General features: G+C 42.2%; 44 protein-coding genes and 4 tRNA genes. 35 read left to right on the top strand and 13 right to left on the bottom strand.

Annotated elements, in window-relative coordinates:
• The first annotated feature begins 95 nt into the window (after nucleotides 1-95).
• Entirely contained in the window at nucleotides 96-4,643 is a 4,548-nt protein-coding gene (locus JW872_04105; GenBank protein ID MBN1549813.1) for a hypothetical protein, read from the top strand.
• A gap of 132 nt (nucleotides 4,644-4,775) precedes the next feature.
• Here JW872_04105 and JW872_04100 read toward each other — a convergent pair whose 3' ends face one another.
• Nucleotides 4,776-5,480, bottom strand: a complete 705-nt coding sequence (locus tag JW872_04100; protein ID MBN1549812.1) for a hypothetical protein — start codon at nucleotides 5,478-5,480, stop codon at nucleotides 4,776-4,778.
• Nucleotides 5,481-5,557: 77 nt separating this feature from the next.
• On the opposite strand from JW872_04100, the gene rsmG reads away from it, so the two are divergent.
• The 8 genes from rsmG to JW872_04060 all read left to right on the top strand — a co-directional run bounded on the left by rsmG (nucleotide 5,558) and on the right by JW872_04060 (nucleotide 12,865).
• Nucleotides 5,558-6,187 carry a 16S rRNA (guanine(527)-N(7))-methyltransferase RsmG gene (gene rsmG, locus JW872_04095; GenBank protein ID MBN1549811.1) on the top strand — a complete coding sequence of 210 codons (630 nt, stop codon included), beginning with the start codon at nucleotides 5,558-5,560 and terminating at the stop codon, nucleotides 6,185-6,187.
• Nucleotides 6,188-6,268: 81 nt separating this feature from the next.
• Nucleotides 6,269-7,777, top strand: coding sequence for an MATE family efflux transporter (locus tag JW872_04090; GenBank protein ID MBN1549810.1), 1,509 nt, complete (start codon nucleotides 6,269-6,271; stop codon nucleotides 7,775-7,777).
• The gene (locus JW872_04085; protein MBN1549809.1) at nucleotides 7,765-8,052 is read left to right on the top strand and encodes an aspartyl/glutamyl-tRNA amidotransferase subunit C; all 288 of its coding nucleotides are present in this window, start codon (nucleotides 7,765-7,767) and stop codon (nucleotides 8,050-8,052) included. Before JW872_04090 ends, JW872_04085 begins: the two co-directional genes overlap by 13 nt.
• 4 nt (nucleotides 8,053-8,056) lie before the next feature.
• Nucleotides 8,057-9,508, top strand: coding sequence for an Asp-tRNA(Asn)/Glu-tRNA(Gln) amidotransferase subunit GatA (gene gatA, locus JW872_04080; protein MBN1549808.1), 1,452 nt, complete (start codon nucleotides 8,057-8,059; stop codon nucleotides 9,506-9,508).
• 10 nt (nucleotides 9,509-9,518) lie between these two features.
• Nucleotides 9,519-10,502, top strand: a complete 984-nt coding sequence (locus JW872_04075; protein MBN1549807.1) for an FAD-dependent oxidoreductase — start codon at nucleotides 9,519-9,521, stop codon at nucleotides 10,500-10,502.
• Nucleotides 10,503-10,531: 29 nt separating this feature from the next.
• Nucleotides 10,532-11,071, top strand: coding sequence for a hypothetical protein (locus JW872_04070; protein ID MBN1549806.1), 540 nt, complete (start codon nucleotides 10,532-10,534; stop codon nucleotides 11,069-11,071).
• A 10-nt stretch (nucleotides 11,072-11,081) separates the two neighbouring features.
• Nucleotides 11,082-12,044 (top strand): tRNA-dihydrouridine synthase, encoded by a 963-nt coding sequence (locus JW872_04065; protein MBN1549805.1) that lies wholly within the window; start codon nucleotides 11,082-11,084, stop codon nucleotides 12,042-12,044.
• 11 nt (nucleotides 12,045-12,055) lie between these two features.
• Nucleotides 12,056-12,865: a rod shape-determining protein MreC gene (locus JW872_04060; GenBank protein ID MBN1549804.1), complete on the top strand. Its 810-nt coding sequence runs from the start codon at nucleotides 12,056-12,058 to the stop codon at nucleotides 12,863-12,865.
• A gap of 4 nt (nucleotides 12,866-12,869) precedes the next feature.
• Here the strand turns inward: JW872_04060 and sppA are convergent, their stop codons facing one another.
• The gene (sppA, locus tag JW872_04055; GenBank protein ID MBN1549803.1) at nucleotides 12,870-13,712 is read right to left on the bottom strand and encodes a signal peptide peptidase SppA; all 843 of its coding nucleotides are present in this window, start codon (nucleotides 13,710-13,712) and stop codon (nucleotides 12,870-12,872) included.
• Between the two features lie 154 nt (nucleotides 13,713-13,866).
• Between sppA and JW872_04050 the strand changes: the two genes are divergently transcribed.
• From JW872_04050 to JW872_03975, 16 genes are all read left to right on the top strand, one after another.
• Complete coding sequence (locus JW872_04050) at nucleotides 13,867-14,316, top strand: hypothetical protein (protein ID MBN1549802.1); 450 nt, start codon at nucleotides 13,867-13,869, stop codon at nucleotides 14,314-14,316.
• Nucleotides 14,298-14,690: a M48 family metalloprotease gene (locus tag JW872_04045; GenBank protein ID MBN1549801.1), complete on the top strand. Its 393-nt coding sequence runs from the start codon at nucleotides 14,298-14,300 to the stop codon at nucleotides 14,688-14,690. The genes JW872_04050 and JW872_04045 overlap by 19 nt, the downstream gene beginning before the upstream one ends.
• Nucleotides 14,687-15,400: a hypothetical protein gene (locus JW872_04040; GenBank protein ID MBN1549800.1), complete on the top strand. Its 714-nt coding sequence runs from the start codon at nucleotides 14,687-14,689 to the stop codon at nucleotides 15,398-15,400. The genes JW872_04045 and JW872_04040 overlap by 4 nt, the downstream gene beginning before the upstream one ends.
• A 185-nt stretch (nucleotides 15,401-15,585) precedes the next feature.
• Nucleotides 15,586-15,662 (top strand) — tRNA-Val (locus JW872_04035).
• A gap of 16 nt (nucleotides 15,663-15,678) precedes the next feature.
• Nucleotides 15,679-15,754 (top strand) — tRNA-Asn (locus JW872_04030).
• A gap of 9 nt (nucleotides 15,755-15,763) precedes the next feature.
• Nucleotides 15,764-15,841 (top strand) — tRNA-Asp (locus JW872_04025).
• Between the two features lie 232 nt (nucleotides 15,842-16,073).
• Nucleotides 16,074-16,691, top strand: coding sequence for a hypothetical protein (locus JW872_04020; GenBank protein ID MBN1549799.1), 618 nt, complete (start codon nucleotides 16,074-16,076; stop codon nucleotides 16,689-16,691).
• 322 nt (nucleotides 16,692-17,013) lie between these two features.
• Nucleotides 17,014-19,116 (top strand): hypothetical protein, encoded by a 2,103-nt coding sequence (locus JW872_04015; protein MBN1549798.1) that lies wholly within the window; start codon nucleotides 17,014-17,016, stop codon nucleotides 19,114-19,116.
• 72 nt (nucleotides 19,117-19,188) lie between these two features.
• A complete protein-coding gene (locus JW872_04010) occupies nucleotides 19,189-19,848 on the top strand; it encodes a Fic family protein (protein MBN1549797.1) in 660 nt (219 codons plus the stop codon).
• Between the two features lie 172 nt (nucleotides 19,849-20,020).
• Nucleotides 20,021-21,130 (top strand): lipase family protein, encoded by a 1,110-nt coding sequence (locus JW872_04005; protein ID MBN1549796.1) that lies wholly within the window; start codon nucleotides 20,021-20,023, stop codon nucleotides 21,128-21,130.
• A gap of 103 nt (nucleotides 21,131-21,233) precedes the next feature.
• A complete protein-coding gene (gene dps, locus JW872_04000) occupies nucleotides 21,234-21,716 on the top strand; it encodes a DNA starvation/stationary phase protection protein Dps (protein MBN1549795.1) in 483 nt (160 codons plus the stop codon).
• 212 nt (nucleotides 21,717-21,928) lie between these two features.
• The gene (locus JW872_03995; protein ID MBN1549794.1) at nucleotides 21,929-22,402 is read left to right on the top strand and encodes a hypothetical protein; all 474 of its coding nucleotides are present in this window, start codon (nucleotides 21,929-21,931) and stop codon (nucleotides 22,400-22,402) included.
• A 225-nt stretch (nucleotides 22,403-22,627) separates the two neighbouring features.
• Entirely contained in the window at nucleotides 22,628-22,891 is a 264-nt protein-coding gene (rpmE, locus tag JW872_03990; GenBank protein MBN1549793.1) for a 50S ribosomal protein L31, read from the top strand.
• 15 nt (nucleotides 22,892-22,906) lie between these two features.
• Nucleotides 22,907-23,980: a peptide chain release factor 1 gene (prfA, locus tag JW872_03985; protein ID MBN1549792.1), complete on the top strand. Its 1,074-nt coding sequence runs from the start codon at nucleotides 22,907-22,909 to the stop codon at nucleotides 23,978-23,980.
• A 285-nt stretch (nucleotides 23,981-24,265) separates the two neighbouring features.
• Nucleotides 24,266-25,492, top strand: a complete 1,227-nt coding sequence (locus JW872_03980) for a hypothetical protein (protein MBN1549791.1) — start codon at nucleotides 24,266-24,268, stop codon at nucleotides 25,490-25,492.
• Between the two features lie 56 nt (nucleotides 25,493-25,548).
• Nucleotides 25,549-26,043 carry a hypothetical protein gene (locus JW872_03975; GenBank protein MBN1549790.1) on the top strand — a complete coding sequence of 165 codons (495 nt, stop codon included), beginning with the start codon at nucleotides 25,549-25,551 and terminating at the stop codon, nucleotides 26,041-26,043.
• Here JW872_03975 and JW872_03970 read toward each other — a convergent pair.
• Nucleotides 26,018-27,070 (bottom strand): hypothetical protein, encoded by a 1,053-nt coding sequence (locus JW872_03970; protein ID MBN1549789.1) that lies wholly within the window; start codon nucleotides 27,068-27,070, stop codon nucleotides 26,018-26,020. The genes JW872_03975 and JW872_03970 overlap by 26 nt on opposite strands.
• 185 nt (nucleotides 27,071-27,255) lie before the next feature.
• On the opposite strand from JW872_03970, the gene JW872_03965 reads away from it, so the two are divergent.
• Both JW872_03965 and ppsA read left to right on the top strand, forming a co-directional pair.
• Nucleotides 27,256-27,828 carry a YbhB/YbcL family Raf kinase inhibitor-like protein gene (locus JW872_03965; protein ID MBN1549788.1) on the top strand — a complete coding sequence of 191 codons (573 nt, stop codon included), beginning with the start codon at nucleotides 27,256-27,258 and terminating at the stop codon, nucleotides 27,826-27,828.
• Between the two features lie 15 nt (nucleotides 27,829-27,843).
• Nucleotides 27,844-30,225 (top strand): phosphoenolpyruvate synthase, encoded by a 2,382-nt coding sequence (gene ppsA / locus JW872_03960; protein MBN1549787.1) that lies wholly within the window; start codon nucleotides 27,844-27,846, stop codon nucleotides 30,223-30,225.
• On the opposite strand, the gene JW872_03955 is transcribed toward ppsA, so the two are convergent.
• The 4 genes from JW872_03955 to pheS all read right to left on the bottom strand — a co-directional run bounded on the left by JW872_03955 (nucleotide 30,222) and on the right by pheS (nucleotide 32,977).
• Entirely contained in the window at nucleotides 30,222-30,623 is a 402-nt protein-coding gene (locus tag JW872_03955; GenBank protein ID MBN1549786.1) for a hypothetical protein, read from the bottom strand. The two genes, ppsA and JW872_03955, sit on opposite strands and share 4 nt — an antisense overlap.
• Complete coding sequence (locus JW872_03950; GenBank protein MBN1549785.1) at nucleotides 30,553-30,816, bottom strand: hypothetical protein; 264 nt, start codon at nucleotides 30,814-30,816, stop codon at nucleotides 30,553-30,555. The genes JW872_03955 and JW872_03950 overlap by 71 nt, the downstream gene beginning before the upstream one ends.
• 138 nt (nucleotides 30,817-30,954) lie before the next feature.
• Nucleotides 30,955-31,872, bottom strand: a complete 918-nt coding sequence (locus JW872_03945; GenBank protein MBN1549784.1) for a UTP--glucose-1-phosphate uridylyltransferase — start codon at nucleotides 31,870-31,872, stop codon at nucleotides 30,955-30,957.
• A gap of 70 nt (nucleotides 31,873-31,942) precedes the next feature.
• Nucleotides 31,943-32,977 carry a phenylalanine--tRNA ligase subunit alpha gene (pheS, locus tag JW872_03940; GenBank protein ID MBN1549783.1) on the bottom strand — a complete coding sequence of 345 codons (1,035 nt, stop codon included), beginning with the start codon at nucleotides 32,975-32,977 and terminating at the stop codon, nucleotides 31,943-31,945.
• 439 nt (nucleotides 32,978-33,416) lie between these two features.
• Here pheS and JW872_03935 point away from each other — a divergent pair, with 439 nt between their 5' ends.
• From JW872_03935 to JW872_03910, 6 genes are all read left to right on the top strand, one after another.
• Nucleotides 33,417-34,619: a hypothetical protein gene (locus JW872_03935; protein MBN1549782.1), complete on the top strand. Its 1,203-nt coding sequence runs from the start codon at nucleotides 33,417-33,419 to the stop codon at nucleotides 34,617-34,619.
• A 4-nt stretch (nucleotides 34,620-34,623) separates the two neighbouring features.
• Complete coding sequence (locus tag JW872_03930; GenBank protein MBN1549781.1) at nucleotides 34,624-35,325, top strand: hypothetical protein; 702 nt, start codon at nucleotides 34,624-34,626, stop codon at nucleotides 35,323-35,325.
• A 9-nt stretch (nucleotides 35,326-35,334) separates the two neighbouring features.
• Nucleotides 35,335-35,931, top strand: a complete 597-nt coding sequence (locus JW872_03925; protein MBN1549780.1) for a hypothetical protein — start codon at nucleotides 35,335-35,337, stop codon at nucleotides 35,929-35,931.
• 84 nt (nucleotides 35,932-36,015) lie between these two features.
• A complete protein-coding gene (locus JW872_03920; protein ID MBN1549779.1) occupies nucleotides 36,016-36,735 on the top strand; it encodes a hypothetical protein in 720 nt (239 codons plus the stop codon).
• Nucleotides 36,736-36,810: 75 nt separating this feature from the next.
• Nucleotides 36,811-36,885, top strand: a tRNA-Phe gene (locus JW872_03915).
• Between the two features lie 122 nt (nucleotides 36,886-37,007).
• Nucleotides 37,008-37,676, top strand: a complete 669-nt coding sequence (locus tag JW872_03910; GenBank protein ID MBN1549778.1) for a hypothetical protein — start codon at nucleotides 37,008-37,010, stop codon at nucleotides 37,674-37,676.
• A 2-nt stretch (nucleotides 37,677-37,678) separates the two neighbouring features.
• Here JW872_03910 and dnaE read toward each other — a convergent pair whose 3' ends face one another.
• From dnaE to ruvB, 4 genes are read right to left on the bottom strand one after another with little or no spacing between them, the layout of a single operon-like run.
• On the bottom strand, nucleotides 37,679-41,161 hold the full coding sequence (gene dnaE, locus JW872_03905) for a DNA polymerase III subunit alpha (protein MBN1549777.1): 3,483 nt from the start codon (nucleotides 41,159-41,161) through the stop codon (nucleotides 37,679-37,681).
• A 1-nt stretch (nucleotide 41,162) separates the two neighbouring features.
• A complete protein-coding gene (locus JW872_03900; protein MBN1549776.1) occupies nucleotides 41,163-42,056 on the bottom strand; it encodes a YicC family protein in 894 nt (297 codons plus the stop codon).
• Nucleotides 42,057-42,068: 12 nt separating this feature from the next.
• Nucleotides 42,069-42,785 carry a YebC/PmpR family DNA-binding transcriptional regulator gene (locus tag JW872_03895; GenBank protein MBN1549775.1) on the bottom strand — a complete coding sequence of 239 codons (717 nt, stop codon included), beginning with the start codon at nucleotides 42,783-42,785 and terminating at the stop codon, nucleotides 42,069-42,071.
• Nucleotides 42,786-42,794: 9 nt separating this feature from the next.
• On the bottom strand, nucleotides 42,795-43,832 hold the full coding sequence (gene ruvB / locus JW872_03890; GenBank protein ID MBN1549774.1) for a Holliday junction branch migration DNA helicase RuvB: 1,038 nt from the start codon (nucleotides 43,830-43,832) through the stop codon (nucleotides 42,795-42,797).
• An 82-nt stretch (nucleotides 43,833-43,914) separates the two neighbouring features.
• Between ruvB and JW872_03885 the strand changes: the two genes are divergently transcribed.
• Nucleotides 43,915-44,295, top strand: a complete 381-nt coding sequence (locus tag JW872_03885) for an E3 ubiquitin protein ligase (protein MBN1549773.1) — start codon at nucleotides 43,915-43,917, stop codon at nucleotides 44,293-44,295.
• Nucleotides 44,296-44,426: 131 nt separating this feature from the next.
• Here JW872_03885 and rodA read toward each other — a convergent pair whose 3' ends face one another.
• Entirely contained in the window at nucleotides 44,427-45,527 is a 1,101-nt protein-coding gene (rodA, locus tag JW872_03880; protein ID MBN1549772.1) for a rod shape-determining protein RodA, read from the bottom strand.
• A gap of 199 nt (nucleotides 45,528-45,726) precedes the next feature.
• On the opposite strand from rodA, the gene JW872_03875 reads away from it, so the two are divergent.
• Complete coding sequence (locus JW872_03875) at nucleotides 45,727-46,344, top strand: hypothetical protein (protein MBN1549771.1); 618 nt, start codon at nucleotides 45,727-45,729, stop codon at nucleotides 46,342-46,344.
• Between the two features lie 100 nt (nucleotides 46,345-46,444).
• Here JW872_03875 and JW872_03870 read toward each other — a convergent pair whose 3' ends face one another.
• Nucleotides 46,445-47,095 carry a hypothetical protein gene (locus JW872_03870; protein ID MBN1549770.1) on the bottom strand — a complete coding sequence of 217 codons (651 nt, stop codon included), beginning with the start codon at nucleotides 47,093-47,095 and terminating at the stop codon, nucleotides 46,445-46,447.
• Nucleotides 47,096-47,234: the final 139 nt, after the last annotated feature.

The raw sequence follows: 47,234 nt of genomic DNA, 5'->3' as shown, positions 1-47,234 counted from the left end.
TCATATATATGGACCCTGGATTTTTTATTGCCTTCTGGGGTCCTGCACTACTAGAGTAGTTCTCAGGCTATCTGTCGTGTTTGGAGAGTGAAGCTATGAAACAGAAATATTCAATATCATTAGTAATGTGCCTATTTGTTGGACTACTTTTTGGCGCTGGACCTTCTGGGCCTAGTAGTCATTCTGGTGGAAGTATTGGTGCGCCAGGAAGTAGTGGTGGAAGTATATCTGGACCAAGCCAGCAACAGGAAGGACCTTCTGGTCCAAGTCAGTCTGGAGGAAGTATTAGTGGCCCCTCTGAAAGTGGCGGGACTGTTTCTGGTCCATCCCAACCAGAAGGGGGCGAAGTTTCTGAACCATCACAAAGTGAAAATCAGGAGGTTGCTGGACCGACCCAACAAGAATCAGGAACAATATCTGGACCCTCATCAGAACAAGGAGAGATAACCGGTCCGCAGCAACATTGGGGAACAATTCTTCCGCCCAATACTGCTCGAAGAGAGCAATTGCTTCAACTCGTTTTAAGCGCGGAATTTGCTCGTGCTCGCCAACTTCTTCATGAAACACATTCGTTAGGTCTATCTGCTGATGAGATTGTTACAAAATATCAAGATGCTGTGCGTAACTTTTTTTCGGCGTACCAAAATGCAGGGGTTTCTATTGTTTGGAATAATGAAGGAAATTACACCGTTGGAACCTTTACGGATCTTGGAAAGTTATGTGCCAACCGATTCGAAAAACTAGGCAAAGATATTGCTGAGGCATTGCGAACTAATGCTGACTATACCGGAATTTTGCAAGAACTAATGGATGTGCTTGATCGGTATGATACTTCAATGAATGCGTTGGCCTCAGAGCTTGCGGGGGGTGATGCATCTGCACAGCAAACAATTTTGACACTGTATAAGAAGCCTCGGAACACGGTAATCTTTGCGATTTTTAATAATCTGCTCAATATGATTTCACAAGCTACGACAGGTTATACAGATGAGATTCTTGAGCGAGCAAAGTCATATGTCCAATATTGTGATGACTCATGGCAACCAGATTTAATTGTTACAGGATTCCAAACGGCAACTCAGGCAAAGTCATCATATAATTCTGTGATGGGACACATATATGGAACCCGAGGGCAACAGGTTTCGGACATGATTCCCGATCAGTTTCAGTCATCAACGAGAGGTGAGATGGATGAGCTATTCATTCGTTCACAAGAATTATTTACGAATGCTCAATCTCGTTATGAACAAGCAAACGACATGAGCATGAAATTCCAAATGCAAACCAGTGCAGAAAATGCTGGTATTCAAAAAAGTTCCTATGATATTGCGTGGGATAAAAAAAGCGAAGCAGAACAAAAAGGAGCATCTGAAGCATTAACTGAAAAACAACAGGCCGTGCTTTTATTTAACAATGCGTATGAAAAATTTCAAAAAGCAGGTGATAGTTTCGATGCAGAAATTGTTTCCGTGCAGCTCAATATGCTACAGGGTGATGTTGGTGTTGATACAGGGAGGGTTAAGCTTGCAGAATACAAACAGCAGTCAGAAGACGCTGCTCAAGGTGAAGAACAAAGCACAGCACTTGCAATGCAGTGTGGTATTGTCTTAGTAGATGACGGAATGCTTTTTTCAGAGGCAGCATTACAATTCCAAAATTCATTAGAGTTTTATGTAAAAGCAGGCTTATCGGTGACTCAAGATGTTGCAGCGATTCCTGCAGGACAAGTAAATCTAAAAGCCATATTTGATGCACACGAACTGATTACGACCATTACAAAAGTAAACGGTCTATTACAGCAAGCTGACACATTTGCAACGCAAGCGAGTGATGTCGGTTTGCAACAAGCAGAACGGTTGTATACGCAAGCACGACAGATCTGTGCTAATGCCGATCATTTAGTGCTGACCGATCCTGAATTGCTTCGTGATATGACATTATATCCTGGTTACCTCATGAACGATGTTGCCATCACATACCAATGGGCATTGAATGAGTACATAGCTGATGTCTATCGTAACACATGCCAGCCATTAATTGAGTCGGGAGAATCTGATAAAATCCTGGTTGCTCTTCATTATTACTCATCTATTGCTTCACACGGTGTTGATATGGATGCAGAGCTAGCAGTACTTCAATCTATGGTGGATACTATGAACGCTGCGCGCCAAGCAAAAGCAGCAGCGGTAGACCTTTCTGCAGTACAAACAAACTGGATGTCTCAATCATCAGATGCTACCTATGAGAGCATTGCTAATAGTGCATGGCAGAGAGCGCTGAACTTGTATCAAGTGGCGCTTGAATCTGGAAATGAAGATGCACAAACCGAAGTTCTTGATGTTTTGCACGAGTACGCTGATGCATATCAGCAACATGTACCGCAAGAATACTATCCTCTTCTTGGTGCAGTGCTTATGTATAGCCAATTAAAACAGGTATATCAGCGGCAAAACAATACAGCTATGGCCCAAGATCTTGAGACGGTCATTGCACAGCTAATCAATGAAATTAATACATACATTACGAGCAATCTCAGTACATCGATTATTGATCAACTTGTTGCACAGGAAAACTATGAAGAAGCTCTTGATCGGCAGAAGCACCTGATTGTGTACTATACGCAGCGGTATCCACAAACCAATGAACTTGTTTTAGGCAAAACAAATGAGGAAATTGCCGATGCACAACTGAAACAATACGATATTTATCAGGCATGGGGAATCTATAAGCTCGAACAAAAAGAGTATCAAGATGCGTTTACATATCTTGCTACGGCTCGCGTTGGCTACCATCAGTTAGGACGAGATGACAAAGCAAATGATACAACGTTGCGGCGCGCCTATTTTAAGGCTGAAACGTTAGCGACCGCGGCACAGATATATGGTCTGATCTACACTGAAGGCACCAAGAATGTTGCAAATAGATTTGATGTGCCGCGTACGTATTTTATTCGTGATCAAGTGCGATCTATTCCTTTAGGCGTTCCAACATATGGTGATCCAGCAACCTGTGCATTGTACACTGAAATAGCATATCGACTTGCTGATAAGGGTATTGAGTATGAAGATGCTTATACCCCAGATTCAACAACAAGAACCAATACTCTCGATACAGACAAAGAAACGATTGTTGATATGATCGAACAAGAGGCGCGGGCTTATTATGATGAGGTCCGAGGATTTGCTGAATATCAAGTGCGGTTTGATCAACAAGGTGCACAGCCAACCATCCGCGAGCAGAATAAAATGATTTCTGCTGCTAAGCCTGCGTACAACGGTGCCATATGTGCGGCAAGTTACTATGTCGCGGCGCTCCAATTGTTTAGAGTTGGCACACAATTAGTGTCATTTAATGGAAGAAATTATGTTCCTGGGCAAGATGATACTATGGCATGGAACGTTGGCAAAGATATTGCGTTTGCACTCATTTCAGAAGCAGGAAATGTACAGACGACTTTGCCCAACTTGCAACTTGCCAATGATAGAACATATGAACTTTTTGATATGATTCGATCAGCATACATTGATATGTATACGTTCTATGTTGGCGCGTATGAATTTCTCAATGGAAAAGATCATCAGCAGGGAGACTTTATTGGAACAAGTCTATTTGCGGCTGATGCGCTGTATATGAATATGATCATGGCGCAGATGTGGTCGGGTGCGGCAGAAACTATGAAATCATTTATTGTTGGAACTCCTGATACACAATTATTTTCTGCAGCTGTCGATGAAGTGTTCCAAGATTATATGAGTGCACGACAACACTACGTTGAATATTACAGCGGGCAAGGTATATCCAATGCATGGAGCATATCGGATTCTAATGCTGTACTTGATAGTATTGCACAGGTTTTCAAAACAAGTGGTGATACATGTATGGCGACTTCTGCGTTTTACGAATATGCAGGACAGTACTACGGTGGAGCTCAAAATATTTATCAAACATTCATTGATAATGGCATCAGAAGCCTTGCCGGTAGAGATTTGACTCTTGAAATGACAAGTGTGACGCAGTTATTGTACGGTTCATATTTCAAAGTTGCTTCACGTAATATGCTTGCGTTTATTGCCGCAAAACAAGCCTCAGATGTTATTGATGGTAAAACCTATGTTCAGTTAGTTGAGTTATACAACAACTATATGACAGGTACTGCTTCCATGTCGCAAGAACAGATGACTAAGTATAGTGAGATTGAAGTATCGCTTCTTGATGCGTTGATGTATTTCCTTTACACGAAGAGCATGTTCGAGGGTCTTGTTGGCGATTCCACACAATATTCCGCTTTGATTCAGCAAGGTGATGATCTCTTGGATCCGCCTACTGAAGATGGAGCCGCATTTGCCGCCTTTAGATCATATGTGACAGGAACCAATGGGATCGAATTGACGGAGCTTGATGATAATGAAGAATTTCAGTCGCTCGTTGATGCAGGATACGAAACGTTTGTAGGTAACAGTGACTCAGCAATTCGATATTCGTTATTGAGCTTATGGTCATGGAAGATGTACTTCTCATTAACACAGACCTATGCGAATGCATATCTTGCTGGCTTGTCGCTTGATCAACAATTAGTGGAAGTTAATAGTCGCATTAGTGCCCGCATGACTCAACTTTCTGGTGGGGCGGTCCTGATGACATAAATACAGAAAGCGCACCCGTAATGGACGCGCAATCTGTTGTTTTAGGAATGAGGAGCAGTGTTATGATGACAGCAAGTATGTCACTGCACTGAGTTTTGTAAAGATGAAAATAATGGGGTTATATGGTTAGGTTCAATCGCCTTGTTGAATCATCCAATAGGTGGAGTTTGCTTGTTTGAACTCAATTTTTGGTTGACGGAAAAAGTGTTTTGTTTTGAGTACATTTAATGAGTTGATGAGCGGACTGAACCCTTTGCGTATATAGATATCAGGCAAAAGCATATGAGACGATGATTCAGTTAGGGTTGCACCAAGTGGAACGTAAATGTTTTTTGGTTTTGCAATAATCACAATAGAATCTAACGGTACAATATCATCATTAGGAACTGTAGTACGTGCTGTTTCCCAATAATAAAGCTGTGTGTCAGGATCCTGTTTCAATTCAATGGTATAGACTTCCACGGGCAAATTCGGAATCAATTCCCAATGATGCACGGTTTTCCCAATCATGATAACTGGGTTAATATCCTGTGTAACATATACATAAATAAACGGGCGTTGATGCTTTCGCGGAAAACTTGTTTGCCCATTCGTGTTTGATATAGTGATATAGCCACCGTAGGTAGAAAAGACTCCTGGTTGTGCGTATGCTTTGATACTCTGCTTGAGTATTTTACGAGCAGCTTTTCCAGGATCTTGGATCTGTTGAAGAAATTTTTCGCTATCAATTGTATCCCTAAGAGCCGGATAGGCACGAGTAAAAAAGATGATACGTTGTTGAGCGTGTATGGTCATACCCAAGAGAATACAGATGTTACATGCTACACTACGGATCATGTTGTTCATGTATGCCTTGCCAGGTTAAAGGGGCATAATCTTTTTATTAGTATAGAAAAGCTGGAGAAGAAAAAGCTATGGTTTTAACGAAGGAAGAGCAACTGTGGCAGGATTTTATGACACAGGAGCAACTTACTCTTGAACAGACACAGCAATTCAGAATGTACTATGATCTTCTACAATCCTGGAATGAAATCCATAACCTTACGACTAGGACAACACTGAAACAGATCCTCAGAGACCATTTTCAAGATTCATTGGCACTTAAATATGTTTTTGATATTAGTTCCATCTCATCATTGGCTGACATTGGGAGTGGTGGTGGGTTTCCCGGCATTCCACTTAAGATTAAGTATCCCCACCTGTCCGTAGTGCTTGTTGAAGTCACTAAAAAAAAGATTACATTTCTCGAAGAAGTCATCGCGACCCTTGGGCTTCAGAATATTGAGATCTTCTCGCTTGATTGGCGAACATTCTTACGTACAAGTTCATATGATCTTGATCTTCTATGTGCACGGGCATCACTTGGGTTTGATGAATTAGTGAGAATGTTTAAGCCGGGATGTCGTTATAAGAATGCACAACTTGTGTATTGGGCATCACAAGCATGGGAACCGACAGAGATGGTTGCGCCGTGTATAACTGGCGATTATTTGTACACCTTAGAACACAAAAAACGACGTTTAATTGTGCTTCAGTGCCCGTAGAGCTCTAGTTGCTTTTTTCCCTCTTTTTTTCTACAACTAGTCGGTCCGTCATGATAACCTTGCCAAAAGGAAGGGCTGGCAGTGATCGAAAAAGTGAACCGAACGGCAAAGCAGCGGGTGGAAACTGGACAACCTATTCAAATGCCGCCTCAGCACCAGCCGCCATTTACACAGCGAGAACCCCAAAAAAAATTGATCCCTAGTTTTATTGCAGGGCTGCAGGATTTCGCTTATGGTGAAACCTATTGGACTATCTTCAAATACTGGGCTCCTGAGTTGATATCTGCCCTCATTTTTTATGCATTCGCAATTATCGATTCCTATTGGATTGCAGATTTGAAATCGACCTCGACCTATACCACGTTGAACGTTACTAATAACTTTTTCCATTTTATGTCTAAAGTTGCAGAAGGCTTATCGATTGGAACCGTGATTATTACAGGCCAGTACAATGGCCGGTCTTGTTTGACTGATGTTGGTCGAACTTTACGTGATTCATTTTGGACGACAATTCTTGTTGGCGGAATATTTGCTGCAGCATTATCATTTGGTGCCCATGCCATTTACACTGCATATGGTGTGCCACAGCGTATGATTGAGATTGGAACTCCATACCTGCGTTTACGTGCATGGGGGATCTTTTTTATGTTTGTTTCCTTGGCGTTCATCGGTTTCCTTAGAGGTATAAAAAATACTCGTGTTCCAATGTGGATCTTTACTGGTGGAGGAGCATTTTTTGTCTTGTTTGATTATGTATTAATTAAGGGAAAGTTTGGCTTTCCTGCGCTGGGTCTTAAGGGTTCCGCTATTGCATCTGTTGCTCAATACGTTGCAATGAGCATCATGGCATTGGGATATACCTTTTTGAATAAAGAGAACAAGAAATACGGGATCAGGTTGTTTGATTCATTTACACGGTGGGAAGATGTTAAACGGCTCTTCATGGTGAGTTGGCCAACTATCTTGGATAAAGCTACGGTTGCTGCTGCCTATATTTGGTTGGGTGCTATGGTTGCCAAAATGGGTACGCTTGCGCTTGCTAGTTTTAGTGTGATTAAAGACCTTGAGCGGTTTGCTTTTCTTCCTGCTATTGCCTTCGCTCAGGTGATTACCTTCTTAGTCAGCAACTCCTATGGTATGCAGGATTGGCGTGGTATCAAAAGTAGTATCAAAAAAATTCTCTTTCTATCATCTGGGATGACCTTTGCCATCTTGGCATTGTTTTCCATTTACACAGATAAGTTGGTGCCGCTTTTTGACAGAAAAGGTGAGTTTACTGCCTTTTCAGCTCGAGTCTTTCCTTATTTGAGTGTACTTGTCTTTTTTGACCTGTTACAATTAATTCTCTCAGGCGCATTGCGTGGGGCTGCCAATGTACGGGTGGTAATGTGGACACGATTATTTGTCTGTGTTTTATACTTTGCTCCGGTTTCATATCTCTTTACGCAATTGCCTCTTGATGATAGACCGGCTCTTAAGTTCTTCCTTGTATACGGGTCGTTTTATTTGGGTAATGCGCTGATGAGCATTGTATATATACGACGATTCCGTGGAGAAGCTTGGAAGAAAGAAGCTGTATGGCAAAAATAACGAAGCAAGAACTTATGCGGCTTGCACACATGTCACATATCAAAGTTCATGACGATGAGGTTGAAGACTTAATATCAAAAATCGAAGATGTAATAGCATATGCATCGCGCGTTTCTGAAATTGCAAAAGATGCGCATCTTCCTTCAAACCGACGTATCAATGTGACACGTGAGGATGTAGTCATCCGCACGGATGCGGAACCGATTTTAGAACAGGCTCCAGACCGTGAAGAAGATTACTTTGTAGTACCACGTATTATCGAAACGAATGACTAAAGCGATGTTGGCATTTTTATCTATTCAGGAACTGCGAAAAAAATTAGACACAAAACAGCTATCGGAGCAAGAATTGCTTGACTATACCCTCAAGCGATTTGCAAAACATGATTCAGAGCTTAAATCAGCCTTAGAACTGTTTGATCGTGACTCTATTTTGGCGGAAGCTTGCAGCGAGACTCTTGGTCAATTGAAAGGGATTCCTGGGCTGATTAAAGATAATATCTGTCAAAAAGGTCGTATTGCATCTGCGGCTTCAAAAACACTTCAAAATTATACCTCTGTCTATGACGCAACCGTAATCAGTCGCCTTAAAAAAGAGGGTGCATTATTGGTGGGACGTGCTAACTGTGACGAGTTTGCCATGGGCTCATCTAATGAAACATCTGCATTTCAAAAAACAGCGAATCCGTGGGATATAAGTCGAGTGCCCGGTGGTTCGAGTGGTGGATCAGCCGCTGCTGTTGCAGCGGGATTTGTGCCGTGGGCACTTGGATCTGAAACTGGTGGATCTGTGAGACAACCGGCAGCATTTTGCGGTATTGTCGGATTTAAGCCGACGTATGGCCTTATATCTAGGTATGGGTTAATTGCTTATGCATCATCAGTTGATCAGATTGGTGTAATGGCGCGTTCTGTTTTTGATGTTGCTACTGTGGTATCTGCAATTGCGGGACATGATCTTCATGATTCGACATCATTAGATGTAAGTAAAAAAGATTATACAAATACATTGAATGGTTCGATCAAGCCTGGATTGCGTATTGGCGTAATCGATAACATGCTTAATGCGGAAGGTATGGATGCTCAAGTCAAAGAGCGGATTTCCGATTCCATCAAGGTGTATGAAAAGCTTGGCGCAACGATTAAGCATGTGAATTTACCAACATTTGAGTATGCAGCAGCGGTTTATTTCATCGTGAGCCGCGCAGAAGCGGCTTCGAATTTAGCCCGTTATGATGGTGTTCGGTATGGCTATAGGGATGCGGCAGCGCAGTCACTTGATGAGATGTATACAAGTAGTCGTTATGAGGAATTCGGGCATGAAGTTCGTCGTAGAATTTTGATTGGTAATTATGTATTGTCGGCAGGACATGCAGCCGAGTTTTATGATAGTGCGAAAAAAGTACAAAACATGATGCGCTATGAATTGATCAATGCGTTCCAAGATGTTGATCTTATTGTGCTTCCTGTACATGCTGCACCTGCATTCAAACTTGGTGAGCTTAATGCGGATCCGTTACAAATGGATTTACAAGACTATTTTACTTGTTCTGCTAACTTAACGGGGGCTCCTGCCATTTCACTGCCATGTGGTTTTACCAAAGAGCAACTCCCTGTCGGATTCCAGCTTATGGGTCCACATCTTTCTGAAGAACTCTTGTTTCAAACGGCGCATGCGTATCAACAGCATACGAGCTGGCACACTATGCATCCTCCATCGTTTAAGGATTGAGAGGTAACGCATGTGGTATCGTATAGCAATGGTTATATGGTTCCCATGGGTTCTCATTCCCACTTATGATGTTGTAATTATTGGTTCTGGACCAGCAGGCTTGACTGCTGGGATCTATGCTGCGCGTGCCCATCGTTCGGTTGTAATTTTAGAGGGCCCAACACCAGGTGGACAGCTCACAAAAACATCTATCGTTGAAAATTGGCCAGGTATTCATGCCATTGAGGGTGTAACATTGATGGAGCGTATGCGTGAACATGCACTGCTTGTTGGTTGCACGTTACTGCCAGATACGGCAGTACATCTTGATGTTCATTTCCGTCCTTTTATAGTTGAGACAGAAGAGCATGACAAGATTACCGCTCGCTCTGTCATTTTGGCTACGGGAGCATCGCATCGTCATCTTGGATGTCCTGGAGAGCAAGAGTATGAAGGTAGAGGAGTAAGTTTTTGTGCGGTATGTGATGGATGCTTATTTGCAGGTCTTCCTGTTGTGATTGTAGGTGGTGGTAATGCTGCTCTTGAATATGCATCATATCTACGACAATGGACCGATGATGTAACAATTGTACAACTATTATCCCATATGACAGCTTCTCCGTCTCTGCGCACTCGTGTGATTAGTGATGATGCGGTGCACATTATCTATGATAGCTGTGTAAGGCGCATTTATGGTGATGATACGGGTGTAACAGGTGTTGAGATATATAATGAGCTTACACACCGTGTTACAAACCTTGTCACTCGAGGCGTCTTTGTTGCCATTGGCATGGAGCCTGTTACGGGCTTGGTATGCGATACGGTTGCATGTGATATGTGTGGTTTTGTGTCAATTCATGATCATGTATATACGTCTGTTCCAGGAGTTTTTGCAGCTGGTGACGTAACGTCATCATGTTGTAAGCAGGCGATAGCGGCGGCAGGCGACGGGTGTCATGCCGCTTGTGCAGTAGAGCGGTATCTCGATACACTGTATCTTGATACACTGACATAGACGCGATCTAATAAATACAAAGTTGAACGATGAAAAAGAAACATCGGAGCGATTTTAAAAGAATCGCGGTTATAGGAAATGCTGGTGCAGGAAAATCTAATTTTAGCTTAAGGCTCCATCAGATTTTACAGTTACCACTTTATCATTTAGATCAATATTTTTGGAAACCTGGCTGGAAGGAGCCAGATCGATCAGAATTTGAGAAAATTCATAAACAATTGTGTGATACTGATACGTGGATTATCGATGGCATGGGACTTCGTTTTCTTTCATATCGAGCTCGGCGAGCAGATGTGGTGATTTTTTTGGATGTTCCACGACATACATGTTTCTTTAGAGTGTTCAGGCGGGCGCTGACGAATTTTGGTAAGGTATATTTTTCGAGTGCAAAAGGTTGCCAGGAGCGAGGTCCAGATTGTAAGTTTTTACGATATATATGGAGCTTTAATAAAAAACGGGTTCCGCACATCTACGATGCTATGTGCTCTCATGCGGATACGACTGAATTTATTGTGATTAAAAATGACCGAGAATTGCAAGAGCTCATTGAGCGGTTTAAATCAAAATGATGGTACAAGTATGAGTTATTGGACGAGTAAGTTTTCTTTGCGCGATTGTTACTTCCCCCGATTTATGAGTGGGCCCCTTGATGGTGTATTTGATTCATCGTTTCGACAATTAGTGCGTCAATTTTCTAAAGATAATCTGTTGTATACAGAGATGCGTCATGTTGGATGTATTGTGCATGACGAAACAGGTAAGGCTGCGTTTGATTTTCTACCAAGCGAACGTCCTTTAGCATATCAACTTGCAGCGCATGACCTTGAATCTCTTGAAGAGGCTTGTGAGCGCATAATGAAGGCCGGTGTTGATACCGTTGACCTGAACTGTGGATGTCCTGCACGAACGGTAGTTAAGCAGGGCGCAGGATCGGCGTTGATGGGCAATGTTCCTATGCTCAAAAAGATATTACAAACATTACGCAAAAATATTTCTCTGCCGCTAACCATAAAAATCAGGGCGGGATTCAAAACAAAGAATGCCATTGAAGTTGCACAGCTTGCACAAGATTGCGGACTCGATGGTTTAGCGATTCATCCAAGATTACAACCACAGATGTCAAAAGGGCGACCTGATTATGCGCTTGCAGCTGAGGTAAAACAAGCTATTTCTATTCCGGTCTTTTTTTCAGGTAACGTGTTCACCAGTGATGATGCCAAGTATGTATACGAGCGTACGGGCGTTGATGGCTTTTTGATTGGAAGAGGTATGTGGTCACAGCCATGGAAACTTGCGCAGCTAGAAGCGGAAACACAAGGTAAACCATTTTATGTTGATTCCCGACTTATTTTTTCTACGGCATTGCAGCATCTTGACAACATGCTAGTGCAGTATGGGGATCAAGGACTATATCAGTTTAGAAAGCATCTTGCGTGGTATATTAAAGATCTACCTGATGCCTCACGCTTGCGTGATCAGGCAGTGCGTTCTGAGTCGCTGGATGAGGTGAAATCAGTATTGCAAGAGTTGATGGAGTACTGAACGTGCGTGATATGTCTCAGAGGATTTTATTTGTTTTTCTTGCATGTGCACTTATCTTTTTTTTAATCAATCGAGTGTTATTTTTTTCTCCTACTGTGCTTGAAACAACGATATCACGAATCATGTACCCGTTCATATCTCTACAAAATTCGTTAGCTCGTCCAATTCAACATTGGAGACAGCAGCGAAAATCTCTGCATGAGCTTCATGAGAACTTAGAGGGTGCTCGTCATGAAAATGAGAATCTCAAAGCACAACTTGCCGAGTGTGCAGGCTTGGAACATTTTGTACAAGAGAGTGAAGAAGTTCGCTCTTTCAAAGATCGCTATTCTTTTGAACAGGCGCAGTTAGTGCAGGTGATTTTTCGACATTTGAGCAATGATGAGCAGTATTATTTTGTGGATCGGGGATCATATCATGGTATTCAAAAGGATATGGTAGCTGTCTATAAAAACTGTATTCTTGGGCGCGTGGTATCAGTATATCCATATTACAGCAAAGTGCGTTTAATTACTGATCCAGCATGTCCGATTGCGGTTTATTGCAAGAAAACAAAAACACCTGGTATTCACGTTGGATGTCGCAACACGCAGGCAACAACCATACAGCATGTCAGCCATCTGGAACGTGTGAAGGAACAAGATATAGTGCTCTCAAGTGGCGATGGCCTTGTTTTCCCTCAGGGTTTTTTACTTGGTATAATCGATACGGCACGGGTGCAGGATATGTATTATGCGATTACCGTTACACCGGCACTTGATGTTGGGGCAGTAGCGTATTGCTACCTTGTTCAGAAAGGTGTATCTGTGCCCACTGAATGAGGCACTAGAGGTTTTCCGTGTCGCTTGGACTGTCGTTTTCAAACCACCGCACTAATCTACTTTTCGCGTCTTGTTTGACCCATGTTATTTTACCATCGGTCGGTATCGCTTCTCTGAGCCACGCGATGACATTGGATTGTGATCCAATCTCATCAATCAATCCAAGAGCCAATGCTTCTCTGCCACTAAATACTTTGCCATCTGCCCATGTGGCGACATCTTTGATGGAGACCTTGTTTCGTTGTCGTGCAACATCGTTGGTGAATTCCTCGTATGTTTGGTCGCAGATTTTTTGGAACATAGCCTGCTGTTCAGGTGTGGTATCAACAAAGGGGTCCGTTGCCGATTTGTGTTTTTCCGTGGACGTGGTTTCGTATTTGATATGATACTCGGTCAAGAGATCCTTGAGATTGAATTGGTATGGCAGTGATGTGCCAATTGAGCCGATCAGTGCTGCTGGTGATGCGATAATATGATCTGCAGCGCATGCGATCCAATATGCCGCAGAGGCGCATACGTTTTCTACAAGGACAATAATAGATTTTGGGTGTTTCTTTTTCATGATTAGGATTTCATTAAACATTGCTGCTGCACTTCCAGATGCCCCTCCTGGAGATTCAATTTCAAGAAGGATGGCTTTAATATCGGGATTGTTGAAGTACGATTGGAGGGCTTTTACATAGCTTGATGAATTGGTAATCATTCCTGATATTTTGAGGTAGCCAACTTGTGTGCTTGGGTCAAGATTGCGCTGAAAGAACTCTTTGCTATGCCGTATGAGTGGTTGAGCTAACGACAATATGAGAACAACGTAAAAGAGGGTTTTGATAAAGTCAAAGACTTTCATGGTCTTAATCCTTGTTATGGGGTCGATTGGCCGAAGAAAAGGATAGTGTGTTTTTAGGGAAGTTCCAAGCAGAAAATACTGGTTGCTTCTGATGGGGATCTTGCTTACACTGAAAATCCGCTATTATCGTAGCACGTTTAGATATGGGAAGCGTATGAGGCGTTTTAGTTTTTGTGTTTGTCTTTGCGCACTGATTTTGCGGCAATCGCTTCTTTCAGGGGGTGCGTCACAGGGACATCAATCGAAACTGAGTGCATTGGAGAGATTGGTTGATGGTGCAACTAGGTGTTATCAAAAGATTATCGATCAGGGAGTTGAGAAATTTGGCACTGAAAAACTGACTTCGGAAGCTGAGGATCTTGTAACTGATGTGGCTCAGAAGATGGGTGTCGAGTCTGTTCAGTTTCGTTACTTGAATTTGCGAGGACTCCAAACATTTGGGCTGTACAATGCTGTGGCAATGCAAGATGCTTATGTCCTTGTGAGCAAATATTTTTTTACAAAATTACCCATACCTTTGCAAAGATTTCTCATTGGCCATGAATTGGCTCACATCAAGCAGCATGATGCAAAAAAAAGCTACTGTTGGAGTGTCTTTCTATAGGAATTCCTCTTCTAAGTGGAGGAATCTTTTATGCACGATTTAGGAGGGAACCACATATCATTAATCCAATAATGCTGAGGATTATTACCCCATTACTGTCTTTAGTGTCATTTGTCATAGGCCGTCTTGTTTGCGCCTACGTTAGCCGTTCATCGGAATACAAGGCAGACCGTATGGCTGCTGAAAGATTATGTAATGCCCAAGATGGCATAGCCTTTATCAAGATAGTACATCTTCTGGTAGAGGATTCTCACCTCGGCCAGAAAAATCCTGAATCATTTTCAAAACTACGAAGATTGTTTTTGAGTCATCCGACGACACGAGAACGCATTGAAAATTTAAGAACAGTTTGCAAAGAAGATGAGGTTTCATGAGCCGTCTATATCCCATGATTATCGCTGTCATGTTACAGAATATTTCTCTGATGGGGACTATTAATCAAGAATGCGAAAAATTTGCTGGGGGCCCCGTTCCTGCTGAGTACCTTACAATAATAAATGAAGTAGCAGAAACATTGGGTGTTAATAATGTGCAGTTGGAGGTGCGAATTCCTACCGAGGAGGTCTGCCATATCAATCCGCGATTTTATACGATTGCTTTTATTCCTGGCTCCTATTACGTATTTATCAATCCCGACTGGTTCGATTCCCTGAGTCGCGAAGGGCAGCGATTTGCGATAGGAATGCTCATGCAGTGTGTGGCGTATGATGCTAAAAAGTTGATCATAGGATTGTTTGCGACACAGGTTGTTGCAGGCATTCTCTCCGGTATTGGTGTAATAAAAAGTGGCCTTTTTAAGGATAATAACATATTGCTTTGTTTTACCAGTGGCATAGTTGGCGCACTTGTTGCGCTATTAACAAAATCAGTGATCGTGAACCGTGTTAACCGAAACATTTTTAAAAAGTTGCTATGTGCTACGGTGAGACGGCTTGGAGTCTATGATGGAGCCATTGAATATTACAAAAAATATCAAGAAGCTCTTATGCCCTACCTAGAATACAATCCAGAAATTGCCCAGGAGATTAACGAGATTAGAGAGGCCCAGGCAATTGTGGAAGGGATGTGTCCAGTGGGGGCCTAAGAATAGTAATCGACATGTGTGGCCTAATATCTTGTAGCACAGGGAAGTAGTGTTAGCCAACGAATTCCTTCAGGGTATAGAAATGGCTGGGCAAGCGGCAAAAATTAGGTATACTGATTTTTGACTTTGAAAATTTCTTTCTTTAGAATCTGTTGGTCCCTAGAAGCAACAGGAATCGGCATAATGGGCGGTTAGCTCAGTTGGTTAGAGCATCAGTCTTACAAACTGGGGGTCGCAGGTTCGAATCCTGCACCGCCCACCATTTTTAGAGAAGCTATTCCTCGGTAGCTCAGTTGGTAGAGCAAACGACTGTTAATCGTTGGGTCGCTGGTTCGAGTCCAGCCCGAGGAGCCAAAAATCACGGGGGCTGTAGCTCAGTTTGGTTAGAGCGTTCGCCTGTCACGCGAAAGGTCGCGAGTTCGAGTCTCGTCAGCCCCGCCAGTTCTAAAAGAAGACATACAGAGATCTCTTTCAGCCTAAATAGGCTCCACAAGGTCTAGAAGGGCTCGTTGTAACGGACTATCAAAACTCATAAATAATTCATGGGCTTGATATGCTGTCGATAGACTCTTTTGAGCTCTACAAAAGGTGTAAACGCATTTGCTAGCGCCATTTTTTTAAGTTAGCTTGTCTCTTAGAGATTTATATCGTAAACACTATGGGAGGCTCTTCAATGAACAAGTCACCATTGATGGGTATCAGTCTTATGTTCTTATTTCCAGGATTTATAAGCGCTATGGCCTCAAAAGAAGAACTCGCTAGCGGCCATGAGCGCAGAATGCGCCTCATCGAGAGCCATGGATTACCTGCAGCTGCGGCTATGCTCGACCTTCGTACACAAGTGCACCAAGCCCTTGATAAAACTGTCCAAGATCTTCACACACAGATGGACAAGGATGGTGTTTTTCTGGTAGACAATGACGGTGCTTCTCGCGATTCGATGTATCCAGCACAACGATATGCCGAGCATCTTGCTGTCTATGATATACAGGCACCATCAAGGCTCGAAGATGATGTCAAGCCTATTCCCTCTGCATCTGTACAACACCAAAGAGGGCGGCAAGATGCTTGTCCAGATACTCCAGTGGTAGAACGCTCCAAGCTTCTTTTATCCATCGAACATGATCGCACAAACCAAGAAGAATCTTTCTTTAAGCAACACAGAAACAACATAATGACAACAATTACCCTTGTATTATTTGTTTCTGGTGTCGTTGGCTTGTATCGTGAATTTGTTTCGCCTAGAGTGAGAGCTATTCATAATAGTTTCAATAACGATGATCGCATCTAAGTGAGAAAAAAATCATCTTACCAGATCGTGTTTTTCTAATGCCATTTTCTATACCAAGGGATCACTATGTTATTGTAGTGGTCTTGTTAGGAAATAGGATAAGGAAACCGTCTCATCCCTTTCCTTTGGTATAGTCCTTACAAAAAAGGCTAATATTTCTGCCTATAACATTTTCAAAAATTGCTCTGTTGCCTCTAGCGTTTTATGCGCAATTCGTAAAAACCTCCGTTGCTTATAATCTTGGTTATGTTTCTGTTGTTCAGATCGATATTTAGGAGTACCATAGGACGAAACCTTCAAATATTGCTTCAGGAGGCACTCCATGCCTAAGCAACCATTAGCGTTGATCTTTTTGTTAGACCTGATCTTGGTTAATCCTGTTATCCATGCCAATTTGTATCAAGAAATAGGAAGAGAAAACCTAAAGGCAGTTACTGGGGTGAAGGCTTCTGCGTCATCAGCAAGTGATACCCTTGGAGCACTGATTAATAATGAAAAGGAATTTCACGAAGTTCTAAAAGATAACTTTCGGTTTCAACTTACTCCTTCTACTCTTTCAAAAAGGCAATTTGCCCTATCTCTTCTTTCTGGGTTTGAACGTACTCATTCAATTGAACTAAGCGCCATTCTAGATAGAAAGACGTGGCAAGATCTTGAGATTTTGTGTGGCCCGAGATCGGATGCTGCCCATTATCTTGCTGCGCAAGTAGATCGTACTTCGACTGAACTTGGTAGGCTTATGTTGTATCGTAAGATTATTCAGCCCGTTTCTTCCTCCCACAACCTAGGCAAACAGCAGCGGATTACAAAAGAACTTATAGCTAATGAATTACTTTTTAATGAACTTGATAGCCGTTTAAGAAGATTGGAAATTCCTGAAAATATTTTTATGTCATTTTGGAACGATAGCATGTTCAAAGGGATTGTTTCACATTGCCTTATAAGACTTCCATTTGAGCGGCATTTTTCTTGGTTGAAGTATGTATCTTCTTGGCTTAACAAAAACGAATTAGCAATAGAAATCAATAATGAGATGAATATTGGCGCAAGTTTGGCTGGAATGGTGTTCACAGCAATGGGAGCTATATCAATTCCATTAGTTGTTGCTTCATATCTTACAAAAAACAATTCCATTGATAGATTCAAAAAATGGAATGAACAATATAATCTCTCGGGGCTTTCAAAATTTAGCATTATAGGGAGCCTTTATTTGATCTTGCAGGGCCTAAGATATAATAATGTTTTTGCTAAGGGTTCTATCAGTGCAATGAGTGGCACGAAAAATTCCCTGAATTTGTGGTGGATGTTGAAAAATGTGAGCGAAAGCATTTTGATAGACAAGGTTATGCAAGAGAAGCTGATATATACGGCAATCTATGTGAATTCTGTTAGAGATATGATTAAACTGGCAAGAGAAAATAATATTTTATTTGCTTCTATGCCATCGCTCAGCTGTATAGAAGCAAAAATGAAGGCGCTTGTAGAAAAGTCAGAAGATTTTGTTCACTTGTTGAGACTGCTAGAAACCAGGACATTTGAGGGGAAGGCTTCTTTTTTTTCGTATAAAGGAAGAATCTTTTCTGCATATCGATTGATGCATGACGTAAAAGAGATGTTGGTTGATTTGGCTTTGGTTGCAGGTGAACTTGATATGCATATGTCTATTGCACGCCTCTATAAGGAATATGAAAAAAAACATGTTACATTTTGCTTTCCCACATACGTAGAGGGAAATGTTGAAACTCCATCGATAGAGATCAAAGATTTTTGGAATCCATCAATTAACCCAGATACAGCTATCTCAAATTCATTAGCATTAGGCCTGAGGTATAATTCTCCTCAAAATATAATTATCACCGGCCCTAATGCAGCAGGTAAATCTACGATAATGCGTGGGATTTTAGTAAACATTATTCTTGCACAAAGTTTGGGAATTGCACCATCAAGATCCCTAACGTTTACGCCCTTTGCTAAAATTATGACATACCTGAATATTACGGACGATATTGCGGCAGGAAATTCTCATTTTAAGGCCGGAGTTCTTCGAGCACGAGAACTTTTAAACATGACTGACGATCTTGCTCCCCATGAATTTTCACTTACGGCGGTTGATGAGCTATTTAATGGTACTACTCCTAAAGAAGGTGAAGCAGCTGCGTATAGTATGATTTCATTGCTTGGAAAGAATCCTGGTAACATATGTCTGACAGCAACACACTTTGCACGAGTTCCTGCTCTAGAGCTGGAAACAAACTTGTTTTCAAACTATAAAGTTTCGGCTTTTGAGGATGGATCAGAAAAAATTCAGTACCCTTATAAGCTTGAGCGTGGCATATCGGATCAGACCATAACGTTTAAGATTCTGAAGGAAGAAGGTTTTGATGATTCGTTCCTTGCAGAAGCTGAAGGTGTTCTTAGCCATTAAAATTTATCAGCGTCTTTGCTGATATTTGTCATGTACAATTCTCAATGATGAAAATAATCCTTCGAGTGTACTATGAGTAGCTGGTATAAAGCGCGTCAGCTTAATTCTGCTAGTTTGACAGCTGCTGGAACGAGATTGCGATCTATGACAGAGGCCCATAGCCACGTTATTTATCTTGATAGAAGTTTTAGAGGAGATATGGGAAACCGTAAAGAAAAGTGTGGTGCTGCTTATCATAAAGTGAGGGGGCAACCTATGGATCACATAACTATACACAAACTACACGCGACAGTTTTGGGACTTGACAAGGAGGTGGGCTACAGACAAGGGCGTGGGGCGCCCAGGATCTGTAACTCGCGTACTGTAAGATTTTTGCCGCCGGATAGTGAGTGTTATTGCATAGAAGGAGAAGTGGAAGCGTTACTAGTTCACTATCATCAAGGAGCTTCAGCTATTGAGAGGGCTGCAAATTTACACTATGGGTTTGTGAAAATACATCCTTTTGATGATGGTAATGGTCGAGTGGCAAGAGTGCTTGCTTTATGGGTTTTACATGACCATGGTTACAAGAACCTGAGCTATGAGCAATTCGAAAAATATATCGAAATACATAGAGCTGGATATGATAATAGCTTAGACGATGGTCAACTCATGTATGTCGGATATAAAGATGCCCCAAGATCGTTTGTAGATTTTCTAGAAGGTTTTCTCCTCAATCAAAAAAGGAAGTAGCTTAAGCTTTACAAAAACTATGCAATCTAATTGAGTCAATCCATCAAAGATTAATGCAGGAATCCGGCAAATCTGCCGGGTTCTTTTATTGTCTGCTTACTGGGCTATTGAACAGTGTCTTTTTTCTATTTATCATGCCCCCAATAAGATTCTAAACACAAAAGGAGTTTTTATGTGTAAGTATTTCCTGCGATTTTTGTGCTTGTGGTTCATATGCGCTGGTATTGCTGTGAAGGCATGTGAAGGTGATGCCATAGCTCTTCTTAATCAGAAAAATGAGCAGGGTTTTTATTGGTGGAGACAAACTTTGTTGAATGCATGCGAAGCGAGCTATGCGGCATTACCAGACGACAAGGAAGAGATCGGAATGCCACTGGGAAAGTTGTCAGCAATAATGAATAAAGGGTTTCAACCCTATTGGGATACTGTGGTGCCATTTGGGATTGCAGTGGGTAACGAAAAAGGAGTACCGTGGGACCTGAAAAAAAATCATTGTGGTATTGTAGCATATAAGAATGGGCAGTTTGTTGTAGCTTTTAAGGGAACCGATTTTTCGAGTATCACAAACCCGTCGGTTTTTACCGATCTGGAGTTTGATAGAAAAGGAATTAAAAACTACTTTCCCGAATCACCTGAAACTTTAGACATGAGGAAATTTTGGGAACCTACAAAGGGCGAGCCTCGCTTGCACAGGGGGTTCATGAAGGCTGCTCTGTCATGTCGGCGCGACGTTTTAGCAATTCTTGCAAAATTGGCATATAAACCTCATCAAAATGTATTAGTTCTTACAGGTCATAGCTTAGGCGGGGCGATAGCAACATTGTTTGCCGCTCAACTTTACGAACATTATTTTCCTGGTCAACGTAAAGTTCCAGGATATCCAGTGAAGGTTGTGACCTTTGGTGCCCCTAGGCCATTTAATCGTTTTGCAAAGACTGAATTTGATGAACATATGGGCGTGCGAGCTTTGGCAAGGTTTGTAAATATCTATAAGGCCAAAGTTTCCTGGGATGTTGATGATATTGTTACTAATTTACCTCCAAGTTGGACGAATGCTCCACTAGGAGAACAGTCATTTAAGAATCCTGGGACTCGCATACTAGTTACATATCCGCGCTGGATTGCTTGGAGAGTTGGTCTGCATTATTTGGATAGATATCGCGAAAGTCTAAGTGCTCACAATAGAGACATCGAAGGTGATGATGGGGGGGGTGATGCCGCCGCAAGTAGGGTTCCTCTACAGGTAATGATTGCACTGAGGGGGTCGGATATGGTGAGATAAGATTGCGCTTAGCCGACATCTTGTACTATAGTTTTTCTACAGAGTATGTAATCGGGTGATGTCCCGGTGGCGATTAGTCGATTGACCAGAAAAAGGAGTATTGATGAAGATGCATGCGACTCGAATGAGTCTTGCAGAAAAGGATCGTGTGGCATCGATTACAATGTTGAATACAACACTTGCATCAGCAACCGATTTGATGATGCAGTGCAAACACGCGCATTGGAATGTAAAGGGTATGACCTTTATTGCGATGCACAAGTTATTTGACGAAATTGCTGAACAAGTCGAAGAGATGGCTGATGTCTTAGCAGAAAGAATTACGAGTCTAGGTGGTACAGCTTTAGGAACTCTGAAGGATGTTGCTGAAAATACGCAGCTAAGGGTTTGTCCAAATACTATTTTTACTGTGAAAGATCATATAGGGCATCTTGCGCATAATATGGCTATTTTGGGTGAATACGTACGCGATAATATAATGGCATCGGAAAAAAATGGTGATATGGCAACCAGTGATATTTACATTGAGCTGGTCAGAATGCTTGATAAGAATTTATGGTTTCTTGAGGCGCATTTACAAGCGTAACTCTTTCGCATAGGAAGGCATAGATAATGCCTTACAAGACTAATACCGATTTACCAAATGATGGCTTCTTATAGTTGGAAAATGCCAAAATCAATGGCGAAAATAAAAGATTTTTTGTAATGGGGTTGCTGCAAATTATTGAGGTGCTAGTCTAGAATTATTGAGGTGCTAGTCTAGAATGAAATTTTGTAGGTTTAATTTTGAGGTGTGATATGAGCAGTTTATCAAAACTATTCTGTGCAATAGGTTTGGTTCTTTCGTTAACAGTTTTGGCAGTGAAAGGTGCGGTCACTATGAATGACACAATGGTTATATTGGAGATCCCAGAGGCTTTATATAATGGTCTTGAGGGTGCCGAGCTTAAGGATGGAGATGAAGTGCTTAATCACCTTATGACTAAAGCTCCTCGGTATAAAAATCAATTAGAACGGGTTGCAGAGCTGAATAAGACCAATGGTGGCCTTATTGTAGAGGTTTATCAATGTATGCGTGACTGCAATGCATTTTACATGAGGATTCGATTTAGTCGTCCAATCGGTGTCTCTGTTCTTGAACAGTATGGAAAGGTATTCGGATTAGACTATCATTTTCCATATCACTATGGTTGGCGTTTGAATCAAGGGCGTGGACAGGGATATGGTCTTGGTGATGGGCGAGGTCGTGGCCAAGGCCGAAATCGAAGGTAACAACTGAGGCTGTTTACCGCTAGTGTACATAGTGGCTGATTGTAATCTCCTTTTCCTTGGGAGAGCCAACTCATTTGGCATGATTTCCCTGATTGAGGCGTCCATTAAGCCGTTCTGTTGTAAGCCATACTTGCCTTTACAAAAACCCCCTTTTGCATGATACTATTGATATCCCTACTATGATATGAGATATCTACAAGTTTGCCTGATTAAAAGGATTTTTGTATGAAACAAGGTTTACACCCAGAGCTTCATGAAGTAACTGCTAGCTGCGCATGCGGCTATTCTTTCAAGACTTCATCGACAAGCACTGATATTGCGACCACTATTTGCTCACACTGTCACCCATTCTTTACGGGTGCCCAAAAGTTTATTGATACCGCAGGCCGTATCGAGAAGTTTGAACAGCGCTATAACAAGCAAAAACAGGCTGCACCTAAAAAACCCGCTTCTAAATCTAAGGCTGTCCCCAAGAAGAAGGCGAAATAGCTGAAAGGCCCGATCGTGGCTATTAACTGGACTGACATTGAAGCGCGGTATGCCGAGCTCTCTGAACAGCTCACGACGGCTACCCTATCTCGAGAAGACCGGGAAAAGATCCAAAAGGAATATGCCTTTTTGAGTGAGTTGATATCTGCCCATAAGCAGGTTCATGAGATTGAGCAATCTATCAAAGAACTTACAACGCAGATCAATGAAGAACAGGATTCTGAGCTCAATATCCTTTTTCAAGAAGAGGTTGCTACTCTTACGAGTCAGAAGCTTGATGTCCTCAATCGTATTGATGATCTTCTATTCCCGCCAGATCCCCTCAATGATCGCTCGGTCTTTATCGAAATTCGTGCCGGTGCTGGCGGCCAGGAAGCAGCGCTCTTTGCTGCAGATTTGCTGCAAATGTATATCAACTATGCCCAACTCAAGCATTGGCGAGTATCTGTCTCCAGTTTGAACGAAACTGACTTAAAGGGTATCAGGGAAGGAATTCTACATATCCAAGGTAAGGGCGCATATGGACATCTTAAGCATGAGGCGGGAGTACACCGTGTTCAGCGTGTTCCTAAAACAGAAACATCAGGGCGTGTTCATACCTCAACAGCGACGGTAGCGGTATTGCCAGAAGCTGAGGATGTTGATGTCCAAATTAATCCACAAGATCTTCGTATTGATGTATTTCGTGCTAGTGGTGCAGGTGGGCAGCATGTGAATACAACCGATTCTGCAGTTCGAATTACCCACATTCCATCTGGTGTCGTGGTGAGTTGTCAGGACGAGCGTTCTCAACACAAAAATAAAGCAAAAGCAATGAAGATCTTGCAGTCGCGTATCCTTGCATTCCAACAAGAAAAGGCGCAGCAAGAACGCAGTGCTCAGCGTAAAGAAATGGTTGGTACTGGTATGCGTGCAGAAAAGGTTCGTACCTATAATTTCCCACAAAATCGTGTAACTGATCACCAGGTCAATCTAACTCTTAAAAGCCTTGATCGATTTATTACCGGTGAAATGGATGAGGTAATTGACGCACTCATGCAAAAAGAAAAAGAAGAACGACGTAAGCACGCAAGTGCCTTAAAATCTTAAACTTGTATCGTTGTTATACTTACTATGAGCATGCTAAGTGCGAATCTCAAATTATGGGTGTGGCCGTTTACTAGCAATGGCACAATGGCGTCGGTAGATTGCACTACACAATAAAAGAAAAAAGAACGGCAAAGTAGTGTAAATATCTCTAAATCTTCAACAATATCTTTCGCCTTGTGCTAACCGCACAACACTTCTATACTCCATCTAATTCGTATCACTTTTTCAAAGCCAAAGGGTTTCTTTATGTCATTCTTTTCCTACATGACGGAGTATAACCGTTACATGAATATACTTGGTATCATGGTCATTTTGGGTGTTGCGTGGTCCTTCTCAAAAAAACGTTCTGCGGTGAACTTTAAACTTGTGGTTCAGGGTTTATTGCTACAATTTGTGTTGGCGTTTGTTGCACTTAAAACGAGTGTCGGTAAAAGTGTCATCGGTGTGATTGCTGACGGTGTATCAAGTTTGTATGGATTTGCGCAAGCAGGTGTATCATTTGTTTTTGGTGGAGTTGGGGATGGATCGTTGGGGGTTATTTTTGCTTTCCAAGTGCTTCCGATCATTGTTTTTTTTGGCGCATTCATGGCACTTCTATTTCACATTGGTATTGTGCAATGGGTAGTAAAGGGCATTAGTGCTGTTGTGCGTCCATTACTTGGTACGTCAGGATCAGAAACGTTGTGCGCAATATCGAATAGCTTCTTGGGACAAACTGAGGCCCCGCTGTTGGTAAAAAACTATCTTGCTAGCATGACCAAGTCCGAGATGCTTGTGGTGATGGTCAGTGGTATGGCAACGATTAGTGGTTCTATACTTGTTGTATTTGCAAGTATGGGTGTTCCAACTGAGCATTTGTTATCTGCCAGTGTCATGGCAATTCCTGGTTCGCTCATTATTGCTAAAATGTTATATCCTGAAACCGAACGATCTAAGACCGCAAAAGACGCGGATGTAACGTTTGAATCATCGGCCGGTAATGTCCTTGAGGCGATCTCGCAAGGGACAACGGATGGGATGTATTTGGCGCTGAATGTTGGTGCAATGCTGATCTCTTTCATTGCGCTGATTGCTTTAATTAATTCACTTCTTGCTTTGTGCTCAGATGGTATTGGTATGGCATACAATATTTTAGGCATAACAGCGGCTGTCCCTACATTGAGCTTGAACGCTATTTTCTCATATGTGTTTGCTCCGTTTAGTTATCTTCTTGGTTTTACCGGAGATGAAGCATTACAAGTGGGTGCGCTTTTGGGAACTAAGTTGACGGTCAATGAGTTTGTCGCATACGGTGAAATGCTCAAAACAACTTTGTCTGCTCGCACGATTTCTATCGTGACTTATGCGTTATGTGGGTTCTCGAACTTCTCCTGCATTGGCATCCAAATTGGTGGCATTGGCGTATTGGTTCCAAGTAAGCGCTCCTGGTTGAGCGAGCTTGGTCTTCGTGCGCTTCTTGGCGGATCGTTATCTAATTTACTTTCAGCAATGATTGCAAGCTTGTTTATCTAGAGATCTTGTTGTATTGGGCTATTGGATTATGTTACTTTTTGAAAAAGGAGAGTAGCATGAAAACTCTTTGTGCCATTGTGTTTGTTTGCGTTACTTTTGGTGTGGAAGCTGCGATTTTGCGGTCTATTACAAACGGATCCACGAGTGCTTCCATCTTATTTGAAGAGGGTGCGGTGATTCCTGCATACAAAGATTCTCCGAATCCTCATCTTGTTCCACCACGAGCATCCAGAGATGACCAATTGATTGTTGTTGATGCTGGTAACATGAGTATTGGTCGATATCTTCCTCTTCGCGTGACAGAAGATACATCATTAGCGGTTATATGTAAGGAGTATCGTATCTTTGCTAATGATGAAGGTAAAACCATCTTATTGCAGGTTAAGAAAGTTTGTGGACATGATGCTGACTTCATAACGCTTGAAGAACATACGATGGATCCTGAAGTCTGCTATGTTGATATTTCATTGAGCTTTGATAATGTTCTGGCTATGCGTGTTTTAAATGAAGAAGATATGCAGGAGCTCATACCTGCTTCTCAAGTGAAATAGTGTGTTTGATTAACCAATCAACGGTATTGTTGTGAACGATGCGCAAGCCTGCGGCCTGATATTCTAGTGCTTTGGTAGGACGAGCAACCCAGTTTACTGGTGATGCTTTTCTGAAAATTAATCCCACATCACATGCCGCAAGATATGTATAAATATCTTCATGTTTTGTGCTGATGATCTGATATGTCGTTTCATCGAGACGAGCCTTTCCTACAATGACTTTGCATGCCTTGGTATCATGGGTGAGCAATAAGAGAAAGCTATTAGGATATCGGTTATATGCGTCCTTAAAGTAATTGACGGTTTCTTCAAGGCATTGCCATGGCTTTGTTGATCCGTTGTAGCAGTATACGTGGGTTGTATCGGTGACTCCGAGTTCTTTTCTGATTTTATAGCGCCACGCAATTATGTCTTCTACGGGAATCGGGTCGGGAATGTCATAGCGAGCAATATCCATTTGTTCATACGGTGCGTGGTAGGTACTGATAAGATATTTGCACAAGGCAGGACTAACTGCCTCAATGTGCAGCTTAAGGCCATGAGCATAATCATGATAGACTTCGCGCTCTATTTCGAACAACTTACGAGCGCGCCAGTGATGGAACAGATTTCGAGATGTATGTGCCATTTTGTATTCTTCAGCTAAGATCCCACGAGCTTGAATAGTAAGGTGCTTGCATGCATTTTTATGCATGCTGTGAACACAGATCCATCCTGCTAATGGGCCTCGTGCAATCAGCTCATATTCGTTGTAGCGTCGCAAGAGTTGTTTTAATTTCCATACCGAATGCCACAAGCTGAATTTACTAAGGAAGGGTAATCGTTTTAGGTAAATAAGTTGTACATAATTACTTGCGCCACTCGCGAAAAAGGATGGTATTTTACAGGGACGTGCCCGTTCAAAACTAACAATGATAATCTTTTGGTCGGGATTTTTTTGGAGACGTTTGAGCAAAGGAGCAAGTACCTGGCTGTGGAAAACAGAATTCTTGATTCCGTCATAAACAACAAAGATGAGCGGCTGCATACAAGCGATCCTTTTCAATGACTCTACCTGATACAACGGCAATATAAGCCATTGTGTGGAGTCGTGACACTGTAGCATGTGCCTTGTTGAAAATCTATAGGTTGGTTTGTGGTTCTCTTTCTAAATGAGAAACGATAGAGGTATACTCAGCCAAAGTTCTTGTTAGGAAACAAAAGGGAGTGACTATGAAACGTTTGTTGCAAATAATAATTGTGGCATGTTCTGTTGCACATGTGGAAGCATCGTGGTGGGATCGGGTCAGGGATGCCGTTATGGAAAAAACGGAGCTTACGTTAGCAAGTCCTGATCTTATACAGGGCAAGGTGATCCCTCAAAAATTTACCTGTATTGGTAAAAATATTGCTCCAGCACTTGTATGGAGGGGTGTACCTCTACGGACAAAAAGCTTTATTGTTCTTGTTGAAGATCGCGATATCAAGAACAGGCCTGATGCCTTTGTTCATTGGTTAGTTTTTAATATTCCTGCAATGACCATGACGCTAGAACAGGGGGGCACTGCCCTTCCCAAGGAAGCGGTTCAAGGGAAAAATAGTTTTGGGACTATTGGGTATCGGGGTCCCTGTTCTCCATCGGGACAGATTCATTATTGTCACTTTTCTCTATACGCACTTGATACAATGTTAGACTTGCCAGAGGGTGCAACAAAACAGCAGGTTATGGATGCTGCGGGTGGTCATATCATTGCGTCAGACACGTTTACTAGAACATCTATGATGGGTGATCCAATTATTGATTAACGATGGGGAATAGTTATGAACTATGTAAAACCATTGGACCAGATTTCACTAAAAGATGTCAAAAAGGTTGGTGGTAAAAATGCATCGCTGGGGTACATGATCCAAACTCTCTCTCGCGAGGGGGTGTTGGTTCCGCATGGATTTGCACTTACTGCAGATGCGTATTGGTATGTGATAGAACACAATAAAATACTTGAGCAGCTTCAAAGCACCATGAAACCCCTCGCATCATCACATAATGTATCGGCGGTCAGAATTGCAGGTAAAAAGGCTCGCCGTCTCATTGAACAGGTGATGTTCCCAGAGGATTTAGAGCAAGAGATCACGGATGCATATCATGCATTGTGCAAGCAATATCATATGAAGGAGTGCGATGTTGCAGTACGATCTTCAGCGACAGCAGAAGACTCTCCCGAAGCATCATTTGCGGGACAACAAGAAACGTTTTTGAATGTGACTGGTGCTGAACATGTGATTCATGCATGTAAAAAAAGTATGGCCTCGCTTTTTACTGATCGTGCAATTGTTTATCGTCTAGAAAAAGGCTTTGACCATTTTAGTATGGCTATTTCTGTGGGTATACAGAAGATGGTGCGTGCGGATTTGGCGACATCTGGAGTCATGTTTTCGATTGATACTGAGAGCGGATTTAAAGATAGTGTTCTTATTGATGCGACCTATGGACTTGGAGAAATGTTAGTTCAGGGGAAAATTATTCCCGATGAATATTGTGTCTACAAACCAATGCTTGTACAAAAGAAGCAACCTATTGTGAAAAAGAAATTAGGTGCAAAAACAAAAAAATATGTGTATGCGAATCGTAGAGGATTTACAACGATTAAGCCTGTAGCAGTATCACGGCAAAAACAGCAAGCATTTTGTCTTACCGATACGCAGATCTTACAACTAGCAGAATACGCTATAGTAATTGAAAAAAGTTATACGGAAGCATATAAGCGTTGGATGCCTATGGATATTGAATGGGCGCAAGACGGAAGAGATGGAAAATTATATATTCTCCAGGCTCGACCTGAGACGATTCATAGTCAAAACAAGAAAGACGTAACCTATACGCGATATGAGCTTGAGAGTAAGCAACCTCGTATATTAGCGCATGGTACAAGTATAGGACAGGGAATTGCGACTGGCACTTCTCGAGTGATACGCAGCAGCAAACAGATGCACATAGTTAAACAGGGCGACATTATTGTTACTCGCATGACTGATCCAGATTGGGTTCCTGTCATGAAAAAAGCAGCTGCAATCATTACTGAAAGCGGAGGCGCAACGTGTCATGCGGCGATTGTTAGTCGTGAGTTGGGGATACCTGCGCTTGTTGGCGTTGAAGGTGCACTACAGAAACTTAAACAAGCAAAAAAAGTTACGGTTGATTGTAGTCAGGGTAAAACAGGGTACGTGTATCAGGGTGCTGTGAAGTTCATAAAAAAACAAATTGCCATCAAGAAGCTTAAAAAACCGCCTGTTGATATCATGATTAATCTTGGGGTGCCAGATCGCGCGTATGCACTGTCTTCGTTGCCGGTAGCCGGTGTTGGATTGGCTCGTATTGAATTTATCATTACCGACGGAATTAAAGTGCATCCAATGGCATTACTGAATATCAGCAAGATGGATGTGGTAACCCGTAAAAAAATTAATACTCTTACAGCGCCATACACGAGTGGTAAAGCATATTTTATTGAGCGGCTATCACAAGAGGTTGGCACTATTGCAGCCGCTTTTTATCCTAGGCCTGTCTTGGTTCGGTTTTCTGATTTCAAGAGTAATGAGTATCGCAATTTAATTGGTGGTGAATTTTTTGAGCCGATTGAAGCAAATCCAATGTTGGGGCTGCGCGGTGCATCACGATATTATAGTCCTTTATACAAGGATGCATTTGTACTTGAATGTGCGGCGATGAGGCGTGTGCGTGAGGTTATGGGATTTGATAACGTGCATGTCATGGTTCCCTTTGTGCGGACTGTCAAAGAAGCACGAGAAGTGCTCAAAATCATTGCAGCTCAGGGGCTCGAACGAAGTAAGATACAGAAGATCTTTATGATGTGTGAGCTGCCTGCCAATGTGCACGATCTCAAGGAGTATGTGCGATTGTTTGATGGATTTTCGATTGGTTCTAATGATCTTACGCAATTAACGCTTGGCATTGATCGTGATTCTGAATTGGTTGCGAACATTGACGATGAAAATAATACCGCAGTCCTTGCGCTTATGGAGCAAGCGATTGCCACAGCAAAACAAAGTAAATCGTACATTGGCATTTGTGGACAGGCGCCTTCTGATCATCCTGAGATAGCACGAAATTTAATCAAGTGGGGAATTGATTCACTATCACTCAATCCCGATGCTGTGCTAACTTTTTTACTCAAGAAATATTAATGCTTTTGTTGTATTTCTCTTCGTTTAACGATTGCAGATAAAAGTGGAAAATGTAGAGAGCTTTCCTCTTTGTTGTTCTGAAGAGATGTGCGATCGATTCTGCCAAAATGTAGACACTTGGTGCAGCGTCCCGATTTGGATGTTTTTTTGTACTGTTCACATGGACAGGTGCACCAGACTGGGTGTGGTTCTTTAAAGTCGGTTGGATATGCATCAAGATTTTCTAAAACTGTTACACCAGAACGTAAGCTTGGTTCAAGCTGCTCGTAATAGTTCTTGGCAACTTTTTTGGTATGGAAACTTGTATCGATACAGCCAATAGCACCATTAATCCTTGGTTGTATTATGATCGCCGTGAGCATCACTGTCATCAAAAGATGCTTCTTCTGTGCTTTCATCCCACTCTCCTTCTTTGGCTAGCAGCTTATTCTGTATTAAGGAAACCACTGTTCTTGAGTGCGTTTCATAGAATTCTTGGCTGAAGAGCTCGGGAGCTTCTGGATCAATGAGACCAACACAGGTTGGGCATCCAATTATACCGCTAATAAAGGTAATAACGAGTCCTAGACTCAAGCATTTCCCGTACTTCATTCCCTGGTCCCCTCATAACATGATGTTTTACTGGGCTCACTCTTAATGATACGAATAGATGTTTTCTAATAGCAATGAATTAATGGTAAACCACCAAAAGGCCTAGGCGACTAGCGGGTTTATTGGTCCAGGGTTGATCTAGAGCGTGTGTTCGATATGTTTAGTTGGGTCATAGATGAACGAATTAATCGTATCAAGATCCTTCAGGTATTTTTTGATGTGTGGTCCATAGAATTCGTCTTGGAGAGAAATTCCAATCGTTGCCTTAAGCCAGCCGAGCGGATTTCCGATATCGTAGCGTGTTCCTTGGACTTTGTATGCAAATACTTTCTCGTTGTTTTTCATCATGTGACTAATAGCATCGGTGAGCTGAATTTCTCCAACTGCGTACGGAGTGATCTCGTCGAGAGAGTTGAACACTTTATGTGAAAGTACATACCGACCGATGATGGCAAGATTTGAAGGAGCATCCTTTTTGGCTGGTTTTTCAACCAGATGTGATGCTTGATATAAATGTGGAGTGATTTGTTTTTTTACCGCAACGATGCCGTATGATGAGACACAATCTGCTGGGACTTCTTGCACTGCAATAACGGAGCCTTTTTCTTGACGAGCGATACGAATCAATTGCGCAAGTCCTGGTTGCCTGCCAATAATGATATCGTCTGGCAAAAAGACACCAAAATATTCTTTGCCAATTGCATGCCGTGCAAGGCTGACGGCATGACCGAGTCCGAGTGGATCTTGTTGGCGAATATAAGAAAACTGTGCATTTCGATTGATGCTACTCAAGGAAGAAAGAAAGCTTTCTTTGCCGCGTTCTTTGAGAATTAGTTCAAGTTCGTGTGAACCATCAAAGTGGTCCGCAAGTGATTCCTTGCCTTTTGATGTGATTATAAGAAAGTTTTTGATATCCGATGCGACACCTTCCTCGACGATCCATTGCAAGGCGGGACGGTCGAGAAGCGGTAGCATCTCTTTTGGGATTGCTTTTGTATACGGAAGAAAACGAGTTCCAAGACCAGCAGCAGGTATAATTGCCTTGGTAATTTCCATCATCATACTCCTTTAGATGATGCGCAACTCAGATGAACGTTTGACAGACTATCGAACCTAGGTCGCGAAGTCAAAACTGGCGTAAGAAATCGAGCTTGTTGGAATGAAGTAATCGAATGTCATTGATGCCATGTCGTAACATAGTAAGTCGAATAGTTCCGAATCCAAATGCAAATCCAGAGTACACATCAGGATCAATACCACTCATACGCAATACATTGGGATGTACTAATCCTGCGCCAACTGCTTCGATCCAAGTCGTTTTTTTACAGACGGAACATCCGGTTGTGCAGAATGGGCAGGACATATCAATTTCAATCCCTGGTTCTACGAATGGAAAGTATCCTGGCCGCACACGAGTCTTGATGCTTTTGTTTCTAAAGATTGCTTGTAAGAATGTTTCTGTGGTTGCAAACAAGTTCGCTACTGAGATGTTTTTATCAACGACAAGACCTTCTGTTTGTACAAACATATAGTCGTGTGATGCATCAGTTGCTTCGTGTCGATACACGCGTCCCGATGCAAGGATAGCAATCGGTGGCTGCTGCGATTCCATTGTTTTTATTTGAACTGTAGATGTATGTGTACGCATTAGTAGTCCAGGTACATCGATCCAGAATGTATCTTGCATATCGCGAGCTGGATGATCTTTCGGGATGTTGAGTGCTTCAAAGTTTCGATAATCAGTTTCTACTTCGGGACCTTCGGTAACCGTGAACCCCATTGAGATAAAAACGTTTTCGATTTCTTCGAGAATACTGGAATACGGATGTAGTGTTCCTGCTGATGGCTCTGATTTGTATGCGGTTACATCGAATTGCTGTGTAAGCTTTTCCTCATATGCATGCGCTTGTGATTCTAGGGTGATCTTCTTGGCGTCAAAAAGTTCTTGAGTCTTTTTCTTAAGCTCTTGTAGTAGCGGGCCGTAGGCGCGCTTCTCTTCGATGGGAAGCTGCTTGAAGATGGCCATGATATTTGCGATTGATCCATTCCGGCCCAAAAAGGTGATACGGATTTGTTCAAGCGCTTCTAGTGTGGTTGCTTGATCAAGGGCTCTCGAAAACTCCTTGTGTGTTGTTTCTATATCATGCTTTAAAGACGCCATAAGTTTTCCATAGTATTAAGGGTGGTCGTCGGATGCCAGAATGTCGTTTATCGTATCAGAGGATCCTACTGTTAGCAATCGTTGCTTTCCCCTTGTATAATGGATTTGCTCGTAAAATTTGTTGTTGAAAGTCGTAGTATGATTTTCCTGTTAATGATTTTGTCCCTTGGGATATTTTCAGATGTTATGTGCTCTGTGGCACATGATGAACGTCTAGCCTAGGCGGATATGGCGTTTATACCACATTAGTCCGCCGCTTGATGATATTGTTGAGTCATTGCAACGTTCTCTTACCAGTCCTTGCATCAAGAAGGGTAGTAGGGGGAGCTTGCGAGGTTCGTAGTCTAATGTCAGTTTCGTATTTCCGGAATGGCGATTTTTCCTTTATACTGGGCAAAAGTCTTATTTTTTTGGCGTAAATCATCAGGGTGGTTGTTATATGACTTTCGTGTCTCGTTTTATTTTCTTTGTGCTCGCGACTTTAGGGATTGCTTGCGCAGCAGCCAGGGACGTTGTGTCTAAACAAGATATCGTAGTGCTTCAGGAAGCTGCCGCTACTGCGCAAGTATCTGATGTTGGGGTGCAGAATAATTGGAAATTGTTGCGTTGGGTAATGGCATGTCGTGAGGGATTAACTGATATTCTCCTTATAGGTGGTGTTTTGAGTATATGCTCATTAATGTCTAAAAGATGCGATAGTACGCGGGTAAGACAAGATAGTGAGCGGCATCAAGATAGGCTTCTGGCTCCAGCTTCTCGTGTAGCCCCAGGATCAGGAGGTGAACGAGCAGCGGACAGTGAATCAGGTCCATCAGATATAGAAGATACAGATTTGTCAGATGAACTAGCGATGCAGCAATTTGAGCCGGAAGATGCGTTACCGTCGGCATGGCGTGACTTGGAGCTGTTTGGGCGTGCATTAGCTGGTGCTAGGGTAAGAGCCGATCGTGTCGTATTAGAAGGGCAACCGAATGAGTTTTTGATGGCCATTTTCATGCATACATTAGAAGCGGCGGCTGAACAGGACATTGCAGCACAAGCACCTGTACTGCCGGCTGGGCCTGCACAGCTTTCTGAAGCAGAACAGGTACGTTTGACACAAGCGCAGGATCGGGCAACGCGTCGGATTCGTACAATGCAAGGATTAGAGCAAGTATATCAAGCGGTAAATATGAGTAGGCGAGATATTAGAAAGTTGATTTTACATCCCGATCTGGATAACGAAGGTAATAGACTAGCAGAAATTTTAGGTGAATTAACACGAAGAGGCGTAGAGTTTCATGATGCTCAGGATCTTATCAGGAGGGCTGAGCAAGATGATGTGGGTAGGCAGAACCGCGAAGCGCAAGATCCTATTGCAAGAATATTCGAGGGGATGATTTCCACCGAGAGAGATACGGTAGCGGCTCCACGAAGAACCGATCATGGCTTTCAAGTTTTGGCAGAGGCTGACTTTCAGAGACTACGAGGAGAAGGTACTACTCTGGAGTGTATTCTTTGTGCGAACACGTATGATAACGCAAGCGATTTCCATGTAATACACAGGCCAGAACAAGGCGGCGATGCCCATGTTGTCTGTCACACCTGTGCTCCCGCCATAGCAGCGCGTCACCAATGTCCATTCTGTAGAGAAGGGGTGTAGGTTTGTGAGATATGCTATAAAGATCATTAGTTTCATACTGCTTTATTCTTCTGGAGTGTACGCCACGAGCTATCTCTTTTCCTCAAAAATAATCATAGAGCTTTCCAGTGATAAAGAGCCTCTTACACAGGAAGTGTGTGATCTTGTCGCAGATGTGTGTACGAAGCACAATATTGAATACCTAGAGTTTGAGCATGTATCTCCAGCGTTAAGCGCACGTTGGCATGATCCACATGAACCCTTTTTCATGATTGGATCTAGTAAGCTTGTCGTCAACCCCTCTGTATTGGACCTCTATAGTGTTCAGGAACAGTGGACATGTCTTGTGCTGGCGCTTACACAACTTCGACAATCAACAACGATGTCTGTAGTAGGCGGGCTGTTAGTGTTGCCACTTTTACATTGGTATGGCTTAAAGAAAAAATTCTTGTTTGTGGTGTGGCCGCTACTGGTGTGTGCAATGAATCGAGCAAGGGTTCGTTATGGAGATTATAGAATCGCAGCGGAGATTCAAGATGTCCCTGCATACTTGGCGTACCTAACAAGAAGAGCAATTTTAGCGGAAGAAGGGAAAAATCAATCTTGGCTCTTGACGCGTCTTTTATCGGGGCTTTATGGGCGAATGCCTTCATGGACGCAACGAGCACAATCACTACAAAGTTCGTACAAGTACCTACACCCAGAATCAACAATACATAGTGAATAGGAATGAATCATGTATAAACACTATCTAGGAATTCTTTTGTGTTTCATGTCATGTGCAGGACTAGATGCACATAGCGATATTACAACTCAGAATCAAGAACGATATGCAACGGAGAACCATGGCCGTTCATCATATCGTCTAGCTACGCTGGGTACCATCGTGACGGGATTGGGTATTGCTGCAGCAGCCTTATGGAGAAAGCGTGAGAACTTGCTTATGGTTGCTGATGAATCATCAGCGGTTACTAGAGGGGGGCGTGGTGAAGGGACTGTGGCTCAAGTTTATCCCCAGGCAATGTCTACAGGACAGCCTCGTCGCCATCCTAGACTAACAACAACCATAACCGCGAAAGGTGGCCATCAACAGGGTAAAACATTTACCCACGCAATCAGTGAGCGTTGTCCGTATTGCGCAGTGCATTTTGAGCGTGGTGGAATGCACTGGTGTGAATGTCCACAAAATGCTCAGTGGAATCAGGTGCGGCGGATGTGGGTTGAGGGAAGAACGCCCCAAGATATGGAGCGTTACCCTCACTTTATTTGTGATGATTGCTTTGCGCGTGGAAACAGAGAATGTGGTGTCTGTGCTTCATATTTGCTTCAATAAAGCTGTGTAATAGTTGATTATTTTTGTTCTATAGGTAGTATCTCAACCTTAAGTTGTTTTCTCCAAGCCGTGAAGGATCTGAGTATGAAAAAAAGCATGTTGGCATTGGTAGTTCTTACGACATATATATTCTCCCCGGTCCTTTTGGCGAAGGTAGAAGTGCGTACGGAAGCAGTGGATACGACTCGAGATCAACTTTTGGCCCTTTTTATGACTACCAGGAATGAACTTGGATTTGATGATCGATCTATTGACCTTACTATTTACACGGGAACGAATTGCCTTGGTCCGCTCGGTATACGTGTTGTGTCTTATAAGCATGCCATAAGAGTTGATGTTCATGAACAATTTATAAAGATGTTCAATGACCGAGAAAAGCGTGCGCTATTTGGTTACCTTTTAATTGCATCGATCAAGGGTATTGGGTTCGGCAAGGTGTGGTTAATAGGTTTTTTATCGGGAATCATGTCAAAAATTTTTATACTTGCAGTGACTCCAGGTCGTAATGATTTGGCAAAATTTGCGATTTCTCGTGCGGCTGTTCCTGGATATTTTCGCTATCGACGTCGCAAGCTCTTTGCCGAGACTGCAGCGGTGCTTGATAATACGCATGATATGATTAGCTGGATGAAGAAAGTTGAAGCTAAGGCATTTGGGGAGCCTCACAGAGATTATCATGGATTTACTTGGACCAATTTACTCATCAAGCTTCAATGTTTTCCATGGTTTTTGTTTAGTCGGCGCTGGCTTTCAGATGATGTCTATTATCCTCAACTAATCAACCATCTTAGGAACTCTAGATAAGGGGACGTGAGGGTATGGTGTCTTTATTGACAAAGGCACCATTATAGTCCATCTTTTTGCGTATATTGCGCATGTGCCGGGGTAGCTCAGTGGTAGAGCAGGAGCCTGAAGAGCTCTGTGTCGTTGGTTCGATTCCGACCCCCGGCACCATTTTTTTTCTTATCCCTTTTTTTCTTGGGCTGATTATACTATGGTGGTAGGGCGGTAGCGGTTGAAAAAGGAAGCTTCTGATATCGTTTTGCGGTCTGGAAGGTGAAGAGGAGCAGGAGAGAATGAAGCAACTCTTGTCTGAAAAATATACAGTCGCATGGTTCAAATTAGCTGAGTTCGTATCGCGGGGAGAAAAGGAGCGAGCTCTTGCTATGTACCGTCTTCTTGCTCATTCTCTTGATGATAAAGCATTTGTAGAACAGTTGCAGGGAGATATCCTTCTTTCGTTTCAAGATGTTACTGCATTTGATCATTACGTTGACGCTGCACTTCTGTACCAGAAGCAAGGTCGCATGAATGAAGCAATCGCTGTGTATGAACATTTAGTCATGTTGGAACCTGTCGATAAAGAAGCGGTTGAGCGTATGCTTGAGATCTATAGCGCTGGTCAGAATGAACCAAGATTAATACATGCAACCGAACGACTGATGCGTCTGCTCATGGAGAACCATCACTTTGAATTGGTGTCATGGTTGCTGCAAAAAGTCGATGGCACCGATTCTGTAAGCAAGTTTTCTACCGTGCATCAAGAACTGATTCAAAACTGGTCCAAAGAAAAACCAGGTATTACATCAGTACTTATGGTACATGTTACTAAACTGATTGATACCTATTTGCTTGCCAAACAACAACGACTGTTACAAACGTTCTTGACCATGCTCGAGATGGTTAACAAGCCCCTGTACACAGAAGCATTCAACTACATGCATCAGGGCAATGTAGCACTCTAATATTATATGGTTATTTGTGTAGCGATATGATGTGTGCGCAGCTTCTCTAGTGCTGCCTGGTCGACCGCGATTTTTTTCTTGGTTGTAATATGTAGTGTTTTGCCATTTTCTTGTAAACGAAGCGAAAGTGGAATTTTCCCAGGTGTAACAACGTCACTGAGTTCCTTGAGCGCTCCAGCAACATTATGCACAGGAAGTGTCAACGTGACCCGTTCAATCGATGGCCACTGTTCAAAGAACAGCTCTGCTGGAACAAGATCCGTTGCCTTAATTTTGCACAAATGTGGCGAACTTAAATCGATAGCACCTTTGACAATGAACACATGATACTGTGTTAGCCAGACTTCTACCTTTTTAAAAAGACGTGGGAACAGAACGATCTCAGCCTTGGAGGTTTGATCCTCCAATTGTATGAACGCCATGCGATCACCTTTTTTAGTGGTGATAGTGCGCGATGTTTTGAGTAGTCCACCACCACATACCATTGGCTCCTTGTTACCCATATATGTTTGTGTTTTTTGGAGTGTGGTTGCAAATGATGAAAGTGATAACCAAGTAAAATACTGCTTATACGAATCAAGTGGATGCGCGCTTAAATAGAACCCAACGACTTGTTGTTCTTTTTCCAACTTGGTTTTGTTATCCCATTCTGGTAAGGCTTGGTAAGCATATGCTTCTTTTATGTGCGAGTTAGCCTGTTGTATTGGCATTTCAAATAAACCCATCTGTCCGGTCTCGGCAGATTTTTTATGTGCGCTTGCACGATCGATTATGAGTTGGAGTTCATTCATCTGTTGTGCGCGATTTCCTGCCAGATCATCAAAAGTTCCAGCACAAATGAGGCTTTCGATAACACGTTTATTTGCTGTTCGTAGATCAATTCGTTTGCAAAAATCCAATAAATCAAAGAATGGTTCTTTATCTCGTTCTGCGATAATATTTTCAAGTGCTGTAAGTCCAACGTTCTTGATGCCACGTAATCCAAAGATAATTTTTCCAGTTTCGACATCAAAATCAATGCGTGAACGATTGATCGATGGCGGTAAGATTGGAATATTCATATCTTTTGCTTCTTGAAGATAGAAGGACATTTTTTCTGCGTGCGTTGCTTCAAGAGAGATCAGACACGCCATGAACTCAGGTGCGTAGTTTGCTTTTAAATATGCTGTTTGGTATGCAATGGTTGCATATGCAGTCGAGTGTGATTTGTTGAAACCATATCCTGCAAAATATGCCATCAAATCAAACAGTTCTCCGGCCTTCTTTTCATCAAAACCTCGTTCAACGGAACCCTTTAAAAAGAGTTCGCGTTGTTGTGCCATGACTTCGACCTTCTTTTTCCCCATTGCTTTCCGTAGGATATCTGCTTGCCCGAGCGAGTATCCCGCAATGGCGGATGCAATTTTCATGACCTGTTCTTGGTACACAATGACGCCGTACGTTTCGCGTAATACCGGTTCCAGTTCGGGAAATAGATACGTGATCTTTTGTCGGCCGTGTCGACGAGCGATAAAATCATCAACCATGCCCGACCCCAATGGTCCTGGTCGGTACAATGCATTGACTGCAATGATGTCCTCGAATTTCTCCGGTTGCAATTTGCGTAACACTTCTTTCAAGCCATCAGACTCTAATTGGAATACTCCTGTTGTATTCCCTGCACAGATCAGTTGGAATGTTTTTTCATCATCAAGCGGTAGCTTGTCGATATCAAGTTGGATATTGTAGTTTTTTTCAATCAACGCCAATGCGTTTTTGATGAGTGTTAAGTTTTTTAATCCCAACAAATCAATCTTTAAAAATCCAATCGATTCTAGTTCTGTCATTGCATACTGAGTTACCAATTCGGTTGTTTTTGGTGGAACATAGACGGGTAACATTTCTGCAATAGGATCAGGTGAGATCACAATACCAGCTGCATGCTTTGATGCATGCCGTGTTAGGCCTTCAAGCCGTTTTGCAAGGTCAAACAGTTTTGCAATTGTTGGGTTACTATCGATCAATTCTTGTAGCCGAGGTTCTTGTTCGAGTGCTTCATTTAATGAGATCTTTAATTGATCTGGAATCATACCCGTGATCATATTGGAGTCTTCAAAAGGAATCCCTAAGACACGGGCAACATCTTTAACTACACCCTTAGCCATCATGGTTCCAAACGTGATGATCTGACAGACTTTGTCGTGTCCGTAAAAATCACGAATGTATTGAATAACTTTTTCACGACCTTCAATACAAAAATCAATATCGATATCAGGCATTGAGATTCGTTCAGGATTTAAAAACCGTTCAAACAGGAGGTTGTATTCAATTGGGTCAACGTTTGTGATTTCGAGTGTCCATGCAACAAGCGATCCCGCAGCCGATCCTCTGCCTGGCCCGACAGGAATGTCGTTACGACGTGCCCACATGATAAAGTCACTTACGATCAAAAAGTAGCCTACAAATCCCATATTGATGATCAGCTTCATCTCTTCATCGAGCCGATCCCGATATGCTTGAAGATTATGTTTTGGAATACGACCGTTGGTAATCAACGTCTCCAGACCTGTTTGGCATAATTTTGTAAAGTATGATTCTGGTGTGTGTTCTTCTGGAATTGCGAAATCAGGAAAAAAAAGTTTGCCAGTTTCAAACTCAAAGGAACATTGGTCGGCAACAAAACCAGTATTCCACACAACCTCTGGATTATCAGGAAATGCTGCAAGCATCTCCTCAACAGTGCGCATATGTACGCGTGCATCACCGAACGAAAAACGATCAGGATCAGTTATTTTGTGATGTGTTTGAATACACAACATCACTTCATGTGCTTCGCGGTCTTCGCGTGTTAGATAATGGCAATCACAGGTAGCAATCACTTTGAGATTTTTTTCTTTTGCTAACTCAAGCAATTGCATATTTAATGCATGTTGTTCTTGTGCTTGTTCACTACGTTCAAAGACAACATCGGGAATCTTTGCGGGTTGCACTTCAAGAAAGAATCGATCCTGGCCAAATATGTCAATGAACCAATCTATTTTTTCTAATGCTTGTTCACGATTACCTTGTTTGAGTAATTGTGGAATGTGCCCGCCAAGACACGCAGTCGACGCAATGAGCCCATCTGAATGTTGTTTTAGTAATGCATAGTCGATACGTGGTTTAAAGTAAAAGCCGTCCTGGTATGAGTGTGCGATAAGCTTGCACAAATTTTTGTAACCGTGTTCGTTTTGCACAAGTAACAGGAGATGATAATACTTGTTATGTGCTGATTTAACACTGATATCCTCGGTGAAATATGCTTCTATGCCAAGGATTGGTTTAATTCCCGCTTTTTTACACAGTTGAAAAAATTTTACTGCACCAAAGATGTTGCCATGGTCAGTGATGGCAAGTGATTTTAGACCTTGCTCTTTGGCGAGTGCGACAAGTTTGTCCAAGCGATTGGCACCATCAAGCAGAGAGAACTCTGTATGAAGGTGAAGATGGGTGAACTGTGTATCCATGCTATACGATATTTTGTGTTTGCTCGCGGATTTTTTCTAACTCAACTTTTATTGTTACAGCTCGTTCACTTAAAAGAGCACTTGATGCTTTTGCTGCAATTGTGTTTGTTTCGCGAGCTAGCTCTTGGAGGATAAAATCGAGATGTTTTCCTTTTTCAACTTGAGCTGACGAGAATACCTTGTGAAGTGTTTTTAGGTGACTTTTGAATCGAACAATTTCTTCGTTGATGTCGACCTTATTAAGTTCGTAATACATCGTCGAACGATGATTGTCTGATTCTTTTGAATCGCTCTTATTCAGTTCATGCAGCATATGTGCTATAGACTCTTTTTTCTCTGCCATAATTTTTTCTGCATGGGTCTCAATATCAGTAATCGCTTCTTGAAGGATGGCATGGCGATCTTCGAGGTCCTTAAGCATGGCATCGCCTTCTTGTTGACGACGTTCAATGAGCTTGCGTAAGAGATCGTGAATAATATCCTGAATTTTTTCAGTCACTGACTGATCGAGCCCTTGATCATGGATGCTCAATACATTGGGTAGTTGTAGTAAGGTAGATACAGTAAGATCACCAGGGATATCAAACGCTTCTTGTAATGCATTTGCTGCATCAATATATGCCTCTGCAACTGACATACTTGGCTGGATCGGCCCGCGCAGTAAAGTTTGGTTGTTTGCCGTAACTGAAAAGAACACATGGCCACGCTTGAGATGTTTTTTGAGAAGTTGAATCAGATCGGTTTCCATCGACGAAAGCGCGACTGGCAGTTTACATGTACACTCAAAGAATCGTGAGTTTAGAGACTTTAACTGAAATGTCAGATCAACGGTTTCATCATTGGGCAGGGAGAGTGTTACGGTTTTTGTTGCAAAACCGGTCATACTTTGGATCATTCTTTTCCTCGATTATTCTAGATTTGTATACACGTTTTGCACGTCATCTAAGTCTTCAAGGCCACTCAAAAAGTCCATGGCCGTCTGTGCGTGCTCATCAGAGAGTGATAGAGAATTTTTTGGTACCCACTCGAGCTCCGCATGTTCTACCGCGCGTCCAAGCTGCGTCAACACTTGCCGAATTTTATCTAACGATGTTGGCGCACAGTATACAATGTAAGTTCCGTCATCAATCGTGATATCACTAACATCGTAATCAATCAATTGTTCCATGAGTTCGTCTTCAGTGATGTCAGTTGCAGGACCTTTAAGGACGCCTTGCTTTTCAAACATCCAGCTAACAGCGCCTGATTCGGCAAAAGTTCCGTTTTGCTTGGAAAAGAAATGACGGAGTTCTGCAACAGCCTTGTTTTTATTGTCAGTCAACACATCAACAAGTACTGCTATATTGTGTGGGCCATATCCTTCATACATGCATCGTTCATACGATATTCCGGGTAGCTCTCCAGTCCCGCGTTTGATGGCGCGGTTAGCATTATCTTGAGGCATGTTGATTTGCTTGGCCTTTTCAAGCAATAAACGGAGATGGGCATTGCTGGTAGGATCACCGCCGCCAGTACGGGCAGCTACAGTAATTTCCTTGATCAGCTTTGTAAATTTTTTCCCACGCTTAGCATCGAGCGCGGCCTTTTTATGTTTTATGGTTGCCCATTTTGAATGTCCTGACATGGAGGACTCCTATGAAGGGAAGACGGTTGTCTGTCCGAAAAATTTTCTTTGTAGATAAGGTAACGTTTTGTACGGAATCTGTCGACCTCGTGGAGTCTTTTCGAGATAACCCTTTTGCAAAAGGAATGGCTCATATACTGTTTCGAGCGTCTCTTTATCTTCGCCGATTAGGGATGACAATGTTTCCAAGCCAACTGGCCCACCATTGAAGTTGTTGATGATTGTTTTGAGAAATTGGTTGTCTACTTTGCTGAGCCCATCATTATCAATACCAAGAAATGAAAGAGCTTCTTGAACAAGCGCTGCATCGGCATTGGGTTTGTTTTGTACCTGTGCGAAATCTCGTACGCGTCGCAGAATCCTTTTAGCAATACGTGGAGTGCCGCGAGCACAGGCGCCGATCATTAAGGCGGCTTCGCTTGATAGCTTAAGCTCGAGAAACCTGGCACTTTGTATAACAATCTCTTGTAGTTCATCAGGAGTATAGAAATCAATGCGTTCGCTGATTCCAAACCTGCTACGAAGTGGTGCTGATATCATGCCTGCTTTGGTTGTTGCCCCAATAAGTGTGAACTGGTTGATAGGTAGGTTAACTGATTTTGCGCCAGCGCCTTGGCCGATGATGACATCGACACGAAAATGCTCCATAGCGCTATACAGGACCTCTTCTACATTGGACGCAAGTCTATGAATTTCATCGATAAAAAGAATGTCGCGTGGTTCGAGTCCTGACAGCAGGGCAACGAGGTCACCAGTTCGCTCTAACATGGGACCACTACATATCTTGATACCCACGCCCATGACGTGGGCCATGATTTGAGATAGGGTTGTTTTACCGAGTCCCGGGGGGCCAAAGATAAGCATGTGATCGAGCGCTTCTTTTCGCATTTGCGCAGCTCTTGTATAGACGCTTAGCTTTTTTTTTAGTTCGCTTTGGCCTAGGTAGTCGTCGAATGTTTTAGGAACGAAATCATGCGAGGTTTCTTCGGTTGTTTCTCTGAGTGAAAGAAGATCAAGTGATTGTAATTCTTCCATAATGGAGATCATTTCCCTAGGCTTAGTGACGTGGTACTCTATGTGCCAATTAGTGAATACTACCGTAACGTAACCGTATTGGAAAGTTCTTTCTATGCAGAAACGTTTTCTCCTTATTGTGGCTCTGACAAGTTGTAGCCTTGTTGCCGATTCGCCCGTATCGTTTGAAGAAAAAATGTATGAACAATCACATCGCTGCAGCATCTGCGGTTCATGTGTTTCTGATGGTTCTGTGATGGTTCCCTTGGGATGTGGGCATAAGGTCTGCAGGTGTTGTTTCCAGAATGGCTTTGAGACAGCGTTAGTCTGTGCGCTCTGTGCAAAGAGGGCACGCAGCGAAGAAGAGCTAGCAGCTCTTGATGAGTCACAAGTAACACCAAGCCGCTGGAAGCGGTTTGTGGGCGGGACCATTATCATTTTTGGAGTTGCGCTCTCAGCTTGGGCGTGGTCATCCCGTGCTCATGTTTCAGAATAAGTAATCCTCTTTTCGTAGGACGCCACAAGATATCTGGTTGACACAACCAGCGCGCAAGTGTATCTGAGCATAAGTGTGACTGAGGCTTTTGCGAATTTGGTACAGTGCAATCAAGAATAAAATTTCCTGGTTTATGTTCCAATATAAAAACGTCGAACTATGATTCCGTTAAGCCAGCCAAGACTTGCCAATGTGATCCATGTGTGACTAATGCCATAGCTCATGAGTGGCAACGGAATACCAACAATGGGAAGTAATCCGATGACCATACCAACATTAATGAGTGTAGAAAGTCCTATGTGTGTTAGCAAACCTGTGGCGAGTAATAATTCGAAAAATGGTAGTTCACGAATCACAAGCAGCAGATGAATAAACAGTATGAGATAAAGTAATAGGAGAATGCATGTGCCAACAAATCCCCACTCTTCTGCAACCACAGAAAAGATAAAATCAGTTCTGCTTTCTGGCAAGAAGGCAAGTTTGTTTTGTGTTCCTTGTAAAAATCCTTTACCTGTTAAACCACCAGATCCAATCGATATTTTTGATTGTTCTATTTGGTATCGTTCATTTTTACTATCACCGTATCCAAGAAACACAGCAATGCGTTTTTTTTGATAATCTTTCAACATATTCCACGATAATGGCGCAGAGACAAGAAAAAGAATGAGTCCGCCGATAAAGAACCAGCGTGATAGTCCTGCAATCCAGAACATTAGCATGCCAAGAGCAAAGATAATAATAGCAGTTCCGAGATCAGGTTGTTTTAAAACAAGGAACGTGCTGATGCAGAGCACGATGAGTGGCGTTGTAAAATCTTTCCATGTAAACGATGGGATATCTTTTTGTGTATAAAAATAATACGTGATAAATGCAGGAAGAAAGAGTTTTACGAGTTCCGATGGTTGGAACTTAATAACACCTAAATTGATCCAGCGCTGAGCTCCCATGCCGATACTGCCTTTGATAATCGTAAAAGCAAGCAAAATGAGCACGCCAAAGTACATAAAGTAACCAAATCGGGTCAGGCTTCGGTAATCAATAGAGGCAAACACAAAGTACACAATCAAACCTGTGCAAAATCCAATCAGTTGTTTTTTGAAAAAGAGGGAATAGGGTTGTTCCGGTCTGTATGTTGCACTAAATACAAATAATAGACTTAGGCATGCCAGTAGTACCGTAATACCAAAGCTTAGCCAATCAAAGTATCGAAAATAACGACGATCAATAAACATAGACTCGCACTCTACTCAACCGTTCATGTGTGGTGTGAGTATAGTAGAACTTGGTGCAAAAGGTAATGGTAATATAGTACGTCGCTTGAATCGGGAGGGAGTAGTGAGCACCGTGGGATTATCCTTAGATGCTTTTTATTAACTGTTTTGTATGTGGTAAAATTACCTCCACGAGAGAATTCTATGGCGGGAGCTTGTTATGGATATGAGATGCTTGTCATTCTTTGTTTGTATGATATGGGCATTGCCTGTAAATTCTATGCATCCTGAGGAAAATGATGCGATGTTTGAGTTATTGTCCCAGCAGACAGACCAACTGATCGAAGATTATGTACAAGCAAAACTTCAGTATGACATGGATGGAAAAGCTGAGCTTGAGCTTCGCTGTATCAAGTTGTCTCTATTGCTTCATAAATTGATGTTGCGTTCTCAGGGTGATGTTTTTCGTACGAGGGTTTGCTGGCGAATGCAGCAAATAGCCGTCATGATATGGTCTGATGAACCCGGTTTTGCAATACATGGGAGGGATCGCAGTCTCGGTGGTAGGATTTTCCAATCCGTCATCGAAAAACAGTACTGTGAACAGTTGCGTGCTGTTTTGAATTCTGTGCCGAAGCAGCCTGGTACTGCTGTACTTGCTAAGAGTGCTCAGTGTTATTCTCTCGGGGTTGTCCATGCAATTAACAATAATTTACGTTCTTCAAAAACATTGTTAGAGCCGAGATGTATGGTGACACGAGATGAGGTTCGCAGGAATCGTGAACGTTATGAACGTCAGCGTGATGAGATTGAACGTGAAATCGAGAGACCAAAGTAGTCGTTAAAAGATCTTGGATCGATAAACATATAACTTCCTTCGCATTTATTGCTTTAACATACACATACTTTGTGATGCGCGAAAGAAGAAGAGATATTATTTATTTATCGATTGGCAGTTCGGGATATTTATCTTTCCATTTTAAACAGTAGCCATACATTGCTGCCGATGGTGGCATGTCTGCATATTCTATATAAATTCTTGATTTAAATGCACCTCGTTCAGCAATTTTTTCTTGTCGATATTTCTCGATTGAGTTTTCTGAAACGTTGTTTTCCGATAAAATAGCTTCGTATATTTCTTTTACTTCAGCGAGTTCTTCTATGAGGATGTCTTTGGAAAATTTGTTTGATTCTACTTCGATAACGTCTTCTGATTTTTCTACAAGCATATCAAAGATTCTCTCAAGATACTCTTCTTGTGATGATATTTCGTATTCGCTATATATAAAAGATTTAAAGGTGCCACGTTCAACAGTCTTTTCTTGTCTATACCTCTCTATCGAGTTTTCAGAAGTATCGGTTTCCGATAAAATAGCTTCATATACTTCTTTCACATCAGCGAGTTCTTTTATGAGTTCATCTTTTGTTTGTGCTTCGATAACTTCTTCTGATTCTTCTCTAAGCTTAAGCTTGAGTTCCCAAAAATATTCTTTACCTGATAGTATTTTGTATTTTGGGATACAGTTTTGAGCCTTTAACCTATCGAGTGTTTTATCTCGGCATAGTTTGTTGTACTGAAATCGTTTCATGATGTGCCTAGTGTTTATTAATTAAGTAATGGGATTATTATAATTAATTGAATCAATCGCGCCAAGTTCACAAATTGATTTTGCTTCTTGTATAACGTGTTCTATTTTCGTGGTCCTCCGCGTGATGAGCTTGTCTTAT

Source organism: Candidatus Babeliales bacterium (assembly GCA_016929235.1).
Lineage (GTDB): Bacteria > Babelota > Babeliae > Babelales > JABCYS01 > JAFGJD01.
Note: the sequence above shows the minus strand (reverse complement) of the source record. Positions and strands in the feature narration are given on the sequence as shown.

Bases quoted from the DNA above. Each gene is read 5' to 3' on its own strand.
- dps (MBN1549795.1), top strand. From the start codon at position 21,234: ATGAAGATGCATGCGACTCGAATGAGTCTTGCAGAAAAGGATCGTGTG.
- rpmE (MBN1549793.1), top strand. From the start codon at position 22,628: ATGAAACAAGGTTTACACCCAGAGCTTCATGAAGTAACTGCTAGCTGC.
- JW872_04065 (MBN1549805.1), top strand. From the start codon at position 11,082: ATGAGTTATTGGACGAGTAAGTTTTCTTTGCGCGATTGTTACTTCCCC.
- JW872_04020 (MBN1549799.1), top strand. From the start codon at position 16,074: ATGAACAAGTCACCATTGATGGGTATCAGTCTTATGTTCTTATTTCCA.
- JW872_03970 (MBN1549789.1), bottom strand. From the start codon at position 27,070: ATGCAGCCGCTCATCTTTGTTGTTTATGACGGAATCAAGAATTCTGTT.
- JW872_04070 (MBN1549806.1), top strand. From the start codon at position 10,532: ATGAAAAAGAAACATCGGAGCGATTTTAAAAGAATCGCGGTTATAGGA.
- gatA (MBN1549808.1), top strand. From the start codon at position 8,057: ATGTTGGCATTTTTATCTATTCAGGAACTGCGAAAAAAATTAGACACA.
- JW872_04015 (MBN1549798.1), top strand. From the start codon at position 17,014: ATGCCTAAGCAACCATTAGCGTTGATCTTTTTGTTAGACCTGATCTTG.
- JW872_04085 (MBN1549809.1), top strand. From the start codon at position 7,765: ATGGCAAAAATAACGAAGCAAGAACTTATGCGGCTTGCACACATGTCA.
- rsmG (MBN1549811.1), top strand. From the start codon at position 5,558: ATGGTTTTAACGAAGGAAGAGCAACTGTGGCAGGATTTTATGACACAG.
- JW872_03925 (MBN1549780.1), top strand. From the start codon at position 35,335: ATGTATAAACACTATCTAGGAATTCTTTTGTGTTTCATGTCATGTGCA.
- JW872_04005 (MBN1549796.1), top strand. From the start codon at position 20,021: ATGTGTAAGTATTTCCTGCGATTTTTGTGCTTGTGGTTCATATGCGCT.
- JW872_03935 (MBN1549782.1), top strand. From the start codon at position 33,417: ATGACTTTCGTGTCTCGTTTTATTTTCTTTGTGCTCGCGACTTTAGGG.
- rodA (MBN1549772.1), bottom strand. From the start codon at position 45,527: ATGTTTATTGATCGTCGTTATTTTCGATACTTTGATTGGCTAAGCTTT.
- JW872_03885 (MBN1549773.1), top strand. From the start codon at position 43,915: ATGCAGAAACGTTTTCTCCTTATTGTGGCTCTGACAAGTTGTAGCCTT.
- dnaE (MBN1549777.1), bottom strand. From the start codon at position 41,161: ATGGATACACAGTTCACCCATCTTCACCTTCATACAGAGTTCTCTCTG.
- JW872_03910 (MBN1549778.1), top strand. From the start codon at position 37,008: ATGAAGCAACTCTTGTCTGAAAAATATACAGTCGCATGGTTCAAATTA.
- JW872_04050 (MBN1549802.1), top strand. From the start codon at position 13,867: ATGAGGCGTTTTAGTTTTTGTGTTTGTCTTTGCGCACTGATTTTGCGG.
- JW872_03980 (MBN1549791.1), top strand. From the start codon at position 24,266: ATGAATATACTTGGTATCATGGTCATTTTGGGTGTTGCGTGGTCCTTC.
- JW872_04060 (MBN1549804.1), top strand. From the start codon at position 12,056: ATGTCTCAGAGGATTTTATTTGTTTTTCTTGCATGTGCACTTATCTTT.
- JW872_03920 (MBN1549779.1), top strand. From the start codon at position 36,016: ATGAAAAAAAGCATGTTGGCATTGGTAGTTCTTACGACATATATATTC.
- JW872_03875 (MBN1549771.1), top strand. From the start codon at position 45,727: ATGGATATGAGATGCTTGTCATTCTTTGTTTGTATGATATGGGCATTG.
- JW872_04075 (MBN1549807.1), top strand. From the start codon at position 9,519: ATGTGGTATCGTATAGCAATGGTTATATGGTTCCCATGGGTTCTCATT.
- JW872_03945 (MBN1549784.1), bottom strand. From the start codon at position 31,872: ATGGAAATTACCAAGGCAATTATACCTGCTGCTGGTCTTGGAACTCGT.
- JW872_03900 (MBN1549776.1), bottom strand. From the start codon at position 42,056: ATGATCCAAAGTATGACCGGTTTTGCAACAAAAACCGTAACACTCTCC.
- JW872_03975 (MBN1549790.1), top strand. From the start codon at position 25,549: ATGAAAACTCTTTGTGCCATTGTGTTTGTTTGCGTTACTTTTGGTGTG.
- pheS (MBN1549783.1), bottom strand. From the start codon at position 32,977: ATGGCGTCTTTAAAGCATGATATAGAAACAACACACAAGGAGTTTTCG.
- JW872_03955 (MBN1549786.1), bottom strand. From the start codon at position 30,623: ATGAAAGCACAGAAGAAGCATCTTTTGATGACAGTGATGCTCACGGCG.
- JW872_03895 (MBN1549775.1), bottom strand. From the start codon at position 42,785: ATGTCAGGACATTCAAAATGGGCAACCATAAAACATAAAAAGGCCGCG.
- JW872_03995 (MBN1549794.1), top strand. From the start codon at position 21,929: ATGAGCAGTTTATCAAAACTATTCTGTGCAATAGGTTTGGTTCTTTCG.
- JW872_04010 (MBN1549797.1), top strand. From the start codon at position 19,189: ATGAGTAGCTGGTATAAAGCGCGTCAGCTTAATTCTGCTAGTTTGACA.
- JW872_04100 (MBN1549812.1), bottom strand. From the start codon at position 5,480: ATGATCCGTAGTGTAGCATGTAACATCTGTATTCTCTTGGGTATGACC.
- ppsA (MBN1549787.1), top strand. From the start codon at position 27,844: ATGAACTATGTAAAACCATTGGACCAGATTTCACTAAAAGATGTCAAA.
- JW872_04105 (MBN1549813.1), top strand. From the start codon at position 96: ATGAAACAGAAATATTCAATATCATTAGTAATGTGCCTATTTGTTGGA.
- JW872_03950 (MBN1549785.1), bottom strand. From the start codon at position 30,816: ATGAAGTACGGGAAATGCTTGAGTCTAGGACTCGTTATTACCTTTATT.
- JW872_03870 (MBN1549770.1), bottom strand. From the start codon at position 47,095: ATGAAACGATTTCAGTACAACAAACTATGCCGAGATAAAACACTCGAT.
- JW872_03965 (MBN1549788.1), top strand. From the start codon at position 27,256: ATGAAACGTTTGTTGCAAATAATAATTGTGGCATGTTCTGTTGCACAT.
- JW872_04040 (MBN1549800.1), top strand. From the start codon at position 14,687: ATGAGCCGTCTATATCCCATGATTATCGCTGTCATGTTACAGAATATT.
- sppA (MBN1549803.1), bottom strand. From the start codon at position 13,712: ATGAAAGTCTTTGACTTTATCAAAACCCTCTTTTACGTTGTTCTCATA.
- ruvB (MBN1549774.1), bottom strand. From the start codon at position 43,832: ATGATCTCCATTATGGAAGAATTACAATCACTTGATCTTCTTTCACTC.